General features: G+C 67.0%; 44 protein-coding genes and 2 tRNA genes. 17 read left to right on the top strand and 29 right to left on the bottom strand.

The window, feature by feature from the left end:
* Positions 1–526: 526 nt before the first annotated feature.
* The gene (locus tag AB4Y68_RS13665) at positions 527–1,594 is read right to left on the bottom strand and encodes a COX15/CtaA family protein (RefSeq protein ID WP_441456306.1); all 1,068 of its coding nucleotides are present in this window, start codon (positions 1,592–1,594) and stop codon (positions 527–529) included.
* Positions 1,595–1,725: 131 nt separating this feature from the next.
* On the opposite strand from AB4Y68_RS13665, the gene AB4Y68_RS13670 reads away from it, so the two are divergent.
* The 3 genes from AB4Y68_RS13670 to AB4Y68_RS13680 all read left to right on the top strand — a co-directional run bounded on the left by AB4Y68_RS13670 (position 1,726) and on the right by AB4Y68_RS13680 (position 3,236).
* A complete protein-coding gene (locus AB4Y68_RS13670; RefSeq protein ID WP_441456307.1) occupies positions 1,726–1,980 on the top strand; it encodes a transglycosylase in 255 nt (84 codons plus the stop codon).
* Positions 1,980–2,189 (top strand): DUF2842 domain-containing protein, encoded by a 210-nt coding sequence (locus tag AB4Y68_RS13675; RefSeq protein ID WP_441456308.1) that lies wholly within the window; start codon positions 1,980–1,982, stop codon positions 2,187–2,189. The genes AB4Y68_RS13670 and AB4Y68_RS13675 overlap by 1 nt, the downstream gene beginning before the upstream one ends.
* Positions 2,190–2,294: 105 nt before the next feature.
* Positions 2,295–3,236, top strand: coding sequence for an FkbM family methyltransferase (locus AB4Y68_RS13680; protein WP_441456309.1), 942 nt, complete (start codon positions 2,295–2,297; stop codon positions 3,234–3,236).
* A gap of 133 nt (positions 3,237–3,369) precedes the next feature.
* Here the strand turns inward: AB4Y68_RS13680 and AB4Y68_RS13685 are convergent.
* From AB4Y68_RS13685 to AB4Y68_RS13715, 7 genes are all read right to left on the bottom strand, one after another.
* Positions 3,370–3,446: transfer RNA gene (locus AB4Y68_RS13685), tRNA-Pro, on the bottom strand.
* A gap of 71 nt (positions 3,447–3,517) precedes the next feature.
* Complete coding sequence (locus AB4Y68_RS13690; RefSeq protein ID WP_441456310.1) at positions 3,518–3,934, bottom strand: MerR family transcriptional regulator; 417 nt, start codon at positions 3,932–3,934, stop codon at positions 3,518–3,520.
* A 5-nt stretch (positions 3,935–3,939) separates the two neighbouring features.
* Positions 3,940–4,248 (bottom strand): integration host factor subunit alpha, encoded by a 309-nt coding sequence (locus AB4Y68_RS13695; protein ID WP_441456311.1) that lies wholly within the window; start codon positions 4,246–4,248, stop codon positions 3,940–3,942.
* Positions 4,249–4,321: 73 nt separating this feature from the next.
* Positions 4,322–5,299: a beta-ketoacyl-ACP synthase III gene (locus AB4Y68_RS13700; RefSeq protein WP_441456312.1), complete on the bottom strand. Its 978-nt coding sequence runs from the start codon at positions 5,297–5,299 to the stop codon at positions 4,322–4,324.
* A complete protein-coding gene (gene plsX, locus AB4Y68_RS13705; RefSeq protein WP_441456313.1) occupies positions 5,296–6,369 on the bottom strand; it encodes a phosphate acyltransferase PlsX in 1,074 nt (357 codons plus the stop codon). Before plsX ends, AB4Y68_RS13700 begins: the two co-directional genes overlap by 4 nt.
* A gap of 98 nt (positions 6,370–6,467) precedes the next feature.
* Positions 6,468–7,001 carry a YceD family protein gene (locus tag AB4Y68_RS13710; RefSeq protein ID WP_441456314.1) on the bottom strand — a complete coding sequence of 178 codons (534 nt, stop codon included), beginning with the start codon at positions 6,999–7,001 and terminating at the stop codon, positions 6,468–6,470.
* Positions 6,998–7,525, bottom strand: a complete 528-nt coding sequence (locus AB4Y68_RS13715; RefSeq protein WP_441456315.1) for a ubiquinol-cytochrome C chaperone family protein — start codon at positions 7,523–7,525, stop codon at positions 6,998–7,000. The genes AB4Y68_RS13710 and AB4Y68_RS13715 overlap by 4 nt, the downstream gene beginning before the upstream one ends.
* A gap of 87 nt (positions 7,526–7,612) precedes the next feature.
* Between AB4Y68_RS13715 and bamE the strand changes: the two genes are divergently transcribed.
* Positions 7,613–8,092, top strand: coding sequence for an outer membrane protein assembly factor BamE domain-containing protein (gene bamE, locus AB4Y68_RS13720; protein WP_441456316.1), 480 nt, complete (start codon positions 7,613–7,615; stop codon positions 8,090–8,092).
* Between the two features lie 104 nt (positions 8,093–8,196).
* Here bamE and AB4Y68_RS13725 read toward each other — a convergent pair whose 3' ends face one another.
* The 15 genes from AB4Y68_RS13725 to gor form a co-directional block, all read right to left on the bottom strand.
* Positions 8,197–10,347 (bottom strand): sodium-translocating pyrophosphatase, encoded by a 2,151-nt coding sequence (locus AB4Y68_RS13725; RefSeq protein WP_441456317.1) that lies wholly within the window; start codon positions 10,345–10,347, stop codon positions 8,197–8,199.
* A 202-nt stretch (positions 10,348–10,549) separates the two neighbouring features.
* Positions 10,550–10,984: a hypothetical protein gene (locus AB4Y68_RS13730; RefSeq protein ID WP_441456318.1), complete on the bottom strand. Its 435-nt coding sequence runs from the start codon at positions 10,982–10,984 to the stop codon at positions 10,550–10,552.
* Between the two features lie 43 nt (positions 10,985–11,027).
* Positions 11,028–12,017, bottom strand: a complete 990-nt coding sequence (thiL, locus tag AB4Y68_RS13735) for a thiamine-phosphate kinase (RefSeq protein WP_441456319.1) — start codon at positions 12,015–12,017, stop codon at positions 11,028–11,030.
* Positions 12,004–12,498: a transcription antitermination factor NusB gene (nusB, locus tag AB4Y68_RS13740; protein ID WP_441456348.1), complete on the bottom strand. Its 495-nt coding sequence runs from the start codon at positions 12,496–12,498 to the stop codon at positions 12,004–12,006. The genes thiL and nusB overlap by 14 nt, the downstream gene beginning before the upstream one ends.
* 41 nt (positions 12,499–12,539) lie before the next feature.
* The gene (gene ribH / locus AB4Y68_RS13745; RefSeq protein ID WP_441456349.1) at positions 12,540–13,001 is read right to left on the bottom strand and encodes a 6,7-dimethyl-8-ribityllumazine synthase; all 462 of its coding nucleotides are present in this window, start codon (positions 12,999–13,001) and stop codon (positions 12,540–12,542) included.
* Positions 12,998–14,131 (bottom strand): 3,4-dihydroxy-2-butanone-4-phosphate synthase, encoded by a 1,134-nt coding sequence (gene ribB, locus AB4Y68_RS13750; RefSeq protein WP_441456320.1) that lies wholly within the window; start codon positions 14,129–14,131, stop codon positions 12,998–13,000. Before ribB ends, ribH begins: the two co-directional genes overlap by 4 nt.
* On the bottom strand, positions 14,131–14,721 hold the full coding sequence (locus AB4Y68_RS13755; protein WP_441456321.1) for a riboflavin synthase: 591 nt from the start codon (positions 14,719–14,721) through the stop codon (positions 14,131–14,133). Before AB4Y68_RS13755 ends, ribB begins: the two co-directional genes overlap by 1 nt.
* Before the next feature lie 92 nt (positions 14,722–14,813).
* Positions 14,814–15,440 carry a RibD family protein gene (locus AB4Y68_RS13760; RefSeq protein ID WP_441456322.1) on the bottom strand — a complete coding sequence of 209 codons (627 nt, stop codon included), beginning with the start codon at positions 15,438–15,440 and terminating at the stop codon, positions 14,814–14,816.
* On the bottom strand, positions 15,440–15,919 hold the full coding sequence (gene nrdR / locus AB4Y68_RS13765; protein WP_441456323.1) for a transcriptional regulator NrdR: 480 nt from the start codon (positions 15,917–15,919) through the stop codon (positions 15,440–15,442). Before nrdR ends, AB4Y68_RS13760 begins: the two co-directional genes overlap by 1 nt.
* 12 nt (positions 15,920–15,931) lie before the next feature.
* Complete coding sequence (gene glyA / locus AB4Y68_RS13770; protein WP_441456324.1) at positions 15,932–17,215, bottom strand: serine hydroxymethyltransferase; 1,284 nt, start codon at positions 17,213–17,215, stop codon at positions 15,932–15,934.
* Between the two features lie 210 nt (positions 17,216–17,425).
* Positions 17,426–17,608 (bottom strand): DUF6898 family protein, encoded by a 183-nt coding sequence (locus tag AB4Y68_RS13775; RefSeq protein WP_441456325.1) that lies wholly within the window; start codon positions 17,606–17,608, stop codon positions 17,426–17,428.
* A complete protein-coding gene (gene hemA / locus AB4Y68_RS13780) occupies positions 17,608–18,834 on the bottom strand; it encodes a 5-aminolevulinate synthase (protein WP_441456326.1) in 1,227 nt (408 codons plus the stop codon). The genes AB4Y68_RS13775 and hemA overlap by 1 nt, the downstream gene beginning before the upstream one ends.
* Before the next feature lie 328 nt (positions 18,835–19,162).
* Entirely contained in the window at positions 19,163–20,062 is a 900-nt protein-coding gene (mmsB, locus tag AB4Y68_RS13785) for a 3-hydroxyisobutyrate dehydrogenase (protein WP_441456327.1), read from the bottom strand.
* A gap of 249 nt (positions 20,063–20,311) precedes the next feature.
* The gene (locus AB4Y68_RS13790; protein ID WP_441456328.1) at positions 20,312–21,058 is read right to left on the bottom strand and encodes a class I SAM-dependent methyltransferase; all 747 of its coding nucleotides are present in this window, start codon (positions 21,056–21,058) and stop codon (positions 20,312–20,314) included.
* Between the two features lie 77 nt (positions 21,059–21,135).
* Positions 21,136–22,524 carry a glutathione-disulfide reductase gene (gor, locus tag AB4Y68_RS13795; RefSeq protein WP_441456329.1) on the bottom strand — a complete coding sequence of 463 codons (1,389 nt, stop codon included), beginning with the start codon at positions 22,522–22,524 and terminating at the stop codon, positions 21,136–21,138.
* Between the two features lie 404 nt (positions 22,525–22,928).
* Between gor and AB4Y68_RS13800 the strand changes: the two genes are divergently transcribed.
* Positions 22,929–23,873, top strand: a complete 945-nt coding sequence (locus AB4Y68_RS13800; protein WP_441456330.1) for a hypothetical protein — start codon at positions 22,929–22,931, stop codon at positions 23,871–23,873.
* Between the two features lie 12 nt (positions 23,874–23,885).
* Here AB4Y68_RS13800 and rpiA read toward each other — a convergent pair whose 3' ends face one another.
* On the bottom strand, positions 23,886–24,569 hold the full coding sequence (gene rpiA, locus AB4Y68_RS13805) for a ribose-5-phosphate isomerase RpiA (RefSeq protein ID WP_441456331.1): 684 nt from the start codon (positions 24,567–24,569) through the stop codon (positions 23,886–23,888).
* Positions 24,566–25,933 carry a bifunctional UDP-N-acetylglucosamine diphosphorylase/glucosamine-1-phosphate N-acetyltransferase GlmU gene (gene glmU / locus AB4Y68_RS13810; protein WP_441456332.1) on the bottom strand — a complete coding sequence of 456 codons (1,368 nt, stop codon included), beginning with the start codon at positions 25,931–25,933 and terminating at the stop codon, positions 24,566–24,568. The genes rpiA and glmU overlap by 4 nt, the downstream gene beginning before the upstream one ends.
* 72 nt (positions 25,934–26,005) lie before the next feature.
* Between glmU and AB4Y68_RS13815 the strand changes: the two genes are divergently transcribed.
* The 3 genes from AB4Y68_RS13815 (at position 26,006) to AB4Y68_RS13825 (ending at position 28,412) form a co-directional block, all read left to right on the top strand.
* On the top strand, positions 26,006–26,692 hold the full coding sequence (locus AB4Y68_RS13815; protein WP_441456333.1) for an HAD-IA family hydrolase: 687 nt from the start codon (positions 26,006–26,008) through the stop codon (positions 26,690–26,692).
* 269 nt (positions 26,693–26,961) lie between these two features.
* Entirely contained in the window at positions 26,962–28,251 is a 1,290-nt protein-coding gene (locus AB4Y68_RS13820) for a dicarboxylate/amino acid:cation symporter (RefSeq protein WP_441456334.1), read from the top strand.
* Positions 28,252–28,337: 86 nt separating this feature from the next.
* A tRNA-Val gene (locus AB4Y68_RS13825) sits at positions 28,338–28,412 on the top strand.
* A 273-nt stretch (positions 28,413–28,685) separates the two neighbouring features.
* Here AB4Y68_RS13825 and AB4Y68_RS13830 read toward each other — a convergent pair.
* Both AB4Y68_RS13830 and AB4Y68_RS13835 read right to left on the bottom strand, forming a co-directional pair.
* A complete protein-coding gene (locus AB4Y68_RS13830) occupies positions 28,686–29,066 on the bottom strand; it encodes a hypothetical protein (protein ID WP_441456335.1) in 381 nt (126 codons plus the stop codon).
* A 2-nt stretch (positions 29,067–29,068) separates the two neighbouring features.
* Complete coding sequence (locus AB4Y68_RS13835; protein ID WP_441456336.1) at positions 29,069–29,455, bottom strand: response regulator; 387 nt, start codon at positions 29,453–29,455, stop codon at positions 29,069–29,071.
* A 343-nt stretch (positions 29,456–29,798) separates the two neighbouring features.
* On the opposite strand from AB4Y68_RS13835, the gene AB4Y68_RS13840 reads away from it, so the two are divergent.
* The 3 genes from AB4Y68_RS13840 to AB4Y68_RS13850 are packed head-to-tail and all read left to right on the top strand — an operon-like array spanning position 29,799 to position 34,757.
* A complete protein-coding gene (locus tag AB4Y68_RS13840; protein WP_441456337.1) occupies positions 29,799–32,642 on the top strand; it encodes a hybrid sensor histidine kinase/response regulator in 2,844 nt (947 codons plus the stop codon).
* Between the two features lie 14 nt (positions 32,643–32,656).
* Complete coding sequence (locus AB4Y68_RS13845) at positions 32,657–33,118, top strand: chemotaxis protein CheW (RefSeq protein ID WP_441456338.1); 462 nt, start codon at positions 32,657–32,659, stop codon at positions 33,116–33,118.
* A 43-nt stretch (positions 33,119–33,161) separates the two neighbouring features.
* Positions 33,162–34,757 (top strand): methyl-accepting chemotaxis protein, encoded by a 1,596-nt coding sequence (locus tag AB4Y68_RS13850; protein ID WP_441456339.1) that lies wholly within the window; start codon positions 33,162–33,164, stop codon positions 34,755–34,757.
* Between the two features lie 24 nt (positions 34,758–34,781).
* Here the strand turns inward: AB4Y68_RS13850 and AB4Y68_RS13855 are convergent, their stop codons facing one another.
* Both AB4Y68_RS13855 and AB4Y68_RS13860 read right to left on the bottom strand, forming a co-directional pair.
* Positions 34,782–35,621, bottom strand: a complete 840-nt coding sequence (locus AB4Y68_RS13855) for a CheR family methyltransferase (protein ID WP_441456340.1) — start codon at positions 35,619–35,621, stop codon at positions 34,782–34,784.
* Positions 35,618–36,706 carry a protein-glutamate methylesterase/protein-glutamine glutaminase gene (locus AB4Y68_RS13860; protein WP_441456341.1) on the bottom strand — a complete coding sequence of 363 codons (1,089 nt, stop codon included), beginning with the start codon at positions 36,704–36,706 and terminating at the stop codon, positions 35,618–35,620. Before AB4Y68_RS13860 ends, AB4Y68_RS13855 begins: the two co-directional genes overlap by 4 nt.
* A 252-nt stretch (positions 36,707–36,958) precedes the next feature.
* Between AB4Y68_RS13860 and AB4Y68_RS13865 the strand changes: the two genes are divergently transcribed.
* The 6 genes from AB4Y68_RS13865 (at position 36,959) to AB4Y68_RS13890 (ending at position 47,019) form a co-directional block, all read left to right on the top strand.
* A complete protein-coding gene (locus AB4Y68_RS13865; RefSeq protein WP_441456342.1) occupies positions 36,959–37,801 on the top strand; it encodes a BLUF domain-containing protein in 843 nt (280 codons plus the stop codon).
* Positions 37,802–37,979: 178 nt separating this feature from the next.
* The gene (locus tag AB4Y68_RS13870; protein WP_441456343.1) at positions 37,980–39,635 is read left to right on the top strand and encodes an ATP-binding protein; all 1,656 of its coding nucleotides are present in this window, start codon (positions 37,980–37,982) and stop codon (positions 39,633–39,635) included.
* A gap of 127 nt (positions 39,636–39,762) precedes the next feature.
* Positions 39,763–43,572 carry a LamG-like jellyroll fold domain-containing protein gene (locus AB4Y68_RS13875; RefSeq protein WP_441456344.1) on the top strand — a complete coding sequence of 1,270 codons (3,810 nt, stop codon included), beginning with the start codon at positions 39,763–39,765 and terminating at the stop codon, positions 43,570–43,572.
* Between the two features lie 351 nt (positions 43,573–43,923).
* Positions 43,924–44,937, top strand: coding sequence for a lysylphosphatidylglycerol synthase domain-containing protein (locus tag AB4Y68_RS13880; RefSeq protein ID WP_441456345.1), 1,014 nt, complete (start codon positions 43,924–43,926; stop codon positions 44,935–44,937).
* A 187-nt stretch (positions 44,938–45,124) separates the two neighbouring features.
* Positions 45,125–46,249: a glycosyltransferase gene (locus tag AB4Y68_RS13885; protein ID WP_441456346.1), complete on the top strand. Its 1,125-nt coding sequence runs from the start codon at positions 45,125–45,127 to the stop codon at positions 46,247–46,249.
* The gene (locus AB4Y68_RS13890) at positions 46,249–47,019 is read left to right on the top strand and encodes a PIG-L deacetylase family protein (RefSeq protein ID WP_441456347.1); all 771 of its coding nucleotides are present in this window, start codon (positions 46,249–46,251) and stop codon (positions 47,017–47,019) included. Before AB4Y68_RS13885 ends, AB4Y68_RS13890 begins: the two co-directional genes overlap by 1 nt.
* The last annotated feature ends 391 nt before the right edge of the window (positions 47,020–47,410 follow it).

Here is a 47,410-nt window from a genome sequence, read left to right on the forward strand (position 1 = left end):
CGGCGATGGATCAGGCGGGCGGTTCAGAGGTGAAGGGAGCGGCTCGCGAACACGCGTTGCTCTTGTGGTCTCAAGTAGCCCGAAGGGCGATAGACCACACCTCAATCAAGACGCCGCTGGGGCCTAGCGACGGGGCGTTCGACCCGTCCATCGTAGAGGTTCCGGTCAGGGTCGAGGGGGTTACTCGGACCGTTCCAGGACCGCGTCGTCGCGCGGCCTGCCCGTCATGGGCGCCGGGGGTAGCCGTAAACAACGGCGCCTGCCCCGAGCTCATGTCCAACTCTTCGCGCGGGGCGCTTTGCTTTCGTCGAAACGGTAAAACTACATCCACTCCGGGCGAAGGCCCGGCGCCCCGCCCAGCCCTCCACCGCCCGCGATCTCGCGAGGCGGGCGTCCGCGCTCAAGCAGCCCAAAGGGCGATAGCGCACCCAAAATGCCCTTCTCCCGTTGCGGGAGAAGGTGGCCGAGCGGAGCGAGGTCGGATGAGGGGTCTCGCGACGTTGCAAGTAATGCCCGACCTTCGCGATCAGAAGCCCGTGGAACGCGGTCCGCTCATGAATAGGCGCGGGCGCGAGCGGCGGACCAGCCACAGGTTGACGGTCGCCGCCGCCAGCACCAGGGCCGCGACCGCCTGGTGCAGCGCGCCGAGCGTGATCGGCACGGCGTGCATCAGGGTGACGACGCCCAGCCCCGCCTGAAGCCACAGAGCTCCCGCCAGGACGAAGGCCGACAGGCCCAGCCCCTCGGCCAGCCGCCAGCGCCAGGCGTGGATCGCATAGGCCGTGCCCGCCGCCAGCAGCAGATAGGCGCCGATGCGGTGATTGAACTGCACCAGTCCCTGATCGTGCAGGAAGGCCAGCGCCCCCTTGCCCCATTCCACCGGCGGGAAGACCGCGCCGTTCATCATCGGCCAGTCGGTATAGACGAAGCCCGCCTTGGCCCCGGCCACCAGGCCGCCCAGCAGGCATTGCAGGAAGATCGCGCCCAGCAGCAGACCCGCGCCCCAGGTCCAGCCCCTGGGCGAGCGCGAATAGTCGGACCCGGACCAGGCCTCCAGCCCCGTCCAGATCAGGCCGGCGAAGATCAGGAAGGCCAGACCCAGGTGGGTCGCCAGCCGCTCCGGCGCGACATCCACCCGCTCCGACAGGCCGCTGGACACCATCCACCAACCGATCAGCCCCTGCAGACCGCCCAGCGCCAGCAGGATCAGGCAGCGCAGGATCAGCCGCCTGGGCATCCGCCGCATCAACAGGAAGACGAGGAAGGGAACCGCGAAGACCACGCCGATCAGCCGCCCGAACAACCGATGCAGCCATTCCCACCAGAAGATGCCCTGGAACTCGCCCAGGCTCATGCCGGCGTTGATCTGGGCGTACTGCGGGATCGCCTTGTACTTCTCGAAGGCGTCGGCCCAATCGGCGGCGTTCAGCGGCGGGATCGCGCCCATGATGGGCTTCCATTCGGTGATCGACAGGCCCGAGCCCGTCAGGCGCGTCACGCCGCCAATGACCACCATGGCGAAGACCATGGCCGCGCTGAAGAACAGCCATGACGCCACAGCGCGGCTGCTATCCTGATTTACAAAACGGTTCATTCGACGCCTGCCGTTCGCCCCGATACACTGTCGCCAAACCCACCGGGCGACCGGGGCGGTATGCCCCTCCAGCGCGGCAAGATCGAGTCGCTTTCGACGCCAAAGCGTCGCACAGTTTTAAAGGAGCGCCCGTGGCGCCATACGCGGATATCGCCATCGCCGTCCTGGGGGCGCTCGCCCTGGCCTGGATCGCCGACCTGCTGACCGGCCGACGCGGCCTGGGTGGAACCATCCTCGTCGCTGCCGTCGGGGCGGGATGCGGCGCCTTCCTGGCCATCCGCGTCTTCGCCGTGGCCACGCGGAGCGACTGGATCTGGGTCGTCTGGTCCCTGATCGCCGCCGTGATCTGCCTGGTCGCCTTCTTCCTGTTTCGGAGCAAGCGCTGATGCCGCCGCGCGCCCGCCGATTCGTCGCCACCATCGGCGTCCTGCTGTTCCTGACCTTCTGGGTCTGGGGTGCGGTGACGATCAACGACCGCTTGCCGAACATCTGGTGGCTGGACCTGATCTTCTTCACGGTCGCCGGGATCGGCTGGGGCGTCCCCCTGATCCCGCTGCTGCGCTGGGCCGAGCGCGACCCGAAACCGAAGGCCTGAAACGCCCGACGGGCCGGCTTCGGGCTTGAGCCCCTCCCGCTTCCCATGCCACCGTTCTGCGGAATCGGCAGGGTTGATGAAATTCGACCCTGGAGGGGGATCGGGATGTTTGAATCGACCGAAATCGTGAGGGCGGCTTTTCGGGCCATCCTCGGGCGAGAACCCGGCCATGCCGGCCTGGCCCAGGCAACGACTGCACTGGCCCACGGGATGCCGCTCGACGATTTTCTGTCGAACATCCTTCACTCACCGGAATATGTGAGCCGGGTGCGGAAACATAGTGGTTTTGCGGGCTTCACGCCGGTCAGCACAGAGATCGCGGGCCGACGCCTGTGGCTCGACCTTGCTGATATGTACGTATCGCGCGTCTGCCTGACAGGCTCCTATGAGCCCAGCGAAACTGAATTCGTCCGCGCGGAACTCCGCGAAGGCGACACCTTCCTCGATGTCGGCGCCAACATTGGCTGGTTCACGACTCTGGCGGCCCAAATCGTCGGTCCATCCGGCGTCGTGCATGCCTTTGAGCCCCGCAACGAGACCCGAGCCCTCCTCGCCCGATCCATCGTCGATAACGCGATTGACGACATCGTCCAGCTTCACGACGCCATCGTGTCGGATCGGCCCGGCCAATCGCGTCTTGTATGGCTTGAGGGAGGGAACAATCCCGGTGGAACCCGGGTCATGTCTGACGTGGAAATGTTCGGAGAGGGCATGGCGATCCAGTCCGCACGCGCCATCGCCGTCGACGACCTGAACATCGACGGTCGCTTGTCCCTCATTAAGATGGACATTGAGGGCGCCGAGGGACTGGCGCTCAAAGGCGCGAGACAGACCCTCGCCCGCCATCGACCAATCATCCTGACCGAACTGTATGATCCTGCCCTTCAGTTTGTATCGGGAATGGCGATTGGCGACTTCGGCGCCCTGGTAAAGGATCTCGGCTATGAAGTGCGGCGGCTTCTCGATGGCAAGGCCGACGAAATCCTCGCCGACGTGGACGGCTTGGTCACCGACGCTCCCATAAGCGTCGTGCTTTCACCGTTCTAACGCCCCGTGAAGTCAGCGGGCGGCCGCTGAGGCCTGCCGTGAACAAACAGTCGGATTCGGATTGACCTGAAAGTTGAACGGGCGGTCCGCCGCATGGCAGACCGCCCGTCAAATATTCCGACCAATGTCGAAATGGTCGGAGCGACAGGATTCGAACCTGCGACCCCTTGACCCCCAGTCAAGTGCGCTACCAGGCTGCGCCACGCTCCGAAGGCGCTCCGTATAGACGGCGATTTCGCAGTCCGCAAACGCTAAAACGCTCTTCGAACAACAAGTTCGCCTCAGCGCTGAAGAACCGCCTCCAGACGCGCCTTCGCCGACTCCAGGTCGGCCAGAACAGCGCCCAGGCGTGCGGATTCAAACGGCCGCACCGTCGCGACGTGGGCCGTTTCCCGCTCAAGTTCCGAATCGATCTCCAGCGTCGTCGCCGGATCGCCATAGGCGGCCAGACGGGCCAGACCCTGCTCCTTGCGCAGGCGCTGAACACCGCGAATCGTCAGTCCCTCGTCGTGCAGCAGCCGCCGCACGGCCTTCAGGACGGTGACGTCCTCGGGCCGATAGAATCGCCGCCCGCCCGCGCGTTTGACGGGGGCGATGAAGTCGAACTTCGTCTCCCAGAAGCGCAGCACGTGTTGCGGCGCGCCGACTTCGTCAGCGGCCTCGGAAATGGTGCGAAAGGCGTTGGGGCTCTTGGCCACGCTCGTCAGTCCTCGACGACGGCGTCGTGCACCCGGCTCTTCATGATCTGCGAGGCGCGGAAGCTGATGACCCGGCGCGGGTTGATCGCGGCCGGTTCGCCCGTCTTGGGGTTGCGGCCCATCCGGGCGCGCTTCTCGCGCACCTGGAAGACGCCGAATCCGGACAGCTTCACCGTCTCGCCGTGCTCCAGCGATTCGACGACCAGTTCGAGCGTACGCTCGACAAGGCCCGAGCATTCCTGGCGGGACAAGCCCACCTCTTCATGCACCGCCTCGCACAAATCCGCCCGGGTGAGGGTCTGTTGTCCCGTCACTGCATCTCTCCCCTGCCAAGCCCGCACGCATAAAAGGGCAAAGTCGCCTCGAATCAAAGCCCTGAATACAGATCTAGAAGCGGAAGGCGCACGCGCCCCACGTCAGGCCGCCGCCCATGGCCTCGATCAGCACCAGATCGCCGCGCTTGATCCGCCCGTCCTTGATGGCCGCATCCATGGCCAAGGGGATGGAGGCCGCCGAGGTGTTGGCGTGGATCGCCACGGTCGAGATGACCTTGTGCTCCTCCAAGCCCAGACGGTCGCCCACGCCCTTGAGGATGCGTTGGTTGGCCTGATGCGGCACGAACCAGTCGATCTCGGCGATGGAGACGCCCGCGGCCTCGGCCGCCCCGGTGATGGCTTCGGCGATGTTGACCACGGCGTGGCGGAAGACCTGATTGCCCAGCATCTTCAGATGGCCGACCGTGCCGGTCGTGGCGGGACCGCCGTCGACATAGAGCATGTCCGACTTGGTGCCGTCGCAGCGCAGGGCGAAGCCCAGCAAGCCCTGATCAGCCTTGGTCCCCTGCCCCTCACGCGGTTCGATGACAAAGGCGCCGGCCCCGTCTCCGAACAGGACGCAGGTGGTCCGGTCGTTCCAGTCCATCAGCTTGGTCATTTCCTCGGCGCCGATGACCAGGGCGCACTTGGCCATGCCCCGCGCGACGAAGCCGTCGGCCACGCTCATCGCATAGACGAAGCCCGAGCAGACGGCCTGAACATCGAAGGCGATGCCGACCGGCGCACCCAGCTTGCGCTGCACGATGGCGGCGGTTGCGGGGAAGGTCTGATCGGGCGTGGTGGTGGCGACGATGATCAGATCGACGTCGGCGGCCGTCTTGCCCGCGTCGGCCAGGGCGCGTCGCGCAGCCTCGACCGCCAGATCGCTGGTCGGTTCGTCGTCGCGGGCCTGGTGCCGTTGGTGAATGCCGGTGCGCTCGACGATCCACTCGTCCGAGGTGTCGACGAATTTGGCCAGGTCGGCATTGGTGACGACCTTCTCCGGCAGGAAAGAACCGACGCCGGTCACGGCGCTGCGAATGACGCTCACTGGTGGGTCTCCCCGATGGTTTCGGCGGCGGGCGTGGGCTGGTCCAGGGCGGCGAGCCGCCCCAGATTGGCCCCGACCTTGGCCATGTAATCGCTACGCGCCAGATCGACGGCGATGCGGATGGCGTTTCCATAGCCCCGCGGCGTGGCGCCGCCGTGGCTTTTCACGACAATTCCGTTGAGGCCCAGCAGAGGCCCGCCGTTGATGGCGTTAGGGTCAATCCTGGCGGCCATGCGCTTCAGCGCCGGCATGGCGATCAGCGCGCCCAGCTTGGCGATCGGACCCGAGGTCAGCGCCTCTTTCAGCAGGCTGGAGATAAAGCGCGCCGTGCCTTCGGCCGTCTTCAGGGCGATATTGCCGGTGAAGCCGTCGGTGACGACCACGTCGACCGTGCCCTTGGCGATGTCGTCGCCCTCAACGAAGCCGTGATAGGCCAGCGGAATCCCGCCCTGACGCAGGATGGCGTGGGCCTCGCGCACCTCGTCATGGCCCTTCATGTCCTCGGAGCCGACGTTCAGCAGGCCGACTGTCGGCTTAGCTACGCCGTGCACGGCCGACTGAAAGGCCTCGCCCATGATGGCAAATTCGATCAGTTGCTTGGCGTCGCTGCCGATATTGGCGCCGACATCGAGCACCGCCGTATAACCCCGCAGGGTCGGCCAGCTGGCGACGATGGCGGGCCGTTCCAATCCCGGCGCCGCCATGCGCAGCAGCAGTTTGGAAATGGCCATCAGGGCGCCGGTGTTGCCGGCGGAAACGGCGGCCTTGGCCTCGCCCGTCTTCACAGCCTCGATGGCGTTCCACAGGCTGGAACCCTTGCCCCGGCGCATCGCCTGGGCCGGCTTTTCGTCCATGGCCACGACCTTGTCGGTATGGCGCACCTCGCAGGCGACGTCCGTCAGGCCGCAGCGCGTCATCTCGACGCGAATCGCAGCCTCGTCGCCATGCAGCAGGAAACGCACGCCCTCGCTGTCATGCCGCGAGAGATAGTCCTTCACGCCGCCGACCACGACCGAGGGACCGTGGTCTCCCCCCATGGCGTCGAGCGAGATCAGTGTTGGGGATGCCAAGTGGAAATGGACTCCGTCGCCGTCTTGTCGCGGCTTCATATATAGGGATGCGGGACGCAAATGTCGCACCCTTGGGATGCTACCAGGTCGCCGTCAGGTCAACCTTGGTCCGAACCGTCGCTCGAGCGCAGGCCCTTCAGCACCGCGAAAGGCGAGATTTCCCCCGGTTCCGGCGGCTGCTCGAAGCTCGCACCCGGCTTGCGCGGGAAGGGATCGAGGCTCAACGCCAGTTGTTCGACGGCGTATTGGCCCAGATCAAGACGCCCGTCCTCGATCTGATCCGCCGAATCGTCGTCCAGTTCCAGATCGATTTCGGCGTCTTCGTCGGGCTCGCGCTCGGTCGCCTCGACCATCTGGACCGAAAATTTCCGATCAATGTGTACCGGAAGCGGCTCCAGCGTCAGACCGCAGGTCTGAACCGCGTCGGCCATGACCCGCCCGTCCAGACGCCAGCCCGACACGGTCGGGACCAGGTTGATGTCCACTTCGAACATGTCGAGCGCCTGAAGGTCCAGGGCGCGGGCGACGCGCTTGCGGGCGTCGGCGTCCGGCGTCAGGCGGCGATGCACGCCGGCGCCAATGTGATGCAGCCGCAGCGGCTCGCTATAGGGCAAGGGGGGGACGTCGTTCATACGGTAATCTCCGACCAGGCCGGAGCGCTGGACACGGTTTCAAACGCTTGCGTCGCCAGAGACTGACGCGAGGCCACAGCGTAACGCGCCAAGGCGTGTCCCATCGCGGCGTCGGCGCTTTCATAGACGTTCTTGGCCAGCGAGGCGGCCATGGCGTCAATGTCCTCGGCGCGCAGCGGCCCTTCATAGGCGCTCATACGACCATACAGGGACTCGCCCAGCTTGCGCATCTTCTTGCCGACGGAGACGTCGCCCACGCCTAACTCGCGCAGGGTGTTGTCCAGCGACGAGATATAGGTGTCGAACAGCTTCTGCGCGGCCACCTCGCCGCGCTCGCCGTCGCCCTTGAGCCGCAGGAACAGAATCAGGACGTGCAGGGTGTAGAGCTCGAAGCGGGCGTCGATCCGGTCCGCCACGCCCAGCGTAGTGTAAAAAGCCGGCTGGCGAGCCTGTTCGACCGCCAAGGCATACAGGGCGTCGCCCTGGCGCTCATCGGGTCGTTGTCGGAAGAGATTTCTAAGCATGATCACCGGCCCCTTTTCCGCCGCGCCGTTGCACTAGGACGCAGCGCCGGTTAGGTCAAAGACCTTGTTCTGCTGAGGCCCACGCTGATGCCCCGATTTACATCGATCTTCGCCGCGATTTCGCTGGCCGCCGCAGCCGGCGCCTGTGCGCCCACTGTCGCCACCCAGGGCTTCCAGGCGATCGACGCCAAGCCCCAGGATGTCGTGGCCGGCACCGACACCAAGGAAACCGTCCTGGCGCGTCTGGGTTCGCCCTCGACGACCTCGACCTTCGAGCCCGACACCGTCTGGTATTATATAACCCAGATGACCGAGCGCTATACCTACAACAAGCCGCAGGTGTCGCAGCGCTCGGTGACCGAGATCACCTTCAACAAGACCGACGACAAGGTTGCCGCCGTCCGCACGCTCAGCCTCGCGGATGGCCGCCAGATCGCCATGGAACGTCGCGAGACGCCGACCCGCGGCCGTCAGCTGACCATTCTCGAACAACTGCTGGGCAACGTCGGCCGCGGCCAGCTGCCGCGCACCGAGGAAGACGTCCCCGGCCAGCGCCGCCCGGACTAAGGCCTCAAAGCCGCGAGCGACCGCGTCGCGAGCATAGGCCCTAAAAAAAACGCCCCGGAGATCGCTCTCCGGGGCGTTCTTCGTTTCCAAGACGGCCTGAGCCCCTAGACGATCTTCCCGCTCGCCAGCACCGCCAGCAGCAGCAGCGCCACGATGTTGGTGATCTTGATCATCGGGTTCACCGCCGGACCAGAGGTGTCCTTGTAGGGGTCGCCCACGGTATCGCCGGTGACGGCGGCCTTGTGCGCCTCAGAGCCCTTGCCGTGGACCACGCCGTTCTTGTCGGTGAAGCCTTCCTCAATCAGCTTCTTGGCGTTGTCCCAGGCGCCGCCGCCCGAGGTCATCGAGATGGCCACGAACAGGCCGGTCACGATGACGCCCATCAGCATGGCTCCCAGCGCGGCGAAGGCGTTGGCCTTGTCCGGCTGTATGAACAGCACCACGACGAACAGGACGATCGGCGACAGCACCGGCAGCAGGCTGGGCACGATCATCTCGCGGATGGCCGCGCTGGTCAGGATGTCCACCGCCTTGCCGTACTCCGGCTTGGTCTGGAACGTCATGATGCCCGGGTTCTCGCGGAACTGACGACGCACCTCGGCCACGACGGCCTCGGCGGCGCGCCCCACCGCCGTCATCGCCATTCCCCCGAACAGGAAGGGCAGCAGTCCCCCGAACAGCAGGCCGACCACGACGTAAGGGTTGGACAGGTCAAAGGCGACGTCGCCCAGACCGTAGAAGAAGCTGCCCGGCTGCGCCTCGGCCGCGAAGAACTTCAGGTCCTCCACATAGGCGGCGAACAGCACCAGCGCCCCCAGGCCCGCCGAACCGATGGCGTAGCCCTTGGTCACGGCCTTGGTGGTGTTGCCCACCGCGTCCAGGGCGTCGGTCGAGACGCGGACTTCCGGCGCCAGGCCCGCCATTTCGGCGATGCCGCCCGCATTGTCGGTGACGGGTCCAAAGGCGTCCAGCGCCACGATCATCCCCGCCACGCCCAGCATGGTCGTGGTGGCGATGGCGATGCCGAACAGGCCCGCCAACTGGAAGGCCGCGACAATGCCGACGATGATGGTCAGCGCCGGCAGGGCCGTCGATTCCAGCGACACGGCCAGACCCTGGATCACATTGGTGCCGTGCCCCGAGACCGAGGCGTTGGCCACCGACTTCACCGGGCGGAAGCCGGTGCCGGTGTAGTATTCGGTGATGACCACGATGGCCGCCGTGACCAGCAGGCCGACGACCCCGGCCCAGAACAGGTTCATGGGCTGGATCAGTTGACCCTGCACCTCGACCCCGCCGGCGGGGACCAGCTGATGGATGACCCACCAGACCGCGACGACCGACAGCACGCCGGTGACGATCAGGCCCTGATACAGAGCCCCCATGATATTGCCGCCCTTGCCCAGTCGGACAAAGAAGGAGCCGATGATCGAGGTCACGATGCAGATGCCGCAGATCGCCAGCGGCAGCAGCATCATCACCTCCACATAGGGCTGATTGCGGAAGAAGATGGCCGCCAGCACCATGGTCGCCACGGTCGTGACCGCATAGGTCTCGAACAGGTCGGCAGCCATGCCGGCGCAGTCGCCGACGTTGTCGCCCACGTTGTCGGCGATGGTGGCTGCGTTGCGGGGATCATCCTCGGGGATGCCGGCCTCGACCTTGCCCACCATGTCGCCGCCCACGTCGGCGCCCTTGGTGAAGATGCCGCCGCCCAGTCGCGCGAAGATGGAGATCAGCGAGGCGCCGAAGCCCAGCGCCACCAGGCCGTCGACGACCGCGCGGCTGGTGGTCTCAAAGCCCATGCCCAGGGTCATGAAGGCGTAGTAGCCAGACACGCCCAGCAAGGCACCGCCCGCCACGAACATGCCCGTGATGGCCCCCGAGCGGAACGCTAGGTCCAGCCCCTTGGCCAGACTTTCAGACGCCGCCTGCGCCGTCCGCACATTGGCGCGCACGGAAATCAGCATCCCGGCGAACCCGGCCGCGCCTGACAGCACCGCCCCGATCAGGAACCCGAGCGCGGCCCAGGGTCCAATAAGCAAGAAGGCCGCGATAAGAATCACGACCCCGACCATTCCGATAGTTGTGTACTGACGCTTCAGATAGGCGGACGCCCCCTCCTGGATCGCCGCGGCGATCTCACGCATCTTGTCGTTACCAGTGCCGGCCTTCATCAGGACGGCGGTCTGGACGGCGCCGTAAAGCACCCCCAGCGCGCCGGCCGCGATGGCCAGCCAAACGTAATTCATCATGGCGTTTCCAAGCCCTTGTGCAACGAGCACACGGATCCTTGGCGCGGACGGGCGTTTTCGCCTCTGGCCGCCTTCCGGTCCCCCCGTGCGCCTACGGACGCAACCTCACGCCCCCCGGGAATTGCGGCTTAACAGTGTCAAATGCGGGGAGGTGACGCAACACCGCTCTTCGAGCCGGGTCAGGCCAAATTCAAGCGGAGGGTCAGCCGGCGGGCAGCCCAGTGCGACGACGCGGCGCCTGGCTGACGATCTCCACCCGCGTAATCGCGCTCGGGCCGATGAGGGTCGAGGCCGAGCGGATCAGGCTGGCGCTGAGCGCGGCCGTATCCAGTGCGGTCCAGTTGTTGGCCAGGACAAAGGGGGTCCGGTGGCCGGCCCGGACCAGGGCGTCGCGCAGATAGGCCTCCTTGGCCCGCACCGCCTCGACCGTATGGCCGGGGCCAAGGTGCAGTTTCAGCACCACGAAGACGTAGTTCCGCACGCGGCCATCGGTGATGATCGGAAGGCCCATTCCCGGCAGGTTCAGGAAGGCGGCGACAGCGGGTTCAGCCTTCTCACTGGCCTTCGCACCGCTGGCGACAGCGACCACAGAGGCGGTCAGGACGGCTCCAGCCTGGATCAGGGCGCGACGTTGCATGATGCTATCCTGCCCTGCGCCCCGTTAGGATTCCGTTGCGGGCCTAGCCGTGAACCCAGCCGGTTCGGGTGGGGGTGATTTTGTGACCGAGGTGGCGCACGATCATGCCCTTGCCCTCCACCACCCGGCCGATGCGGGTCAGGCGCAGATGGCGGCGGTCGGCCTCGCGGCGCAGGGCGTTCTCGGCCCCGGCCGGGACGGTCAGGACGATCTCGTAATCGTCGCCGCCGGTCGCCAGAAGTTCCAGAGCGCCTTGCGCGTCCACGCGGCTGTCCAGCCAGGCCTGAGCCGCCGCCGACAGGGGCAGAACCTCCAGATCCAGTTCGATGCCCACGCCGCTGGCCTCGGCGATATGGCCGGCATCGGCCAGCAGGCCGTCGGACACGTCAGCGCTGGCGGTGGCCAGGCCGCGCACGACCGTGGCGAACTCCACGCGCGGCATGGGGGTGCGATAGGCGGCCTCCAGCGCGTCCATGCGCTCGGGCTCCAGCGACAGGCTGCCCTGCGCCGCCTGAAGGCCCAGCCAGCCGTCGCCGATGGTGCCGGTGACGAAGACCAGATCGCCGGGCCGCGCGCCGGCGCGGCTGACGGTGGACCCCACCGGCGCCCAGCCCAGCATGGTGGCGGAGAAGCTGGCCGGTCCCGGCGTCTTGACCGTGTCGCCGCCCAGCAGGGAAATGTCGAAGATGGCCTGATCGCGCCGCAGGCCGGCGACAAAGGCCTCGCGCTCGGGCCAGCCGCAGCGCTCGGACCAGTGGCAGGCCAGCAGATAGCCGAAGGGCTCGGCCCCCTTGGCGGCCAGATCGGACAGGTTCACGCGCAGCAGCTTCTGCGCCACCGTGTCCAGTGGGTCGTCGGGCAGGAAGTGGACGCCCTCGATGATGGCGTCCTTGGTCAGAACCAGATCATGCCCCGGACGCGAGGGCAGCACGGCCACGTCGTCGGCCAGCCCCCTCGCCCATTCCGGGTGCGCCAGCGGCTTCAGAAGCCGCTGGATGGTCTCGAACTCGCCAGCGACATCAATCGCGGGCATCGCGCGCCACGCCGTCGAGCGCCGCGTTCACGAACTTGGCTTCGGCGTCGTCGAAGAAGGCCTTGGCCAGCTCGACATACTCGTCGATGACGATCTCGCGCGGGACGTCGGGCTTGGACTTCAGCTCCCAGGCGCCGCAGCGCAGCAGGGCGCGCAGCGTGGCGTCCAGACGTTCCAGCCGCCAGTTGGAGGCCAGGCGCGCCCTGACCGCTTCGTCGATGCCGCGCTGATCCTCGACCACGCCGTGGACGATGTCCGAGAACCAGGCCTCGTCGGCCTCGGCCAGGGGCGCGCCGTCGATGTCGGCGTCGAAGCGGTGATCGCGGAATTCCTTGACGATGACGTCCACGCCTTCGCCCGCCAACTCCATCTGATACAGGGCCTGGACGGCGGCCAGACGGGCGACCGTGCGAGCGCGACGCTGACGCGAGGTCAGTTGCGGCTCGGCGCGGGCTTTGTCGGCCTCGGCCAACTGGGCCATGACTTCGGCGACGGTCGCCGGGGTGGGTTTGGTCGACTCGGTCACGAGGCCAGTCCTCCGCGCAGGCGCTTGCGCAGCGCGATCAGATCCATACAGGCGCGGGCGGCGCCGCCGCCCTTGTCGCCTTCGCTCAGACGGGCGCGGGCCCAGGTCTGTTCTTCGTCCTCGGTCGTCAGGATACCGTTGCCGATGGCCAGGCCCTTGAGGCCCAGATGCATGAGGCCGGCGGCCGACTGATCCGAGACGATCTCAAAATGATAGGTCTCACCGCGGATCACGCAGCCCAGGGCGACATAGCCGTCATAGCGCGGCGCGGTCGGATAACGACCAGCCTCTTCGGCCATGGCGATGGCGGTCGGAACCTCCAGCGCGCCGGGAACGGTGACGACGTCGAACTGCACGTTTTGCGCGCGCAGGGCGTCCTTGGCCCCTTCAAGAAGGGCGTCGGCCAGATCGTCGTAATAGCGCGCCTCTACGATGAGGACGCGGGTTGGGTCGTTCAGGATTGGTCTTCTCCGTCCATGTCGCGCCAGCCCACGATGCGCAGGCCGTAGCCTTCAAGCGCCGTCGGATTGGGCCGCGTCGAACTCATCACGATCATGTCTTTGACGCCGAGGTCGAGCAGAATCTGGGCCCCGACGCCATAGGCTTTCAGCGAACGATCCGCGGCGGCGGGCTTGTCCGCCCCGCCCAGCCGCTCGGCCAGGCCGTGCAGGCCCGGATCGCGCAGGAAGACGACGACGCCCGGACCGTCATTGGCGGTCAGCGCCTGCATCGCCTTCGGAATATAGTCCTGGCGTGCCTCGACATGGCCCAGCAGGTCGGCGGCGAAGTCGATCTGGTGCATCCGCACGACCGTCGGCTTGGTCGGGTCGATGTCGCCGCGCACCAGGGCGATGTGTTCGGCGCCCTCGATGGTGTTGCGGTACAGGATCAGCTTGAACGGCCCGCCGTGAACGCTCTCGAACGGCGTTTCCAGCACCCGCTCGACAAAGCGTTCGGTGCGGCGGCGATAGGCGATCAGGTCGGCGATGGTGCCGATCTTCAGCCCATGCAGCTGGGCGAAGGCGATCAGGTCGGGCATCCGCGCCATCGTCCCGTCGTCCTTGATGATCTCGCAGATCACCCCGGCGGGGGTCAGACCGGCCATGCGGCTGATGTCGACGGCGGCCTCGGTGTGGCCGGTGCGGACCAGAACGCCGCCGTCGCGGGCGACCAGGGGGAAGATGTGGCCGGGCGAAACGATGTCGTCGGCGCCCTTGGTCGGGTCAGCGGCGACCTGGACGGTATGAGCGCGGTCGGCGGCGGAAATGCCGGTCGTGACGCCTTCCTTGGCCTCGATCGAGACGGTGAAGGCAGTGCCCATGCTCTCGCGGTTCTCGGCGGCCATCGGCGGCAGGCGCAACTGCTTGGCGCGCTCGGCCGTCATGGCCACGCAGACCAGACCGCGGGCGTGCTTGATCATGAAGTTGATCTGATCCGGCGTGGCGAACTGGGCCGGAATGATGATGTCGCCCTCGTTCTCGCGATCCTCGGCGTCCACCAGGATATAGGGGCGGCCGTTGCGGGCGTCCTCGATGATGTCCTCGATCGGGCTGATCGGGCTGTCGTCCATGTTCGCCGCCAATTGCATCACGCCGTCTCCTGCCACCGCGCGAGGTAGCGCGCCAGCATGTCGATCTCCAGGTTGACCTTGTCGCCGACCTTCAGGCCGCCGAGCGTGGTCGCATTCCACGTATGCGGAATGATGTTCAAGTCGAAGCGGCGCTCTTGCACCCCATTCACCGTCAGGGAAACCCCATCGACGGTGATTGAGCCCTTCGGCGCGATAAATCGGTGCAGCGGGGCCGGGGCCTCGACCACGATGCGGTGCGATCCGCCCTCGGGCGTGATCGAGACGACCTCGCCCAGGCCGTCGACGTGGCCGGAGACGATATGGCCGCCCAGTTCGTCGCCCAGTTTCGCGGCGCGTTCCAGATTGACGCGCGTGTCCTCGGTCCAGTCGCCCAGTTTGGTCTTGGACAGGGTCTCGCCCGAGACCTCGACCGCGAACCAGCCCTCGCCCTTTTCCGTCAGGGTCAGGCAGCAGCCCGCGTGGCTGATGGAGGCGCCCAGATCGATGGTCGCCGTGTCCCACACGGTTTCGATCTCGTAGCGACGGTCGCGGTCGGTTTGGCGGACGCTGCGGACGCGGCCGATGTCGGTGACGATGCCGGTGAACATGAAAGCTCCGGTCCCTTCGGACCCAAAAAACAGAGTCTAATTAGTCTGAATCGTCTGAAATCGACCATCGGACAGGGGCCTGATTGGACGCATCACAGTCTTGCGTAGCGTTCCCACAGGTTGTCTCCGACAGGCTCGACGCCCAGACGACGGAACTTGGGGGCATCGGCCAAGTTTGCAAGCGCCAGACCCGCGACGCAGGGCCGCCCCCCCCCGCCCAGCAGGATCGGGGCGCGGAACCATTCGATCGCGTCCACCACGCCGGCTTGCAAGAAGGAGGCGGCGACGCGGCCGCCGCCCTCGATCAGCAGCGAGCCGACGCCGCGCGCGGTCAGGGCATCCAGCACGGCGTCGATGGCGGGGCGGCCGTTCTCGGCTCGGACGCTGATGACCTCGGCCTGACCGATGGCGTGGGGGGCGACGGTCGTCAGGATCAGGGTGTTGCCGCTGGCGACCTTGGCCGTCGCGGGGGTGCGCAAACGGCTGTCCAGCACGACGCGAAGGGGATGCGCCCCGGCGTAGTCCGGCAGACGCACGGTCAGTTCGGGATCATCCGCCAGCACCGTCTCGACGCCGACCAAGATGGCGTCATGGGTCGCGCGCAGGCGATGGCCCTGCTGGCGCGCCTCAGGCCCGGTGATCCATTGGCTCTCGCCCGAGGCCGTGGCGATGCGGCCGTCGAGCGACGTCGCCAGCTTCAGGGTGACGCGCGGGCGCATCAGCCCTTGCCAGAGTCGTCGCTGCCCTCATCCAGCCCTTCGGCGCCGAGGAATTTGGCGAAGTCGCCCGTGTGGCGGAAGTCCTTATAGACCGAGGCGTAACGGACGTAGGCGACCTCATCGACCGACTTCAGCGCCTTCATGATGAAATCGCCGACGATGCTGGACGGGATTTCGGTCTCGCCCAGGCTTTCCAGTTGGCGGACGATGCGGCTGACCAGTTGCTCGACCTGCTCGGGCTGCACCGGGCGCTTGCGCAGGGCGATGCCCAGCGAGCGTTCCAGCTTGTCGCGGTCGAAGGGGGTGCGGCGGCCGTTGCGCTTCAGAATCATCAGCTCGCGCAGCTGCACCCGCTCGAAGGTAGTGAAGCGCCCGTTGCACTGCGGACAGGACCGGCGGCGCCGGATGGCCGCGCCGTCATCAGACGGGCGGCTGTCCTTCACCTGAGTGTCCGGGTTTCCGCAGAAGGGGCACTTCATCCAGTCGTTCCCTTAGCGATAGATCGGGAAGCGCGCGGTCAGTTCGCGCACCTGGGCGGCCACGCCCGCGACGACGGCCGGATCGGCTTCGTCGCCGCCGTTCATCGACGAGACGACGTCGGCGATCCAGTGGCCGATCTGCTTGAACTCTTCCTCGCCGAAGCCGCGCGTGGTGCCGGCCGGGGTGCCCAGACGGACGCCTGAGGTGACGGTGAAGGGCGCGGTGTCGAACGGCACGCCGTTCTTGTTGCAGGTCATCAGCGCCTTCTCGAGCTCATGCTCGGTGGCCTTGCCGGTCACGCCCTTGGGACGCAGGTCGACCAGCATCAGGTGGCTGTCGGTGCCGCCCGAGACGATGGCCAGGCCGCGCTCGATCAGGACGCCGGACAGGGCCTGGGCGTTCTTGACGACCTGCTGGGCGTAGCCCTTGAACTCAGGCTTCAGCGCCTCGCCGAAGGCCACAGCCTTGGCGGCGATGACGTGCTCCAGCGGGCCGCCCTGCAGGCCGGGGAAGACGGCCGAGTTGATCTTCTTGGCGATGTCGCCGTCGTTGGTCAGGATCATGCCGCCGCGCGGACCGCGCAGGGTCTTGTGCGTCGTCGTCGTCGTGACGTGGGCGTGCGGCACCGGGTCGGGATAGGCGCCGCCGGCGATCAGGCCGGCGTAGTGGGCCATGTCGACCATCAGATAGGCGCCGACCGAATCGGCGATCTCGCGGAAACGCTTGAAGTCGATGTGACGCGAATAGGCCGAGGCGCCGGCCAGGATCAACTTGGGCTTCTCCTTCTGGGCCATTTCGGCGACGTGGTCATAGTCGATCAGATGGGTGTCTTCGCGGACCTTGTAGGTCACGGGGCGGAACCACTTGCCCGACTGGTTGGCGGGCGAACCGTGGGTCAGGTGACCGCCGCAGGCCAGGTCCATGCCGAGGAAGGTGTCGCCCGGCTGCAGCAGGGTGAAGAAGACGGCCTGGTTGGCCTGGGCGCCCGAGTGGGGCTGGACGTTGGCGAAAGCGGCGCCGAACAGTTCCTTGGCGCGCTCGCGGGCCAGGTCCTCGGTGATGTCGACGAACTCGCAGCCGCCATAGTAGCGACGGCCCGGATAGCCCTCGGCGTATTTGTTGGTGAGGACCGAACCCTGCGCGTCCAGCACCGCCTGCGAGACGATGTTTTCCGAAGCGATCAGCTCGATCTGCTCCTTCTGGCGGCCCAGTTCGCCCTGGATGCCCTTGAAGATCGCCGGATCGGCGTCGGCGAGGGTCTTGGAGAAATATGCGTCGTGGGTAAAGGCGGTCACTGGCGGGCATCCCGAAGGCTGAAGGCGGAAACGGCGCACCTATCTAGGCCGCGCCGCCGAACACCACAACATCTAGGGGGCTGGAAGCCGCTCACCCCCGTCATCCCGGAAGCGGTGCAGCCGCTATCCGGGACCGCTGGAAGCGCCAACGTCGGCGTGTCGGGCGGTCCCGGCTCTGCGCTGCGCTTCGGCCGGGATGACAGGGAGAATTCAGCGCTGCGACAACGCCCGCTTCAGCTTGGCGATCGCCACGCGTTCGACCGCGCGCGGCTCGGCGGCCGGGCCCATGGCCGAGACCTCGACGCCCGTGGCCGCGTGCACGGCCGAGCATTTCACATAGGTCCCGTTGCGGACGAACTCGACGAGAACTTCGCCCAGCTCCGTCTCGGCCATCAGGCGGCGACCGGCTGCCGGGCCACGTTGCAGTGCGACCAGAGCTTGTCCATGGCGTCGACCAGCTTGTCGATCATGCCGTCGTCGTGGTCCGGCGACGGGGTGAAGCGCAGGCGTTCGGTGCCCTTGGGCACGGTCGGGTAGTTGATCGGCTGGACGTAGATGCCGAAGTCTTCCAGCAGCATGTCCGAGATCAGCTTGCAGTGCACCGGATTGCCGACGTGCACCGGCACGATGTGGCTGACGCTGGGCAGGACCGGGATGCCGGCGGCGCTGAGGCGGCGCTTCAGGGTCTCGGCGCGCTCCTGATGGGCGACGCGCAGTTCCGGGTGCGCCTTCAGGTGACGGACCGAGGCCAACGCCCCGGCGGTCAGGGCCGGCGGAAGGCTGGTGGTGAAGATGAAGCCCGAGGCCCAGCTGCGCACCGCGTCCACGATCACCGCGTCAGCGGCGATATAGCCGCCCATGACGCCGATGGCCTTGCCTAGGGTGCATTCGACGATGTCGATGCCGTCCAGCAGGCCGTCGCGCTCGGCCACGCCCGCGCCGGTGGCGCCGTAGAGGCCGACCGCATGGACCTCGTCCAGATAGGTCATGGCGCCGTATTTCTTGGCCAGGGCGACGGTGCCGGCGACGTCGGCGATGTCGCCGTCCATCGAATAGACGCTCTCGAAGGCGATCAGCTTGGGCGCGCCCAGCGGCGCGGCGGCCAGAAGCTCCTCGAGGTGTTCAAGGTCGTTGTGATGGAAGATGTGGCGCGGACCGCCGCCGTGGCGGATGCCCTCGATCATCGAGGCGTGGTTCAGGGCGTCGGAGAAGATGATCAGGCCCGGCAGAATCTTCTGCAGCGTCGCCAGCGTCGCCTCATTGGCCACATAGCCCGAGGTGAACAGCAGGGCCGCTTCCTTCTGGTGCCAGCTGGCCAGCTCGGCTTCCAGGTCAACCGCCGAGCGCGTGGTGCCCGAGATATTGCGCGTGCCGCCGGCCCCGGCGCCCACGGCGTCGATCTCGGCCTTCATGGCGTCCAGCACCACCGGATGCTGGCCCATGCCCAGATAGTCGTTGGAGCACCAGACCACGACGTCCTGTTCGGACCCGTCCTCGCGGCGGCGGACCGCCTGCGGGAACTGGCCGCGCACGCGCTTCAGATCGGCAAAGACGCGATAGCGGCCTTCGCTGCGAACCTGCTCAACAGAGCTTTGAAAGGCGGACTTATAGTCGAACAAGGCGGCAGTTCTTTCGCTTATACAGCTTTCCGCGCCTAATTGCGCTCACCGCCCAGCGTTGTCCATGTCGAGAGCGGGACAAAGTGTCTCAAGCCCTTAAATGATAACGGTTCTCATTTTAGTGGCCCGCGGTCGTCGGCCCTGCGGGACCTCCCGACCCGACGCGGGCTGAGACCCACTTTCCTCCCTGTCGCGCAGCGATGGGGAGGTGGATCGGCGCCGAAAGGCGACGAGACGGAGGGGGCGACTCGACCGCTGACGTCTGCGCCGCCCCCTCCACCACTTCGTGGTCCCCCTCCCCACTTCGTGGGGAGGAAAGAAGCAGGCCCTAGTTCGCCAGCGTATCCAGCCGCCCGCGCAGCATCTGCACCATGGCGGAGAAGTCCTTGCCGCCGTAGCCGAGGCCGTTGAACAGGGCGTAGAGGGCCTCGGCCTGGGCGCCGAGCGGGGTGGTGGCGCCCGCCTTGGCGGCGGCGTCCTGGGCCAGCTTCAGGTCCTTCAGCATCATGGCGGTGGCGAAGCCGCCTTCGTAGTCGCGGTTCGACGGCGCGGTCGGGACCGGGCCGGCCCAGGGGTAGTAGTTGCTGACGCTCCAGCACTGGCCCGAGGATTTCGAGGCGATCTCGAAGAAGCGTTCCGGCTCCAGGCCCAGCTTCTCCGCCAGGGCGATGGCTTCGCAGGTGCCGATCATCGAGATGCCGAGCAGCATGTTGTTGCAGATCTTGGCCGCCTGGCCGGCGCCGTGGTCGCCGGCGCGGATGGTGATGCGGCTCATCGGGGCCAGCGCCGGTTCGACGCGGGCGAAGTCGGCCTCGTCGCAGCCGACCATGAAGGCCAGGGTCCCGGCGTCGGCGGCGGCGGTGCCGCCCGAGACGGGGGCATCGGCGAAGGCGTAGCCCGCCTCCTTGGCCAGGGTGGCGACCTTGCGCGCCGTCTCCACGTCGATGGTCGAGCAGTCCAGCAGCAGGGCGCTGGCCGGGGCCACGCCGATGATCTGTTCGGAATAGACGCTGAGGACGTGCGGCCCGGCGGGCAGCATGGTGATGACCGCCTCGGCGTCCTTCACCGCCTCGGCGACCGAACTGACGACCTGGCACCCGGCCTCGGCGGCGCGTTCCAGCGCGGCGGGCGACAGGTCAAAGGCGGCGACGTCATGCCCGGCCTTCGCCTGATTGGCGGCCATGCCGCCGCCCATGTTGCCGAGACCGATGAAGGCGATGCGAGTCATCAGAGCGTTTCCCTTATGGATTTTGGCCGAGGGTTAGCGCCCCCCGCCCCGCTTCGCCAGTCACCAGTTTGATAGGTCGCGCCCAAAGGCCGGTGTCTCACGCTCTGCCCCCCCCTTCATGCGTCATCCCCGGCCTTGTGCCGGGGATCCAGACACTCGAGCGTCGCCAGGACCGCGCGGCGCCCCGAACTTGGGATGTCGTGTTTATGGATTCTCGGCACAAGGCCGAGAATGACGCCCAAGAACAACCTATAGCGGTTTTCTGAAGCGATAGACGAACTGGTCGGTCTTGCCGCGAATGGCCTCGTCGAAGACGTTCAGGCTGTGATTGTCCGCCGGGTTGGCCACCGCCGAGGTCTCGCCGTCGAAGACGAAGCCCGCGGCCTCAACCTCCTTGCGCAACTGCGCGCCCTCGATCCGGTGCAGGGTCCCGACGACGGTGTTGCCGGCGCCGGGGGCGGCCTGATGGTCGATGACCACGAACAGGCCGCCGGGCTTCAGCGCCGCATAGATGGCCGCGTTCATCCGGGTCACGTCCACGCCGAAACTGGGGATGTGGAAGTCGTGGTATTCCTGGCTCATGAAGACCACGTCCAGCGGCTGGTCAAAGGCCATGGCGTCCAGGTCGCCGTTGACGCGGCTGACGTTGGGATAGGCGGCGACCAGGGCGTCGGCGCGCGGGTTCTCGCGCTCGGCGGTCTTGTTGGGCACGAAGGCGTAGACGTGACCGCCCTCGCCCACCACCCGCGCGAACAGACGGGTGAAATAGCCCGCGCCGGGGCGGATGTCGGCGATGCGCTGGCCCGGCCGAAGCTGGGCGAAGGCGAGGATCTCGGCCGGATGACGCAGCCGATCGCGCGCGACCTCGTCGGCGGGACGCAAGCTGTCGGCGACGGCGCTTTGCACCAGACCAGCCGGCGGGGCGCTCTGGGCCAGAACCGGCGAAGCGGCGACCAGCAGGGCGGACAGGGCGGCGGCGAGCAGGCAGGACTTCATGGGGCGACCTCCGGGAAAGCTGGGCCGCATAAGGCGCGTGGATGAGGCGACTGGCAAGCCGCCTCATCCAACAGGGTTCAGCCCGCCGACATCGACGCCGGGGACTGCTTCTCTTTCAGCGTGACCAGTTCCTCGGCCATGGTCGGGTGGACGGCGCAGGTGGCGTCCCACTGGGCCTTGGTCAAGCCGGCCTTCACGGCAATGGCGGCCAGTTGGATCATCTCCGGGCTTTCCGGGCCGACAATGTGGACGCCGACGACGCGCTGGCTGTCGGCCTCGACCACCAGCTTCATCAGCACCCGCTCGTCCGAACCGGTGAAGGCGTATTTCATCGGCCGGAAGCGGGTCACATAGACATCGACCTCGCCCGGACAGGCGCGGCGCGCCTCATGCTCGGACAGGCCGACGACGCCGACCGGCGGCTGGCTGAAGACGGCGGTGGCGACGGCTTCGTAGTCGAAATGCTGCGGGTTGTTCTTGTAGACCGTCTCATGGAAGGCGACGGCCTCGCGGATGGCGACCGGCGTCAGGTTCATCCGGTCGGTCACGTCGCCGATGGCCCAGATGTTGTCGGCCGAGGTCTTCGAGAAGGGATCGACGGCGATGGCCCCCTCGTCGTTCAACTCGACGCCCGCGTTCTCAAGCCCCAGTGCCTTGACGTAGGGAACGCGGCCGGTGGCGAACATGACCACGTCGGTTTCCAGCGTCATGCCGTTGCCCAGGTGGTTGACCAGGCCGGTCTCGGTCTTCTCGATCGACGTGTGCTGGCAGCCCAGGATGACCTTGATGCCGCGCTTCTCGATCTCGCCCGCCAGATGGGCGCGCACGTCGTCGTCAAAGCCGCGCAGGATATTCGGCCCGCGATAGATCAGGGTCGTCTCGACGCCCAGACCAGCAAAGATGCCCGCGAACTCGACCGCGATATAGCCGCCGCCCGCGATCAGGATGCGCTTGGGCAGTTCCGGCAGGTGGAAGGCTTCTTCGGAGGTGATGGCGTGTTCAACGCCCGGCAGGTCCTCGGGCTTCCACGGACGGCCGCCGGTGGCGATCAGGATCTTCTCGGCGGTGAAGGTCTGGTTCTTGCCGACGATCTCGACGGTGTGGGCGTCCTTCATCACGGCGCGGCCGTGGACCAGATCGACGCCCGCCTTGCCCAGGTTGGCGGCGTAGATGCCCGACAGGCGGGCGATCTCGACGTCCTTGGCCTGCAGGAAGGTCGGCCAGTCGAATTTGGCGTCAGCGAACGACCAGCCGTAGCCCTCGGCGATTTCCAGCGCGTGGCTGACTTCCGAGGCCATGACCATGAATTTCTTGGGCACGCAGCCGCGAATGACGCAGGTGCCGCCGACCCGATACTCCTCGGCCACGGCCACCTTCTTGCCGCCCAGCGCGGTCAGCCGCGCCGCGCGCACCCCGCCCGAACCGGCGCCGATGACGAAGAGGTCGTAGTCGTAGGCGTCGGACATTCGGTAAGCTCCGGGCGCCGTGGCGGCGCAGCAATCAAAGGGCGCATCCATCGGCGCGCCTCGCACAGGCACGGCAGTTAGGCAGGAGCCACGCCGGACGCAAGCCGGGCGCCATTTGACCCGCCTCTCGATTTGATCGAGGCTTCGCCGAACGACAATCTTCGAAAGAAGGCTCTCATGCTGGCTTCCCTCCTCGCCGCCCTCGCAATCACCGTCGCACCCCAGGAACGCGAACCGCTCACCGACGGCTTCGACCGTCGGTGAGCGGTCTCGAAGGTCAGGGGAGATAGGCGGCGGCTTCGCCGACGTTCTTCTTCGCTCTGCAGGTCGCTCATGCCGATTTGACCTATGCACCTCATGCCATAACTCTAAAATAACATCGATAGATTGAACCGGAGATTGTCGTGATCGCTCTCGCCCTGGCCGTCTTGCTTTCAGCAACTCCTGTTCAGGACTTGCCTGCCGCCCAAGCCGCGCCCGGCGTCGAGGACGCGCCCGTTCGCCTTGAGGACGTTGAGGTCACCGGGCGCTCGCTTGAATCCATGATCGACGACTTCGTAGGCTCCGTCGCAGCCCCCAATCCGAATCGGAGCCTGGCGCGGTGGCGCGGCAAGCTTTGCATCGGCGCCGCCCACTTCGAGCCCGAAACCGCCCAGTATCTGGTCGACCGAGTTTCAACCGTAGCCAGCGATCTGGGTCTGAGAACCGGCGCGCCCGGATGCTCGCCGAACGTGCTCATCATCGCCGCCAGCGACGCCAACTCCATGGCCGCTCAAATGACTCAGGACAGCAAGCACACCTTCCGGATGGGCGGATCAGGCATGGATCGAGGCGGCGCCGCCTTGGGGGCGTTTCAATCGTCCAACCAGCCAGTACGCTGGTGGCAGGTCAGCATGCCCGTGGATGCCGTCACCGGCGAACGCGTTACGCGCATACCGGGCGAGTGCCAGGGAAGCTGTGAGTCCGTCTATTCGTACGTGCCAGTCCTCAACGTCTTCGCCTCGCGTCTCAGCACGCAAATCGTTGATGACATTTTCCGAACCATCGTCGTCGTGGACGCCAATCAACTCGCCAACGTCCAGATTCAGCAACTGGCCGACTACATCGCCATGGTCACCTTCGCCCAGATTGATCCGAAGGCGGACACCAGCCGCTATGCGTCGATCCTGAATGTCTTCGATGCGCCTGAAAGCGTCATCAGCCTCACCGAATGGGACAAGGCCTATCTGGCCGGCCTCTATGACACCCAGCGAACCCGCAAGAGCCTTAGTGCGGCGCGCTCCGAGATCACCTCTTCGATCCAACGCACCCACGAACGGCTGCGCGCAGAAGAGCAGACGCAAGACTAGGAGCAAGGAGCCTTAGGGCGCCCGCGTCTCGACGCCCTCGTCCGTGCCGATGATGGCCAGGTCGGTCAGGTCGAGGAACAGGCCGTGCTCGACCACGCCGGTCAGGCTCTTGAGGTCGGCGGCGAGGCGGGCCGGATCGGCGATAACCTTGCAGGCCGCATCGTAGATCAGATTGCCGCCGTCAGTGCGGATCAGGCCGCGGTCGGCCTGGCGGACGCGGGCGGGGGCGGCGATGTCATGGTCGGCCAGGACGTCGGCGATGCGGTTGGCGGTGGTCTTGTGGCCGAAGGCGACGACCTCGATCGGCAGAGGGAAGGTTCCCAGCACCGGCACGACCTTGGCCGCGTCGGCGATGCAGATGCAGCGGGCAGACGCTTCCCACACCAGCTTCTCGCGCAGCAAGGCCGCGCCCCCGCCCTTGATCAGGGCCAGGCCGGGGCCGATCTCGTCGGCGCCGTCGACCGTCAGGTCGATACGGGGGGTGTCTTCCAGCGTCGACAGGGTCAGGCCCAGGTCGCGGGCCAGGTCGGCGGTGCGCTCTGACGTGGGGACGCAGCGCAGGCCGGTCAGATTGCGGGCGGCCAGCGCCTTCACGAACCAGGCGGCGGTCGAGCCGGTGCCCAGGCCGACGACCATGCCGGGCTCGACATGGGCGGCGGCGGCTTCGCCGGCGTTCTTCTTCTGCAGGTCGCTCATTGGGATTTCGCCGCCTTCTTTGCGCGCATCGTGTCCATGAAGCGGGCGGCCCAGCCCGGCTTCGTCGTCTGTTCGGCGCGCCCGAGGGCCAGGTCGCCGGGCGCCACGTCCCTGGTCACCACCGAGCCGGAGCCGACTATGGCGCCCGCGCCGATGGTGACGGGTGCGACCAGCGAGGAGTTTGAGCCGACGAAGGCCCCCTCGCCGACCGTGGTGCGGTGTTTGAAGAAGCCGTCGTAGTTACAGAAGATCGTGCCCGCGCCGATGTTGGCCTTGGCCCCCACCGTCCCGTCGCCGAGGTAGGCCAGATGGTTGGCCTTGGCGCCTGCGTCCATGCGGACGTTCTTGACTTCGACGAAGTTGCCGACCTTGACGCCCTCGCCCAGGTCCGCGCCGGGGCGCAGGCGGGCGTAGGGGCCGACCTCGGTCTTGGTCGCGACCTTGGCGCCTTCGATATGGCTGAAGCTGCGGATGCGCGCGCCCTCGGCCACGCGGGCGCCGGGGCCGAAGACGACGAAGGGCTCGATGGTCGTGCCGGCGCCGACTGCCGTGTCCCAGGCGAAGTGGACGGTGTCGGGGGCCGACATGGTCACGCCCGCCGCAAGGAAGTGCTCGCGCTGGGCCGACTGGAACAGGGCCTCGGCCTGGGCCAGTTCGCCTTGGGCATTGACGCCCATGACCGAGTCCTCGGCGGCGAAGACGGCGCGGGTCGGGGCGCCGCGCTTGCGGGCCAACTCGACCACGTCGGTCAGATAGTATTCGCCCTTGGCGTTGTCGTTCTTCACCTGGGCCAGCAGGTCGAACAGCAGGCCGACCGGCGCGGCCATGACGCCGGAGTTGCAGGCGGTGATCGCCAGAACCTGTTCGGAAGCCTCCTTGGCCTCGGTGATGGCCAGAAGGTCGTCGCCGTCGAGGATCAGACGACCGTAGGCGCCGGGATCGCGGGCCTCGAAGCCGATGACGGTGACGCCTTCATGCCGATTGGCGAAGTCTGGGGCGAAGACCGGCTCGATGTCGGCGGCCTTCAGCAGCGGCACGTCGCCATAGGTCACGACCACATGGCCGATGAAGTCGCCCAGCACGGCCTCAGCGGCGCGCACGGCGTGGCCGGTGCCGAGCGGCGGGTCCTGAACGGCGATGGAGTCCTCGCCCAGACGGCGCACGACGTGGTCGCGGACCTCGGGCGAATGAGAACCGACCACCACGACGATACGCTCGCAGCCCAGGGCCTCGGCGGCGTCGATGGCGTGATCCAGCATGGCGCGCTGGCCGACCGGGTGCAGCACCTTGGGCAACGGCGACTTCATCCGCGTGCCCTGCCCGGCGGCGAGGATGATGGCGGCGCGAGGATGTGGTGCGGTCATGAATCGATCCGGCGGCTTGTCGTCCTGCGCGATCTAGCCCATTGCCGGGGCCTGCGCGAGCCGGGAGACGACATGAGCATCGAACGCGATCTGGAAGGCTGGACCATCGCCTTCGACCTGGACGGGACTCTGGTGGACTCGGCGCCCGACCTGATCGGCACGCTGAACCGGATGCTGGTCGAGTATGAGTTGCCGCCCGTGCCCATGTCCTCGGCCCGGCATCTGGTCGGGCACGGGGCGATGGCCCTGCTGCGTCACGGCTTCATGGAGGCCGGCGCCGCCTGGGACGAGGCCCATGCCCCCGGTCTGTTCGACCGCTTCATCGAGGACTACCTGGCCCACATCGCCGACGAGAGCCGCGCCTTCGACGGCGTGGTTCCGGCGCTGGAGCGGCTGGCCGCGCGCGGGGCGATCCTGTGCGTCGCCACCAACAAGCGCACCGACCTGTCCGTCGCCCTGATCGAGGCGCTGGACCTGACCAAGCACTTCGCCTTCATCGCCGGGCCGGACGCGGTCTCGGCCCGCAAGCCCAGCGGCGCCCATATCCATGAAGCGGTGCAGAAGGCGGGCGGCGATCCGGTGCGCTGCGTCATGGTCGGCGACAGCACCACCGACACCAAGGCGGCCAAGGACGCGGGCGTGGCCTGCATCGTCGTCGGCTTCGGCTACAACGACGTGCCGCGCGACGAGTTGGGCGGGGATGTGGTGATCGACCACTACGACGGGTTCGAAGCGGCGCTGGCCGAGGTGATGCCTTAACGCATCTTCCCTTCTCCCCTTGCGGGAGAAGGTGGCAGCCGAAGGCTGACGGATGAGGGGTTGCGGGACATTCAACTCGCCGCCTTCAGAGCGTAGCGAGACCCCTCATCCGGCCCTGACGGGCCACCTTCTCCCGCAAGGGGAGAAGGATCAGAGTTAGAAAATCTAAACATCCAGACAGAACTTCTGCGCGCCATCTGCGCCCGTCGCGGTTGCCGTAACGCACGCCTGCAAACACATAGACCGACCGCTCCTCCCCAAAGGTCGTCATGTTCCGTCGCTTCTTCGCCATCCCCCTCTGGCAGCGCACCGCCGCCGGTTTCGCCCTGGGCATCATCGCCGGCCTGATCCTGCGCGAGCAGGCGACCGTCTGGCTGAAGCCGATCGGCGACGTCTATCTGAACCTGATCCGCATGGTGGTGGCGCCGCTGGTGCTGTTCACCATCGCCAGCTCCATCGCCAAGCTGGGCGAAGGCGTCGGCGCGGTGCGGCTGGGGGTGCGGACGCTGGTGTGGTTCGCCATCACCTCGCTGCTGGCGGTGCTGGTCGGTTTCGCCTTCGGCCATCTGATCAATCCCGGCGTCGGCCTGTCGGACCTGCCGCTGGGCGAGGTGAAGGCGCGCGATATCCCCACCCCGCTGCAAGTGCTGCTGGGCATCGTGCCCACGAACCCCTTCGCGGCGCTGAGCGAGGGCAAGGTGCTGCAGATCATCTTCTTCTCGGCCCTGGTAGGCGGGGCGCTGGTGGCGCTGGGCGACCGGGCGCAGAACGCGCGGCGGCTGGTGGATGAGGGCGCGGCGCTGATCTTCCGCATCACCCGCTGGGTGATCCAACTGACGCCCTTCGGCGTGTTCGGCCTGATCGGCTCGGTCGTCGGCGGTTACGGCTGGGAGGCGCTGCTGCCGCTGGGCAAGTTCATCTTCGCCATCTACGCCGCCTGCCTGTTCCACATCCTGATCGTCTATTCGGGCCTGCTGAAGCTGCACGGGTTGAAGATCACCAGCTTCTTCCGTGGCGCCTTCGCGGCGCAGCAGACGGCCTTCGCCACCTCCTCGTCGATGGGCAGCCTGCCGATCACCCTGCGCCAGACGGTCGAGCGTCTGGGCGTGCCCCAGGCCTACGCCGCCTTCGCCGTGCCTTTGGGCGCCAATGTGAAGATGGACGGCTGCGGCGCCATCTACCCGGCCATCGCGGCCATCTTCATCGCCCAGTATTTCGGCATCGACCTCAGCCTGACCCAGTACGTCCTGATCGGCCTGACGGCGGTTCTGGGTTCGCTGGGCACGGCCGGGGTGCCCGGCACCTCCATCGTCATGCTGACCCTGACCCTGTCGACGGCGGGCCTGCCGCTGGAGGGCATCGGCTACATCGTCGCCATCGACCGGATCATCGACATGATCCGCACCGCCACCAACGTCACCGGCCAAATGCTGGTCCCGGTCCTGGTCGCCAAGGAAGAGAAGATCCTGAACGAGAACATCTACAACGGTCACGTCGCCTGGCTGCCTGGCGACCCCGACACCGAGACGCCGGAAGGGGTCCGCGCCGCCGGTATTTGATCGAATGAGGCTTGCCGTCGTCGGAATCGCGGGCTACATCGCGCCTCCCGACGGCCCAAGCCTTTTCGATTTGGCCGTTCTGCGCTGGACGCGTAGCTCAGCGGGAGAGCACCTCGTTCACACCGAGGGGGTCACAGGTTCAATCCCTGTCGCGTCCACCATTTCTTTCAATCACTTGGGTGATTGAGGAACCACCTGCTCCCCGAACCTCCCCAGAAACGTGCTGCAGGGATCTGCATGGCGGGAGCGTGCAGCCGCGTGCCGTGCCTGGCCGGTAGATCCATGCCTCGCGAATGCGAACAGGGCTTCGCCGCGGTGGAGTTCTACACCCAGATCAAGACCGGTTATTCCGCGAGCTAGGCCCGCCGCCCTTCGCCGCCCCGCGTCAGCCAAGTCCAATGCAAGGCCTGGCTGCGTGGGACCGATCCCGCCGATCACTCCATGGGAGACCGGCCCGTTTCATCGTCTTCCATGCTGAACCAGGCATCCGCCCGCGTTTGATCCAAGCCCTGCCCCGGCCGAGCGGGACCATTCTGGAGCCCCCCGGCTTCACCGACGGCTCCCGCCACGGGCTGCCTTGCTGAAACGGACTGCAACTGGGTCAGCCGCTGGCCGATAATATCCTCCAACGAGCAGGCTTCCAGCACGCTGAGGAGTCCGCCCTCGATCCGCGACAAGGCTTCGCCATCGCCATTGCGAACCAGGACGACATCGCGCAATCCCGCCTCCGAGGCCGCCATCAGCCCTTCCGTCGCGGTGGCCAGATCCTGCCGGATCGCTGCGACGATTTCGTCGAACGCGTCTGCCTCGCCCATCTTCAGAACTCGCCCAGAACGGCCGTCAGCTTCTGCTTCAGCACGGCGTGGGTGAAGGGCTTGATGATGTAGCTGTTCACGCCCGCCTGACGCGCCGCGATGACGTTTTCGACCTTGGCCTCAGCGGTCACCAGGACGAACGGCAATGACCTGGTCTTCGGATCCGCGCGAACCGCCTTCAGCAATTCGAAGCCCGTCATCGGCGCCATGTTCCAGTCCGACAGGACCAGGCCGTAGCCGCCCGTACCGATCATCGACAGCGCCGTGGGGCCGTCGGTCGCCTCATCGACGTTTTGAAAACCGAGCTGATTCAACAGCCCCCTCACGATCCGCACCATGGTTTTGTAGTCATCCACGACCAGAATTTTCATCGCTTTGTCGACAGTCATGATCCCCCCCAATCACACACAGTGATCGATAGCGTCAGTAAAACTGCGATATCATAAACAAATTCTGGACATTGATTCAGATCAAAAAGCCACGTCCATCAAACCTGATAGGATCAATATACACCACAGGCGCAATGGAATGCACGCAAAGAAGAACTAAATTAGTTATATGGTGCAGAAAATACATTAGCGTAATCGATCATTGCTTTGAATAATTTCGCACTCTCTGACTTTCCCTGTAGCGAATTATTCGAATCTATAGATAACAACGCCATTCCACGCGTTCATTCGTTTGGCGCCGGCCTCCCTTTGGACCTGCCGCCGCAATTTTCAGGGAGAGGCTGTGGACGAGGTTCTGGGCGACTTCATCGCGGAAACGCGCGAGGGCCTCGAGGCGCTGGACAGCGAACTCGTGCGCTTCGAGCGCAATCCTCACGACCCCGAGCCGCTGGCGAGCGTCTTCCGACTGATGCACACCATCAAGGGGGCGTGCGGCTTTATCGGCTTGGCGCGGCTGCAACGCATCGCCCATGCGGCGGAAGAAGTGCTGGGCGGCTTCCGCGACGGCTCCCTGTCGGTGAGCGCCGCCGCCGTCACCACCATTCTGGAAGCCGTCGACGTGATCCGCGGCCTGATCGACAGCCTGGACGCGACCGGCGAAGAGCCTGCGGGTCAGGACGCCTCGCTCATCGCCCGTCTCGAAGCGGCCTGCGTCGCCGCCGGGCCTGCGGCGGCCGTCGCCCCCGCCCCCGCCTCGACGACCAGCCCCCTGATCGAGCGCCTCGGCGGCGACGCCACGCTCGACGCCGCCGCCGAAGCCGCCACGCCGTCGCTGATGCGGTTGCCCGCGCTTGAGCCTCTGCTCGGCGACGCCGACCCCATCCTGCTGCAGGCCGCCCTTCTGCAAGGCCTGATAGGCGCAGCGCGCGGCGGCGACACCACCGCCCTGACGCGGGCGCTGGAGGACATCGCCGACATTCGCCTGGAAGGCGAAATGCAGGACGCCCTGTTCGCCGTCGTCGCCATCGCGCTAGAGGCCCTGGGCGCGGCGCCCGAGGACGTGGCCGAATTGCGCGTCCGCGCCCGGATCGTCATCGACACGCCCGCCGCCGCGCCGCTGACGCCGCCCTCGGCCGACGACGCCCCTCCCTCCGCCTGGGTCGGCAAATCGGCCGCCACTATCCGCATCAACGTCGAGGTGCTGGAACAGCTGATGCGCTCGGTCAGCGAACTGGTGCTGATCCGCAACCAGATGATCCAAACCCTGCGGCTGGAGCCGGAAAGCCCGTTCAAGGCGCCGCTCCACCGGCTGAACCAGGTGACCAGCGAGATTCAGGAAAAGGTCATGGTCTCGCGGATGCAGCCGATCGGCGGCGCCTGGGCCAAGCTGCCGCGTCTGGTGCGCGACCTTGAGAACGAACTCGGCAAGCGCATCGAACTGCACATGTCCGGTCAGGAGACCGAACTGGACCGGCAGGTGATGGAGCTGATCCGCGACCCGCTGACCCACATGATCCGCAACGCCGCCGATCACGGGCTGGAGTCGACGGACCAGCGGCGCGCCGCCGGCAAGGCCGAGGCAGGCCGCATCACCCTGTCGGCGCGTCACGAAGGCGGGGCCATCGTCATCGAGGTGGCCGACGACGGGCGCGGCCTGTCCGTTTCGCGCCTGCGGTCCAAGGCGGTCGCCCTGGACCTGCTGTCGCCCGCCGAAGCCGAGCAGATGAGCGACGCCGAGGCGATGCAGCTGATCTTCCGCGCCGGGTTTTCGACCGCGTCGCAGGTCACCAGCGTCTCGGGCCGGGGCGTCGGCATGGATGTCGTGCGCTCCAACATCGAACAGATCGGCGGGGTGATCGAACTGAGGTCCACCGAGGGTCAGGGCGCCTGTTTCACCGTTCGCATCCCCCTGACCCTGACCATCGTCTCAGCCCTGATCGTCGAGGCGGGCGGCGAGCGGTTCGCCCTGCCCCAGTCGTCGATCATCGAACTGGTCAGCGCCAGCGGCGCCTCGGGCCGCTGTATCGAGCAGATCGAGGGCGCCCCCGTTCTGCGGCTGCGCGAGCGGCTTCTGCCTCTGGTTTCGCTGCAACGGCTGCTGAAGCTAGGCGAGGACGGCCCGCCCCAGGCGGCCAGCGAGACCTGCATCGTCGTCACCCATTTCGGCGCCTGCACCTTCGGCGTCATCGTCGACCGGGTCTTCGATATCGAGGAGATCGTGGTCAAGCCGGTGGCGGGGGTGCTGCGCCACCTCAACCTCTATTCGGGGGCGACCATTCTCGGCGACGGGGCGGTCATCCTGATCCTCGACCCCAAGGGCACCGCGCGCACCGCCGGGGTCGATCAGATTTCCGGGCAGTTGGCCGGTCTTGGCGCCGACGCCGCGCGAGGCGCAAACGCCGCCCCGCCGCCGAAAGAGGAGGCCATGCTCCTGTTCCGCGCCGCCGACGCGACCCTGCGCGCCGCGCCGCTGACCACCGTGTCCCGCATCGAAGAGATCGAGGCAGGACAGATCGAACAGGTGGAAGGCCGCGCCGTGCTTCAGTATCGCGGTCGCCTGATGCCGATCCTGGGCGCCGACGGCCGCGCGCCCGACTGGACCGGCCCCGGTCGACGCCCCCTGCTGGTCTTCGCACGCGGCGATCAGGCTCTGGGCATGCTGATCGGAGAGATCGTCGACATCGTCGAAACCGCCGCCCGGCCCGAGATCAACAGCACGGGCGGGCTGACGCTGGGCAGCCTGATCGTCCTCGATCAGGCCGCCGACCTGATCGACGTCGACGCCTACTGGCGCCGGGCCTTCGATGCGGCCCCGGCGACCGAGGCCGGACCGGCCGCCGCCCCGCTCGCCGGGCTGAAACGCCTGCTGATCATCGACCCCAGCGCCTTCACTCAGCTTCTGCTGGGACCGCTGCTGGCGCGCGCCGGTTACGCCGTAACCGTGGCTCCGGACGCCGAGGGGGCGCTGGGGCACCACGACGCCAGCGAGGTCTTCGACCTGATCCTGGCTGATCTCCAGCCCAGCCGCGCGCGAGAGTTCGCCCGCATCCTGGCCGGGGCCGAGCGGTGGCACGCCACCCCCCTGTTGAGTTTGACCCTGCTGAACGGCGGCGGCCCGGCGCTGGATGCCACCCGGTTGCTGGACGCCGTCTCCAGCGCCCTGACGCCCGAAAGCGCGGCGGCGTGAGCGGGCCGAACCCTATGACAGAGGCCGGGCTGGTCTCGGTCCAGATCGGCGGCCAGACCTTCGGCGTGCCGGTTCTGGAGGTGCAGGACGTGATCGCTCAGACCGCGATCAACCGCGTGCCCTTAGCCCCACCCGAGATCGCCGGTTCGCTGAACCTGCGCGGCCGCATCGTCACCGCCATCGACATGCGCCGCCGCCTCGGCCTGCCGCCGCAGGCCGAGGATCAGAGCACGAGCAGCGTCTCGGTCATCGTCGAACAGGCCTCGGGCGAGCTCTACGCCCTGATGGTCGATGACGTCGGGGACGTCCTCTGGCTGCCGCCCTCGGCGCACGAGCCGACGCCGCCGACCCTGTCGCCCGCTTGGCGCGACCTGTGCGACGGCCTCTACCGGTTGGAGGACGACCTCATGCTGGTGCTGCGGACCGAGGCCGTCCTGACGCTGAACGATCCGTCCGTCGGCGAAGCCCTCGCCTGACCGCCGCCCGCACCTTTCAACTCGCCCCTCACGGAGACCCATCATGACCAGCGGAGCCACAGCGCGCAGCGCCCGCACCATCGACCAGAGCGCCAAGGCGTCCGCCGAATGGACGCCCGACTTCCAGCAGTTGCTGGACGACGCCCCGGTCAACGTCATGATCTGCGACCTGATCAATTTCGAGATCACCTACGCCAACAAGGCCACGCTGACGACGCTGCGCTCGATCGAACACGTCCTGCCGATCCGGGCCGACGAGCTGGTCGGCGCCTCGATCGACGTCTTCCACAAGGCCCCGGCCCATCAGCGCCGGATGCTGGCCGATCCGCGCAACCTGCCCCATCGCGCGACCATCGAGATCGGCGGCGAGTTCCTGGACCTGCTGGTCAGCGCCGTGCTGGACGATCAGGGGCGCTATGTCGCCGCCATGACCACCTGGTCGCTGCAGACCGAACGGGTCAAGGCCGAGCGCGACAACCAGCGCCTACTGCAGATGCTGGACGACATGCCGCTGAACGTCATGCTGTGCGAGCCGGAAGAACTGCGTCTGACCTATGTGAATCGTCGCTCGATCGAGACCCTGCGTCCGCTTCAGCACCTGCTGCCGATCCCGGTCGATCAGATGCTCGGCCAGTCCATCGACATCTTCCACAAGCACCCAGAACATCAGCGCCGGATGCTGGCCGATCCCCGCAGCCTGCCGCATCGCGCCCTGATCCAGCTGGGTGATCAGAAGCTGGACCTCAACATCGCCGCGGTGAAGAACACCGAGGGACGGATGACGGGCATGATGCTGACCTGGGCCGTCGTCACGGAACAGGCCCGGTTCATCGACCGCGTCAACGACTTCAGCCAGGACGTGGCCGGGGCCGCCGTCGCCCTCAGCAACATGGCCCAGGGCATGGCCGTCAGCGCCGAGGAGACCAATAGCCAGGCCTCGGCCGTCGCCGTCGCCTCCGACGAGGCCTCGTCCAACGTCCAGACCGTGGCGGCCGCCGCCGAAGAGTTGTCCGCCTCGATCCAGGAGATCACCCGTCAGGTCGAACAATCCAGCAGCATCTCGCGTCTGGCGGTCGAAGAAGCCCTGTCCACCGACGAGACCATGCGCGGCCTGGCCGACTCGGCCGAACGGGTCGGCGAGGTCGTCGGCCTGATTCAGGAAATCGCCGCCCAGACCAAGCTGCTGGCCCTGAACGCCACCATCGAATCCGCCCGCGCGGGCGAGGCTGGCAAGGGCTTCGCCGTCGTCGCCTCGGAGGTCAAGAACCTGGCCGATCAGACGGCGCGCGCCACCAAGCAGATCGCCGATCAGGTCAACTCGATCCAGAAGGCCAGCCACGCCGCCGTCAGCGCCATCGAGAGCATCCGCCGCACCATCGAACGCGCCAGTGAAGCCTCCTCCGCCATCGCCAGCGCGGTCGAGGAACAGGGCGCCGCGACGCAGGAGATCACCCGCAATGTTCAGGAAGCGGCCATGGGCACGCGCGAGGTCTCGGCCAACATCGTCGCTGTGACCGCCGCCGCGTCGGACAACGCCCAGGCCGCGACCGACATGCTGTCGGCGACGGCGGGCCTGACGGAAAAGGCGCGCGAGCTCGACACGCTGCGGGCCGAGATCGAATCCTTCATGCGCGGCTAGGAGTTCGGGCGGCGCCCGCACCCGTCAGGCGGTGCGGGCGCTGCGCCCCGGAACGGCTCGCCGGAACAGGCCGGCCGCCCCCGGCGTCAGTTCGAAGGCGTCGGTGACGCCCAGCACGGTCTCGGCGCTGCCCAGAAACAGGCCGCCGTCCTCAGCCAGGGTCCGCGCCATGCGCTGAAGGACCGCCCGCTTCTGGTCGACGTCGAAATAGATCAGCACATTGCGGCAGAAGATCACGTCGAACCCGCCCGGCAGGCTGTCGTTCAACAGGTTGTGCGGCCGAAAGCTGACCAGCGACCGCAGTTCCGGGCTGACGCGCCAGCCGTGACCGTCGCGGACGAACCAGCGGTCGCGCCGGGCGTCGGTCAGGCCCCGGCGCACCTCGAAGTCGCTGTAGAAGCCCTCCTCCGCCTTTTTCAGGATCGGCCGCGACATGTCGGTGGCCACGATCTCCAGCCGCCAGCCGGCGAGGCGAGCGCCCATCTCCTTCAGCAGGATGGCGATGGAATAGGGTTCCTGGCCGCTGGAGCAGGCGGCGCTCCAGATCCGCAGGACCCGCGTCGCGGCCCGCGCCTCGGCCAGTTGCGGCAACACCCGCCCGGCCAGAAGGTTGAACGGCGTGCTGTCGCGAAAGAAGAAGGACTCGTGGGTCGCCATCGCCTCGACGCAGCGGAGCAGCAACGCCTCCACCGACGGCCCGCCGAGGCGCAGGCGTTCCAGCAGTTGCGGCACGCCCGCCAGACCTTCGGCGCGCGCCACCTGGCTCAACCGGCTCTCGACCAGATAGCCCTTGTGGGAGGTCAGGACGAGGCCCGAGCGGTCCTTCACCAGGCGGCAGAAATGCTCGAAGTCCGGCCCGGTCACGCCGCGTTCTCCGTCGCGCGCCGAAGCCACGGCCCGATATCGTCCAGGGGCAGCACGGCCTCCGCCAGCCCCGTCGCCGCCGCCGCCGCCGGCATCCCCCAGACCGCGCTGGTGGCCCGATCCTGCGTGATGAAGCGCCCCCCGGCGCGCGCGACCGCCTCGCAGCCCAGAGCCCCGTCCGCTCCCATGCCCGTCAGGATCGCCGCCACCGCCCCGTCGCCATAGACGGCGGCCAGGCTGCGCAGCATGGGGTCCACGGCGGGTCGGCAGAAATGCTCCGGCGCGCCCTGATCCAGCCGGATGACCGGCGAGGTCGGGCCGTTCTCGACCGTCATGTGCCAGCCGCCCGGCGCGACATAGATGCGGCCCGGCTGGACCGGCTCGCCGTCCCTTCCCTCGGCGCAGGGACGCCCCGCCGCCCGCTCGATCTGTTCGGCCAGCAGGGCGGTGAAGGTCGCCGGCATATGCTGGGTCACCAGAATGGGTTGCCGCGCCCCCGCCCCCTGCAGGGCCCGGAACATCTTCAACAGCGCGGGCGGCCCGCCGGTCGAGGCGCCGATGCCCAGCGCCCGCACCATGGGACGCTGCGCGCGACCATGCCGCATCCCGAGGTTCGCGGCCGGCCGATGGGGCGACAGCGGCGCGACCACAGGCCGGGACCCGCGCGACGCCGCCAAGGCCTTCACCTTGGCGATCAGGTCGCGGCCGAACTCGGTCGCGGCGGCGATGCCGGCCTCGGGCTTGGCGACATAGTCGGCCGCGCCCATCCTCAGGGCCTCCAGGCTGATCTCGGCGTTCCGGCGCGTCAGCGTCGAAACCATGATCACCTTGACCGAGGGATGTTCGACGACGATCCGCCGCAGCGCGTCCAGCCCGCCCATGACCGGCATCTCGATGTCGAGAAGCACCACGTCCACCCTGTGCTGGCGCAGCGCCTTGAGGGCCATTTCACCGTTGGACGCGACCGCCGCCACCTCAAGCTGGGGATCGGCGTCCAGCAGACGCCGGACGATCCCGCGCACGACCGCTGAATCGTCAACGATCATCACTTTGATCGCCTGTGAGGCGTTCCCCATTGCCTTCATCCCCCAACAGCGCCACTGCAACGCTGGAAAATCGATTCAATATCGCCAGATCAAAATTGATCATATTCTGCGATGGCCGATTGATGCTCGAAGTTACGGCGTAAATCGTGACAATATCTAGTTAATGCCTATAGGAGAACTCAGCGTCGGTTAAGATCATTTGTCTGCAATGCCTATACATAAATAGAAAATTGCCCCCACAAATGCATGCACTTACACCCTAGGTGCAATCCGATTGCTTTTCACAAGCAAATGACTTTCAATATTCTATCACTTACCGGCGAGCAGATTCGAGCGGCGCGAGCGCTTTCCCGCATCGAGCAAACCGAGTTGGCCCGGCTTTCCGGCCTCAGCCTCGAAACCATCAAGAGGCTTGAGCGCATTCGCGGCCCCGTAGAGGCGAACGCCCGCACCCTGCGCGCTATTCAGGACGCCTTCGACACCATCGGCGTCCAATTCGATGGCGACGACACGGGCACAATCGGCGTCCTCCACCGCGCACGACAACGCGGAGACGACCAGGCCCGCCCCCGCGCGCCGGACCGCGAGGCCCCGCCCCGCCTGCATCGCCTCATTTATCACAGCCGCATCGCCCGAAACGCGGGCGAAAGCCTGCGGCCGACCTTGGCCTATATCAACGCAGAGGCCCAAACCCTGCATGCCGGCCTCGGCATCACCGGCATCATCTTCGCGCGAGAAGGTCATCTCCTGCAGGCGCTGGAAGGCGACAGGGACGTCGTGCATCAGGCCTATCGCGCCATCTCCTGCTACCCGCAGCACGGAGACCTTCATCTGCTTGAAGATCGCCCCACCAACCGGCGCCGGTTTCCTGACTTCAGTTTCTGCTGCGGTCTGCTCCCCTCGGATCCGAGACACCCGGCGGACCCGGCGTTTCAGGCTGATTTCCACCCGGACAGGTTGACGCCGAGCGCCGCCTCGGGACTGCTCTGCGCGGCTCGCGACCTGCAGCACTCGCCCCCGCGCAACATGCGCGGGGCGCCCGGCGCCTGCACGCTCGCGTCCGTCTGCCTGGACTCGACGTGCGGCAGCGGCCGACAAGCGCCGCCGCGCGAGATTGCGCCCCAGGCGCACTGAAACGCCACCGAAGACGAAAGGGCGCTGCCCCGCATGTAATATAATGATTTTGCTGAATTTTATTTCAAAATTCGAGAGAACGCAGATCTAAAAATCGCAGAATTCCCGTATGTAGGGACCGTTGACAGAGCGAACGCGCCAAGCGTCCGCACAGCGAGCCGCCGGGGAAGACATGATCATGAAGAACCCCCATCGCAGCGGACAACCCGGCGCCCATGACGCCCGTTCGCGCTGGCGCCATGCCCGGAGCGCGCTCAAGAAGACCCTGGCGGTTCAGGCCGGACTACCAGAGACGCTGGAGGACATCCTCAGCAGCATCCTGAACATCTCGTCTGAGGGGATTGTCGTCGCCGACCAGGATCTGCGAATCCTGCTGTTCAGCAAGGGCGCCGAGGTCATCTTCGGCTACACGGCGCCCGAGGCCCTGGGACAACCGATCGACTTCCTCATTCCGCACGAACGGCGCGAGGCGCACCGGCAGCGCGCCCAGGGCTTCGCCGCAGGCGCCATTCTCAGTCGTCGCATGAGCAGCCGCCAGGACGTCACCGGCCTGACCAAGGACGGCCGGTTGGTGCCGATCGAAGTGGGCCTGTCCAAGCTGACGACGCGCACCGGCATGATCTACACCGCCATCGTCCGGGACATCTCGGAAAGCGTGACGGCCGAGGCCGCGCTGAACCAGGCCGTCAGCGACGCCACCGCCGCCAACGCCGCAAAGTCCGCCTTTCTGGCCGCCATGAGCCACGAAGTCCGCACACCGCTTAACGGCGTCCTCGGCATGGCCCAGGCCATGGCCCGCGATCACCTTCCCTCCAAACAGGCTGAGCGACTGGAGATCATCCGCAAGTCGGGAGAAAGCCTGCTGGGGATCCTCAACGACATGCTCGACCTTTCCAAGATCGAAGCGGGCAAGCTCCAGATGGAGACGCTGGAGTTCGATCTCGGTGAACTGCTCAGCGGAGCGCACGACACCTTTTCAGCGCTGGCCGTGCAAAAAGGGCTGCAGTTCGAACTGCGCATCGCCAAGCGAGCCGAGGGCGCCTATCTGGGCGATCCGTTGCGCCTGCGACAGGTCCTCAACAACCTGGCCTCGAACGCCATCAAATTCACCGAACAGGGTCGAATCGATGTCGTCGCCGATCGACAGGGCGAACTGCTGGTCATCACAGTGAGCGACACCGGCATTGGCATTCCTCCCGATGCTCGTCTGCGGTTGTTCAACAAGTTCGAACAGGGGGACCTCTCCATTACCCGGGGCTATGGCGGCACCGGTCTGGGACTGGCCATCTGTCAGGACCTCGTCCAACTGATGGGGGGAGACATCTCCGCCGCCAGCGTGGCTGGCGAAGGGACATCCTTCACCGTTCGGCTGCCTCTGGAACACGTAGGCCAGGTCCCGCGCCTACCCGATATCCAGTGTTCCACCGACACCTCCGAACGCGCGAACCCGCTCCGTCTCCTCGTGGCGGAAGATAACCGTGCCAACCAGCTGGTCATCGACACCCTGCTTCGCCAAGCGGGCATCGTTCCGGTGATCGTTCCCAATGGACGAGCAGCCGTGGCGGCCTGGGAGAACAGTCCCTGGGATCTCATCCTCATGGATGTGCAGATGCCCGAAATGGACGGTCCAACCGCGACCTCGATCATCCGGCGGTGCGAACTGGACAGCGGCCAATCACGCACCCCCATCCTCGCCCTCACAGCCAATGCCATGGATCATCAGTTGGTCGAGTACAGGCAGGCCGGGATGGATGGCGTGATCGCCAAGCCCATCGAGGTCGACAAACTGTTCTCGGCGATCTCAGGGGCGATCAATTCGGCGACCGCCAGCTAATCCGGGGCGCGCGCAGGCGTCCGGGAGCTGCCCGTCTCGGCTCTGCAAATTTGAAGACGACACCGGTGTCAAGGACGGGTTAGGGTCTGACCGGGCCGACGCAGATCGGCGACCGGGGAGTGTTTCGATGTCTATCGTTCAACGGGCGGTCGTCGCCGTTCTCGCTACGGGCGCAGCCCTGGCCTCCGCTTCGCTAGCTAGCGCCCAGATCGCCGCTCTCCGACCGGACGGCCTGCTGTTTCACGTCACCGCCGATTCCTCGCTGTCCGCCGACTATGCGGTCGGTCAGTCCGAGCCGACCTTCGCTGACAAGATCGCGCTGAAGCCCATGGGCGGCGCCCGTGGCGGCTATATCGAGGGCAGCGACGATCAGCAGCTGGCCTGGCGGGCGCCGGGCAACATCTTCGCGGCCCGCGGCGCCGTCGCCTTTGATTGGCGCTCACGCTACGCTGTCGGCCCCACGCCCTTTGTTCTGTTCCGCGTCGGTTATGCCGACCACTCCAGCTGGGACATGGCCTTCCTGCGAATCGACTGGAACGGTCACGGCTTCGACGCCTTCGTCACGGACACCAACCTCGCCCGCCTCCGGGTGTCGTATGAGTTGCCCCAGACGCCCGCCCCGGACGCTTGGATGCACATCGCCTTCAGTTGGGACGAGGTCGAAGGCGTGGTCCTGCATGTCGATGGCAAACGTGTCGCCGCAACCCGGACTTCGGCCGTTCTGGACGCCGCCCTGGACCAGTTCGGGGTCGCGTCGCGGATCGTCGCGCCGATCCAGGTTCACAGCCGCTACAGTTTCACGCGCGGCTCGGACTATGACGACCTGAGAATCTACGACCACGCCCTGTCGGATGACGAGGCCGCCGCAATTGCATCGCCCGCCGCGGTCGATTCGCCGACGCCGGCTCCAACGCCGACGGCGGATTGGCGCGCCGCCTGGAATCGCCGCTTTGGCTTCGACCAGGGTTCGGCCCCCTATCTGGCTGATCCGGTCACCCGCATCCGCCGCGTCGAGTTCACCGAGCAGCGCGACATCGCCCAGCGCATGTGGAAGGGCAACGACGGCATCCGTGAAACCACCTGGCCGGGCGTTTACAATCGCTCGCGCCTGCCGGGACGGAACGACTACTTCACCTTGCCCGACTGGAACGTCTATTCGATGGGCGGCAAGACGGCGACATGGTTCCTGCCCGACGAGCCCTGGAACCAGGTCGAGATTCAGGGGGCCGCCTATGGCCGCTTGTCCGCCGTAACAGCCCGCATCGACGCCAGTCGTGTCATCGACGAGTCTCCGCCCCAGACCCTGGCTGACCGTCCGCGCGGAGCCGAACGCACCACGACCCGGGTCAAGCCCCACGACGGCGGCGCGGTGCGCTTCATCAACACGAACCAGGAGGCCCCGATCCAGGAAATCGGCGTCTACAACGTCACGCCCGGCGCCCTGCCCGACAGCGTCGGCGATTACGCCTATGTCGTGCGCGCCGGGGTCGAGCCCAACTACGTCGCGACCGACAAGTTGTCCGCCTTCATCGCCGGTCGCCATACGGCGGAGGAGCGCGACACGGTCGCCGCCCTGCCCTCCAGCGCGCCGACGGCGCCGCGCACCACTGTCCTGACCGGCGACCGGCCGCTGGCCCACGTCGTGATTCCCATCGACTTCCGACGCGGGCGACCGGGCGGACCGCTGATCCGCAATGTGCCGACCCTGAGCTTCCAGGAAGCCGGCGGTCTGGACGGCATCGTGCTCGACATCCCGGCTCTGACCTCCACGCCGGGGCCGGACGGACTGATCTCGCTGAATATCCGGGTCAAGGATCCGCTGTGGCCGCTGCGCGACATGCTGGACGTCAATGTGGCGGTCAAACCGGGCGAAGGGCGCACCGTCTTTCTCGACACCCGCGACCGCATCCTGGACGACGACGACAGCCTCTACTTCACCATCGCCGCCTCGAGCCCGAATTTCCACGCGGCGGATCTGGACGGCATGGGGGTGCGGATGATCTTCAAGTCTCGCGACGCCGCCCGGCCCGAGCACGTCGCCGACCGGCTGGCCCAGATCAAGGACAGCTACGGCTTCCTGGTCGAGGAACGTCAGATCACGCGAGACCTTGGCCTGTTCAACCAGTTCTATCTCGACCTCAAGGACCTGCTGCGCGTCGATCCGGAGAACGTCGAGGGTCGAGCCTATTGGAGCGAGTGGAACGCATCCCAGCCCCTGCCCGCCTTCACCCAGCTGACGCCGCCGCCCGGCGCGCCTCTATGGGCCTTTCGTCAGGTCGAGGACCTGAAGCTGGTGCGCCAGTTCATCAACTGGTGGATCGACAACCGCCAGGTGGAGGGCGAATTCGGCGGTGGAATTTCCGACGACACCGACCTGACCAATCAGTGGGTCGGCCCGGCCCTGATGGGCGTCGACACCGACAAGCTGAACGCCTCGCTCCAGGCCCTGATCGAGGCCAGCTACCGCAACGGCATGTGGACCAATGGGCTGGGCACGATCCAGACCGACGAGCTTCACACCTACGAGGAGGGCATCAACGCCATCAGCCAGGCCGCGCTGCTCAATCGCGGCGACCCCCGAACGCTGGAGCGACTGATGGCGACGGCCCGCCGCTATGGCGAATTGACCGAGGTGAACCCCGCAGGCCACCGTCACATCATCTCCAGCTACTATAGCGGCTCGCACTTTGCCCGAGACAGGCCGTGGGACTGGTCCAAGCCCCAGTCCCATCTGGTCCTGCACCCCGGCATGGCCCTGGTCGACTACAATGGCTCGCCGAAGCTGAGAGCCCTGCTGCTCGAATTGGCCGATGGCTATCTGGCGCACGGCAAGCCCGGCCCGGACGGAACAATCGCCTGGCCCGCAGACATCAACTGGACGACCGACGCCCAGCGCGGTTCGGGCCCCGGCCCGACGACCATGCTGTTGTGGTCGGCCTTCCGCTGGACCGGCGACGCGAAATATCTGGCGCCGATGGGCGCGCCCGGATCGTCGGGATGGTCCGGCGTCAACAGCGACGCGGCCCGCGATCTGGGGCGGCCCGAACTGAACCAGGACTATGTCATGGCGGCCGCCAGGCCGGACGCTTCGTCCGACGCCTTGGCCATCGCCGCCGCCGAAACCGGAGATCGCACCTTCCTCGAACGGCTCTACGCCGACGACATCCAGTTCGCTTCAATCCGCATGAAGATGCAGACCGAAGACCACTGGTGGACCGATCGGGTGGAGTTGCCGTCCGACCAACTCCAGCGCGCGCGCCTCGGCGGCGTCGCCCTCGTTCGCGGGCGCATTGTGCCGGGCCACCGGATCAGCTGGCGCTTTGACGTTCCCGAGGACGCGCTGAAGGTCGGCATTCTGGTGCGTGAGCCCGCCCGTGACGGCTTCCGCATCGTAGTCTGGAACATGGCCTCGACGCCGATCAAGGCCGCTATCAGCGGGGCCGAGGTCACGCCCGGCCAATGGCGCATGACGCAGGGCGCCGATGCGAACGGCGACGACAGGCCCGATGCGGGCCGGACCGAGACGGTTGTCTTCGGGCCGGGAGAGGCCGTTCCCGTCACCCTGCCGCCAGGCCCCAGCGTGATCGAATTCGCCCTGGCCCAAGCCGGTCCTCCGATGTCGACCCGACCGGACGTCGGCATCGGCGCCGCCGATCTGGCGCGGCGCGGCGGACGGCTGTCGGTCACGGTGCATGGCCTCGGCGCCGTCCCCTCGCCCGGCGGACGAGTGGTGCTCGAAGGTCCGGACGGCGCCGTCCTGGCCACCGCCCGATTCGGCCCCCTGGCCTCGCCCGACGATCTGCAACCCAGGACCGAGACGGTCAGTCTGCGCCTGCCACGCGACCTTCCTTCAGGGACCAACGTCCGGCTGATCCTCGATGGCGCGCCAGTCGAGGTCAGCACGGCGAACAACCGGACGCCCTGGCCGAACGACTGAGCTCGGACGGTCGTGATGACCTCCAGCCGAAGGGAGGATCGACACAAGTACGGCTGGCGCGCCGCCCCCCGAGGAGGCGGCGCGTTCAGTCCCTTCGCCGGACGCGCGGGCCGGGTCCGACCCTGGATCGCGCGACCTGGGCATCGGTCAGGCGCCAGAGGACGATGCGCGGCAGCGGCCACCTCTCCACTCGCCGAACCGACCCAATATGACGACGGTCAAATCGACCTCCCGCGTAGCGCCTAACCTCGTCCAGCGAAGAGATTGGGAGCATATTCATGGCGCGACGAAATCATGCGGTCCTGAAGGCGCTGGCGGCGTCGGCCCAGAAGCCATGACGCCGCAGTTACGATGGCCCTGCCTCTGCATCTGCATCTGACACCTTCCTCCGCTCTCGCCACCGGCCGAAGCGCGGTTCGGCGTATCTTCGCCGTGGGCCGCCCGCTGATCGGCGTCGCGCTGATGGTCGCGGCGGTGGCGGTGCTGTGGACCCAGTACCGGGATCTCAGCGGACGCGACCTGCTGCACCAGGCGGCGAGTTGGGGGCCGGGTGGGGTGGCGACCGCCGTGGCGCTGTGCGCCGCCAGCTTCGCCCTGCTGGGGGTTCTGGAATGGCTGGGGCTGCACTGGAGCGGCGTGTCGGTTCGGCTGCGCACCGCCCTGATCGGCTCCACCATCGTCAACGGCATCACGCACAGCCTGGGGGCCAATGTCGTGGTCGCCACCTTCGCGCGATCGTGGGCCTATCGACGCGCCGGGCTGCGGCTATTGCCTTCAGCGACCACGACCCTGTTCGGCGCCTTGTCGTTTGCGCTGGGGCTGGCGGCCATGGTGGGACTGGGCCTGGCCGTCGCGGACGGGCCCCAACTTCGCGCGGCGGGTCTCGGCGTGCCGGCCGGCCGCGCCCTCGCCATCGTGCTTCTGAGCGCGCCGACGCTCTATGTGATCGCCTGCACGCGCTGGCCGCTGGCCCCTCTGACCATGCAGTTGCGTCTGCCGGACGGCCCCCTGGCCCTGGGCCAGGTGGTGATCGGCGTCGTCGACAATATCCTGGCCGCCGCCATCCTGTGGATGCTGATCGGCGCCGCCGCCCCGCCCTTCCAGACCTTCGTCCTGGCCTACGCCATCGCCTGCCTGATCGGACTCGCGTCGGCGTCGCCAGGCGGCCTGGGCGTGTTCGAAGCGTCTCTGTTGCTGGTTCTGCCTGACACCGATCCTCAGGCCTTGGCCGGAGGCATGATCGGCTTTCGCCTGATCTTCTATCTGCTGCCTCTGCTCGTCGCCCTCGGTCTGGCGGTCTGGGGCATGATCCAGCGTCAGAAGACCACGCCCGGTGCCCTCGCCGCCGACGATGCGCCCCCTTGACCATCGTCAAGGCGACGACCACGTATTCCGTCCACCCTGGCCCGTTTCCACTGGCCGCCAGGACGAAATGATGGATGGCCTGAAGGGCATTTCCGAACGCGTCCCATCCACATGGGGATCGCCAATCGAGACGGGAGGGTCCGCAGTCTCGCAGGAGTGGGCCGCACCGTGTCTGGTCGATACGACCATGCTGTTCACGCCCGCCAGCGGCGGCGTCAAACGCTACCTCCTGGCCAAGCGCGCCTGGCTGGCGGTCCATCGTCCGCAGGTGGTCCACAGGCTGGTCCTGCCCGCCCAGAGCCGTCACGATCAGGACCCAGAGGTCGCCTGGATTCGCTCGCTCGCCCTGCCGCTGGGCAACGGCTACCGCTGTCCGCTCAGTTCTTCCGACTGGGCTGCGCGGATCGAGGAATGCCGCCCCACACTGATCGAGGCCGGCGACCCCTACGCCCCCGGTCTCGCGGCCTTACGTGTCGGACACGCGCGCGGCGTGCCGGTCATAGGCTTCTGCCACAGCAATCCGGCCGTGCTGGCCCAGATGTATTTCGGTCCCTGGGCGTCGCGGGTGGCGCGCCGCCTGTGGATCGACCGATGCGCCCAGTTCGACGCCGTCCTGGCCCCTAGCCGCTATATGGCCGAGATGCTGCGCGAGGCTGGATTGGACAAGGTTCAGGCCGTGCCCCTGGGCGTCGATGTCGCCGTCTTTTCTCCGTCCGCCGCAAGCCGCGACGCCTTGCGGCGAATGATCGGTGTAGCGCCCAACGAACGCCTGCTGGTCTTCGCTGGCCGCAAGGCCCCCGAGAAGCGGGTCGAGGTCCTGGTCCAGACCGTCGAACAACTGGGCGCGCCCTATCGTCTGCTGCTGATCGGCGCTGGCGAAGGCCTGCCCCATTCAGACCGCGTGATCGCCCTGCCGTTCGAGCCCGAGCCTCGACGCCTGGCCCGTCTGCTGGCCGGTTGCGACGCCTTCATCCACGCGAACCCGAACGAGACCCTGGGCCTGATTGTACTGGAAGCCATGGCCTGCGGACTGCCGGTCGTGGGCCCCGATCAAGGCGGCGTGGGCGAGATCATCGACGATGCCGTCGGCGCCCCGGCCCACGGCGCCGACGCCGCCGCCCTCGCCGAAGCCGTCGCCCATCTGTTCGCTCGCGATCCCTCGGCGCTGGGGGATGCGGCCAGGACGCGGGCGGTTCGCCGCCACGGCTGGCCCCGCACCTTTGAGCGCCTGACCCGCATCTATGCGGACCTGACCGGCGACCGAAACTTCATCGCGCCGGACGGCCATTCCCCAGGCGGGACGACGCACTGATGACGACCCTGGTCCTGCTGGCCCACTATGACGACGAGTATTGCGCGATCCCTCTGCTGGTCCAGGCGCGAGACAAGGGCGAGCCGCTGCTGTTGGCCTTCAACGCCGTTCCCCGAACGCCTGACGAGCGCACGAAGCGTCTTCACGAAACGACGCGATGCCTCGACGCTCTGGGGATCACGCAAAGGATCATTCTCGGCGACGGCGGCGCCCGGGCCTTCGACGGCCAACTGCTGCATGGGCTGGAACACGTCTTCGCCGCCCTGCTCTCCGCCCTGCCGCCATCGTCAATTGACGGGATCATCACCCCGGCCTGGGAGGGCGGCCACATCGACCACGACATGTGCGCCGTGCTGGGCGTGGCGCTGTCCGCGCATCTGGCCCGAGGTTCCGCCTCTCCCTGCCCGGTCGTGCAGTTCAGCCTGTACAACGGCGCCGACCTGCCTGGCCCGCTGTTCCATGGCGCGCGTCCGTTGCCGGAAAACGGCCCCCTGCTTCCCGTTTCAATAGGGCGCAGGGACTGGCTGGCCTTCGCCGCCGCCGTCCGCTTCTATCCGTCCCAGGCGGGGGTCTGGTCCACGCTCTGGCCCGCCGTTTTTCTCAGCTACGCGCAGCGCGGTTTCTCGGTCCAACGCCTGTCGCAGGACCGCGTCAGACAGCGCCCCCATGCCGGCCCCCTGCTTTATGAGCGCCGGGGGCGGCCATCCTATGCGATGGTGTCGGAGCAGGTCGCAACCTTCCTGTCTCTGGCTGGAGACGCCAGCGCATGACACCCGTCAATTTGCGCGCCGCGACAAACGGCACATCGTCGGGCGAAGATGAAAGGGTCAGTCCTTGCCATCGGTCCGCGCCAGCTTTGCGCCCAGTTCACGGTCGACGCCCCCGAACGAGCACACCCTCGCGGCGTTGACGTTGTCTCTATCGAGGAAGAGGGCTTCCCTGGCTGACTTCGGCTTCCAGGCGTCCGGCCAATGTCTGCAGCAGGACGCTAGGCGGGAGTTGCTCACCACCGACGGTGGGCTCAACCGGTGAACGCAACACGCTAACTTTTCTTCGGAGATGGAGCGTGGGCGATGAAGCAGCGGCGGCGGATCTATTACTCGGCGGCCCAGCGGGCTGAAATCTGGGATCGCTGGAAGGCGGGCGAGTCGATGAGTTCTA

Origin of the sequence: Brevundimonas sp. 2YAF1 (assembly GCF_052114745.1) — a bacterium.
GTDB lineage: Bacteria > Pseudomonadota > Alphaproteobacteria > Caulobacterales > Caulobacteraceae > Brevundimonas.

Excerpts from the sequence above, each read along its gene's own strand:
- AB4Y68_RS13870 (WP_441456343.1), top strand. The coding sequence starts at position 37,980 with ATGAAGAACCCCCATCGCAGCGGACAACCCGGCGCCCATGACGCCCGT.
- glmU (WP_441456332.1), bottom strand. The coding sequence starts at position 25,933 with ATGACCGCACCACATCCTCGCGCCGCCATCATCCTCGCCGCCGGGCAG.
- AB4Y68_RS13830 (WP_441456335.1), bottom strand. The coding sequence starts at position 29,066 with ATGGGCGAGGCAGACGCGTTCGACGAAATCGTCGCAGCGATCCGGCAG.
- AB4Y68_RS13710 (WP_441456314.1), bottom strand. The coding sequence starts at position 7,001 with ATGAACGACGTCCCCCCCTTGCCCTATAGCGAGCCGCTGCGGCTGCAT.
- nusB (WP_441456348.1), bottom strand. The coding sequence starts at position 12,498 with ATGGCCCAGTTGGCCGAGGCCGACAAAGCCCGCGCCGAGCCGCAACTG.
- AB4Y68_RS13790 (WP_441456328.1), bottom strand. The coding sequence starts at position 21,058 with ATGAAGTCCTGCCTGCTCGCCGCCGCCCTGTCCGCCCTGCTGGTCGCC.
- AB4Y68_RS13890 (WP_441456347.1), top strand. The coding sequence starts at position 46,249 with ATGACGACCCTGGTCCTGCTGGCCCACTATGACGACGAGTATTGCGCG.
- AB4Y68_RS13675 (WP_441456308.1), top strand. The coding sequence starts at position 1,980 with ATGCCGCCGCGCGCCCGCCGATTCGTCGCCACCATCGGCGTCCTGCTG.
- AB4Y68_RS13860 (WP_441456341.1), bottom strand. The coding sequence starts at position 36,706 with ATGAAGGCAATGGGGAACGCCTCACAGGCGATCAAAGTGATGATCGTT.
- AB4Y68_RS13845 (WP_441456338.1), top strand. The coding sequence starts at position 32,657 with ATGACAGAGGCCGGGCTGGTCTCGGTCCAGATCGGCGGCCAGACCTTC.
- bamE (WP_441456316.1), top strand. The coding sequence starts at position 7,613 with ATGCCCCGATTTACATCGATCTTCGCCGCGATTTCGCTGGCCGCCGCA.
- AB4Y68_RS13725 (WP_441456317.1), bottom strand. The coding sequence starts at position 10,347 with ATGATGAATTACGTTTGGCTGGCCATCGCGGCCGGCGCGCTGGGGGTG.
- AB4Y68_RS13715 (WP_441456315.1), bottom strand. The coding sequence starts at position 7,525 with ATGCTTAGAAATCTCTTCCGACAACGACCCGATGAGCGCCAGGGCGAC.
- AB4Y68_RS13730 (WP_441456318.1), bottom strand. The coding sequence starts at position 10,984 with ATGCAACGTCGCGCCCTGATCCAGGCTGGAGCCGTCCTGACCGCCTCT.
- AB4Y68_RS13865 (WP_441456342.1), top strand. The coding sequence starts at position 36,959 with ATGACTTTCAATATTCTATCACTTACCGGCGAGCAGATTCGAGCGGCG.
- AB4Y68_RS13820 (WP_441456334.1), top strand. The coding sequence starts at position 26,962 with ATGTTCCGTCGCTTCTTCGCCATCCCCCTCTGGCAGCGCACCGCCGCC.
- AB4Y68_RS13850 (WP_441456339.1), top strand. The coding sequence starts at position 33,162 with ATGACCAGCGGAGCCACAGCGCGCAGCGCCCGCACCATCGACCAGAGC.
- AB4Y68_RS13760 (WP_441456322.1), bottom strand. The coding sequence starts at position 15,440 with ATGCGCCCGCGCGTCACCCTGAAGCTGGCGACGTCGCTCGACGGCCGC.
- gor (WP_441456329.1), bottom strand. The coding sequence starts at position 22,524 with ATGTCCGACGCCTACGACTACGACCTCTTCGTCATCGGCGCCGGTTCG.
- AB4Y68_RS13885 (WP_441456346.1), top strand. The coding sequence starts at position 45,125 with ATGCTGTTCACGCCCGCCAGCGGCGGCGTCAAACGCTACCTCCTGGCC.
- AB4Y68_RS13755 (WP_441456321.1), bottom strand. The coding sequence starts at position 14,721 with ATGTTCACCGGCATCGTCACCGACATCGGCCGCGTCCGCAGCGTCCGC.
- rpiA (WP_441456331.1), bottom strand. The coding sequence starts at position 24,569 with ATGAGCGACCTGCAGAAGAAGAACGCCGGCGAAGCCGCCGCCGCCCAT.
- AB4Y68_RS13815 (WP_441456333.1), top strand. The coding sequence starts at position 26,006 with ATGAGCATCGAACGCGATCTGGAAGGCTGGACCATCGCCTTCGACCTG.
- AB4Y68_RS13835 (WP_441456336.1), bottom strand. The coding sequence starts at position 29,455 with ATGACTGTCGACAAAGCGATGAAAATTCTGGTCGTGGATGACTACAAA.
- AB4Y68_RS13680 (WP_441456309.1), top strand. The coding sequence starts at position 2,295 with ATGTTTGAATCGACCGAAATCGTGAGGGCGGCTTTTCGGGCCATCCTC.
- thiL (WP_441456319.1), bottom strand. The coding sequence starts at position 12,017 with ATGCCCGCGATTGATGTCGCTGGCGAGTTCGAGACCATCCAGCGGCTT.
- nrdR (WP_441456323.1), bottom strand. The coding sequence starts at position 15,919 with ATGAAGTGCCCCTTCTGCGGAAACCCGGACACTCAGGTGAAGGACAGC.
- AB4Y68_RS13665 (WP_441456306.1), bottom strand. The coding sequence starts at position 1,594 with ATGAACCGTTTTGTAAATCAGGATAGCAGCCGCGCTGTGGCGTCATGG.
- ribB (WP_441456320.1), bottom strand. The coding sequence starts at position 14,131 with ATGCAATTGGCGGCGAACATGGACGACAGCCCGATCAGCCCGATCGAG.
- mmsB (WP_441456327.1), bottom strand. The coding sequence starts at position 20,062 with ATGACTCGCATCGCCTTCATCGGTCTCGGCAACATGGGCGGCGGCATG.
- AB4Y68_RS13875 (WP_441456344.1), top strand. The coding sequence starts at position 39,763 with ATGTCTATCGTTCAACGGGCGGTCGTCGCCGTTCTCGCTACGGGCGCA.
- AB4Y68_RS13880 (WP_441456345.1), top strand. The coding sequence starts at position 43,924 with ATGGCCCTGCCTCTGCATCTGCATCTGACACCTTCCTCCGCTCTCGCC.
- AB4Y68_RS13775 (WP_441456325.1), bottom strand. The coding sequence starts at position 17,608 with ATGGCCGAGACGGAGCTGGGCGAAGTTCTCGTCGAGTTCGTCCGCAAC.